A 55,435-nucleotide genomic window follows, 5' to 3' on the forward strand; every position below is an offset into this window, starting at 1 on the left:
TGAAAGACCAAAGGCTGCCGGCCAGCGGCCGGCACTACCGTGCCCGTTTACCTGACGGGCCTGAGACTCTCCAGCAACACAGTTGCTACAGGGACGTACTTGCGGCGTCCCCGCACTCCGACACCGCCCCGCCATCCCGCGGATAGCTCGCTTTTGATGTTGATGTTGATGTTGCTGCTGCCGTTGCTTCGGCGGGTGCCGGGCGCAGCCCGGCCCCACCTCAGAACCCCAGCGGGATGTCGCCCAGCACCGGCTGCAGCTGGCTGCGGAACAGTGCCTGGATGCGTTCCAGCGCCGCCTCGTCATTGCCCTCGAAACGCAGCACCAGCACCGGCGTGGTATTGGAGGCGCGCACCAGGCCCCAGCCATCGGGGAAGTCCACGCGCAGGCCGTCGATGGTCGACAGGCGACCGCCCACATACGGGTTGTCCGGCGACTGCGCCGCCGCCACCAGCATCGCCACCAGCGCATGCGGCGTGCCTTCGGCCACCGGCACCTTCAGCTCCGGCGTGGCCACCATCTCCGGCAGCTCTGCCAGTACCTCGTCCGGAGTCTCCTCGCGCTGGGCCAGGATCTCCAGCAGGCGCGCAGCCGCATACAGGCCATCGTCGAAACCGAACCAGCGCTCCTTGAAGAAGAAGTGGCCGCTCATCTCGCCAGCCAGCTCGGCATCGGTCTCGCGCATCTTCGCCTTCATCAGCGAATGCCCGGTCTTCCACATCAGCGGGCTGCCACCATTGCGCAGCACGTGGTCGGACAGCTTGCCGGTGCACTTCACGTCGTAGATCACCATCGCGCCCGGATTGCGCATCAGCACGTCGGCGGCGAACAGCATCAGCAGGCGGTCGGCATAGATGATCTTTCCTTCGCCGGTGACCACGCCCAGGCGGTCACCGTCGCCATCGAAGGCGACGCCGAGATCGGCACCGAAGCGCTTCACCGTCTGCACCAGGTCTTCCAGGTTGGCCGGCTCGCTGGGGTCGGGGTGATGGTTGGGGAAGCTGCCGTCGACATCGCAGTACAGCGGGATGACTTCCGCACCGATCGCTTCCAGCAGCTGCGGCGCGAGCGCGCCGGCCACGCCGTTGCCGGCATCGGCCACGACCTTCAACGGGCGGTCCAGCTGCACGTCGTCGGCGATGCGCTGGATGTAGTCGGCACTGACATCGCGCTGCTGGTAATCGCCCGGCTCGGCGGCCTGTACCAGGCGGCCTTCGACGATGCGCTGGTACAGATCGGTGATGGCCTCACCGGACAACGTCTCGCCGCCGATGACCACCTTGAAACCGTTGTACTCGGGCGGGTTATGGCTGCCGGTGACCGCCACACAGGTGCCGGTACGCAGATGGAAGGCGGCGTAGTACACGACCGGGGTCGGTACCAGGCCGATGTCGATCACCGCGCAACCGGCGCGCCTCAAGCCCTCGGCCAACCCTGCGGCCAGCTCCGGCCCGGACAGGCGGCCGTCGCGGCCGATCACCACCTCGCGCAGGCCCTGCTCCAGGGCCACGGTGCCGATGGCCTGGCCGATCAGCGCCGCCGTTTTCGGCGTCAATTCACTGCCAACCACGCCGCGGATGTCGTAGGCGCGGAAGATACCGGCCGCCAGTTCCTCGGCCGGAACCGGTGGCGGGGGCGGCGGTGCACTTTCAGTTGTGCTGGCCTCGGCCACCGGCGGCGGCGCCATCTGCAGGCTCTCGCTCAGGGTCGGGCCATGATCGGCTTCCGCCACGGTCGCCCGGCGCGGCAGCGGCAGCGACTTCGGCAGGCGGCCGCGCCCCACCACCAGCAGCACGGCGATGAACGCCAGCAGCAGCGCAACGATGGCGCTGGCCAGCGAACCTAGGCCCAGCGGACCAGGTTCGACATTGGGTACCGCGGCCACCAGCCGCAACGGCGTCCCCGGAATCGGCCGCGCCAATGCTTCGGCGCTTTCGGCCAGGCCGGCATCGCCCTGGGCGACGAGGTCATGCGCGCCCTGGCGCAGGCCAAGGAAACCGGCCGATGGCGCACTCACCTGGTCCAGCGGCGAGGTCAGTCGCAGCAATGGCTGGCGCACGTAGAGCACCGCCGGGCCGAGACTGCCCAGTTGAACCGGCGCTGCCAGGCCCAGGCGATTGCCACCGCCATCGCGGACCACGCGCAGGCTGGGCTTGCCTTCGGCCAATGCCGCTTCCAGCAGCGCCAATCGGGCATAGCCAAAGGCGGCCGGGTCGGCGTAGGCGTTGGCCAGATCGGCGGTCAGTACCTCGGCGTGCTCGACGCCGGTCCAGCTCTCGCGGACCGCGAGTGCCGCCGCAGCGGCATCACCGGCCTGCAGCGCCTGCTGCACGCGCTCGTTCTTCAGCTGCTGCTGCAGCTGCTTCAGCTGGCCGGCAGCGGCCTCCTGCAGGCCCTGCACGGCCTGGTCACGTGCGGCTTCCAGCGCCTGGCCGTTGGCCTCCTGCCGCCATTGCTGCACTGCGCTCCATCCGAACCAACCGGCCAGCAGGATCAGCAGCACCCCCAGTAGTGGCGCACTGCGTCCCAACGACCGTCCCCGCTGTCCTTCCCCGATGCCGCTCATCGATGTCCCCTGTCAACGCACCCCGGTATGGCCGAATCCACCCGTTCCCCGCACGCTGTCGGTGAAAGTATCCACCACCTGCAGGCTGACGCGGGCAATCGGCACGATCACCAGCTGCGCGATGCGATCGCCCGGCTCGATGGTGAAGGCCTCGCGGCCACGGTTCCAGACGCTGATCAGCAGCGGGCCCTGGTAATCGGCGTCGATCAGGCCGGTGCCATTGCCGAGCACGATGCCGTGGCGATGGCCCAGCCCCGAGCGCGGCAGGATCACCGCGCACAGGTTCGGGTCGGCAATGTGGATGGCCAGGCCGCTGGGCACCAGCGCGGTGTCACCCGGCTGCAGGGTCAGCGCGGTATCCAGCGCCGCGCGCAGGTCCATGCCGGCGCTGGCTTCGGTGGCGTAGGCCGGCAGCGGCCAGCTGTCGCCGAAGCGCGGATCGAGCAGCTTGACCTGCAGCGGTTGGGAAGTGAAAGCCTGGGTCATGCCTGGAGTCTCCGCGCGATCAGCGCCAGCAGTTGTTCGGCCAGCTCACGCTTGGAGGTGGCCGGGAATACCTGTTCACCGTCCTGCCAGAAGGCCGTGGCGGCATTGTTGTCGCTCTCGAAACCGCCGCCGCTGATGCCGACCTGGTTGGCGATCACCAGGTCCAGGCGCTTGTCGACCAGCTTGCCACGCGCGTATTTCTCCACGTCGTGGGTTTCGGCGGCAAAGCCGACCACCAGCTTCAGCGACTGCGTCTGCGCAGCCACCTCGGCAAGGATGTCCGGCGTGCGCACCAGCTCGATCACCAGCGACTGGCTGTCGGCGGTCTTCTTCAGCTTCTGCGGCGCGACCTGGCGCGGCGTGTAGTCAGACACCGCAGCGGCACCGATATAGATGTCGGCCGGCAGCGACTTCAGCACGGCATCGCGCATCTGCGCGGCCGAGCGCACGTCCACACGCTGCACGCCGAGCGGCGTCGGCAGCTGTACCGGGCCGCTGACCAGCACCACCTGTGCGCCCATCGCGGCGGCGGCCGCGGCCAGGGCAAAGCCCATCTTGCCGCTGCTGCGGTTGCCGACATAGCGCACCGGATCGATGTCTTCATAGGTCGGGCCGGCGCTGATCAACAGGCGCAGGCCCTGCAGCGCGCGGGTTTCCGGCGCGGCAACGGCCGCGGCGCTGCTGCCATTGGCGGCCAGCGCGGCCACGATGTCGCCCGGTTCGGCCAGACGCCCCGGACCGGACTCGCCTTCGGCCAGCGGGCCGTCGACCGGGCCGATCACCTGCGCGCCGCGCTGGCGCAGCAGGGCGATGTTGGCCTGGGTGGCCGGGTGCAGCCACATGCGATGGTTCATCGCCGGGCAGATCGTCAACGGCGCGGTACTGGCCAGGCACAGCGTGCTGACCAGGTCATCGGCATGGCCCTGGGCCAGCCGGGCCAGCAGATCGGCGGTTCCCGGGGCAACCACGATGCGGTCGGCCCAGCGCGCCAGCTCGATGTGGCCCATGGCCTGTTCGGCGGCGCTGTCCCACAGCGTGGTGCGGGTGGGCTGCCCGGACAGGGCCTGGAAACTGAGCGGAGTGACGAACTGCTGGGCACCGGCGGTCATCGCCACCTGCACCTGGGCACCGGCGTCGCGCAGGCGCCGCACCAGTTCCAGGGCCTTGTAGGCCGCGATCCCGCCTCCGACGCACAACAGCAGTTTCTGACCTTCCAGCGCGCGGGCCTGCGCGGGGGAAGCGTTGGGGGAGTCAGCCACCTGGAATTCCTGTGCAAACGAGGGCGCTAGCTTACCCGATGGTCGGTAATGTCCCGGTGCAGGGTGCACATAGCGGACAGCTATCAGTAGATGGAGCGCGCTGCGCCTGACCCTGGGTCAGCCGGGCATCGGTTTCGGACCTTTCCTATACCTCTACGGGTCTGCGCTTTTGCAGAATCAGGCATTGGCTGCCGTCTGCCGTGGCCTGTTCGACCTTCGAGGAGCCTCGTGCATCCACGCATCATCATTGCCGACGACCATCCCGTGGTCCTGCATGGCATCCGTATCGTGCTGCAGACCCACCTGATGGACATCGTCGGCAGTGCACGTGACGGCGCCCAGCTGCTGGAGCTGGTGGACCACCACGACTGCGATGCGGTGCTGACCGACCTGTCGATGCCGGGTGACGGCCCGGACGGTCCAGAGCTGATCGACGCGCTGCGCGTGCGTCACCCCGGGCTGCCGGTGGTGGTGCTGACCGGCGCCCGCCATCCCGGGCTGCTGGACGGACTGCTGCGCGAGGGCATCAGTGGGCTGGTCGACAAATGCGCCGATTTCGCCGAACTGCCGCAGGCACTGAACGCCGCACTGGCCGGGCAGGTCTTCGTCTCCCAGCAGCTGCGCCACCACCTGCAGGCGCGCGACCTGCTGTTTCCACGCGAACCGTCGCCGCTGTCGGCACGCGAACAGGAAGTGCTGGATCTGCTGGCGGCCGGCCTCAGCGTGAATGCCGTCGCCGAGCGTTGCGGGCGCAGCCCGAAGACCATCAGCCGGCAGAAGGCCGAAGCCAAGCGCAAGCTGGGCCTGCAGAACAACCAGGAACTGTTCGACTATCTGCAGACCCGGCGCGGGCTGCAGACCCGGCGCGGGTGAGGCATCGCCCGACCCGGTGCTGCGGTATGCACCGATGGGAGCCGCCACGCAGGCTGGCGATGATGCAGGCATGCCCATCCATGACTGGCCCGAACAGGAACGCCCCCGTGAGAAGCTGATCGCGCGCGGGCCCACGGCACTTTCCGACGCCGAACTGCTGGCCCTGTTTCTCGGCTCCGGGTTCGGTGGCCGCGATGCCGTGCAGACCGCGCGCGACCTGCTGCAGGCGCACGGCCCGTTGCGGGTGCTGCTGGACCGCCCCGCGCGTGAACTGGCCCGCCTGCCCGGGCTCGGCCCGGCGCGCAGCTGTACGCTGGCTGCCGGGCTGGAACTGGCCCACCGCTACCTGGCTGCCGAGCTGGAACACGGCGAAGCGGTCGGCAACAACCCGGCCGCGGTCGGCCGCTATCTGCAGCACCGCCTGCGCGGGCAGGCCCGGGAGATCTTCATGGCCCTGTTCCTGGACAACCGGCACCGCCTGATCGCCTGCGAGGAGCTGTTCCACGGCACCATCAACGCCGCACCGGTCTACCCCCGCGAAGTGGTGCGGCGCGCCCTGCTGCACAACGCGGCGGCGGTGATCCTCAGCCACAACCACCCTTCCGGCGACCCGGAACCCTCCAGCGCCGATACCCGCATCACCGACGAACTGCAGCAGGCACTGGCGATGGTGGACGTGCGCCTGCTGGACCACTTCGTGGTCGGTGAGGGCCGCCCCGTTTCGTTTGCTGAACGAGGCCTGCTGTCGCCGCCCCAGCCCCGCCTGTTCGGCTGAGCGCCCGCCCTCCGGGCGCCATCGGTCGCCCCCACAGGCAGGTTTCGGTCAGCGTGGCCGCTGGTATCTGCGCTAAAATGGGCGATTCCGCCGCTCATTCTCACAGCAGGCCTCGTGAAAAATCTCCTCCGCGCCCTGATCAGCCAAGGCATCGAAGCCTTGCGCGCCAATGGCACCCTGCCCGCCGACTCCCTGCCGCCGGACTTCGTGGTCGAGCGCCCGAAGACCCGTGACCACGGCGACTTCGCCACCAATGCCGCGATGCTGCTGGCCAAGGCCGCGCGCAGCAATCCGCGCGCACTGGCACAGGCGCTGGTCGAGGCACTGCCGCGCAGCGAGGACGTCAGCAAGGTCGAGATCGCCGGCCCCGGCTTCATCAATTTCCACCTGGCGCCGGCCGCGTACCAGCGTGAAGCCGCGTCGGTCATCAAGGAAGCCCACGACTACGGCCGCAACCTGTCCGGCAATGGCCGCACGGTGGGCGTGGAGTACGTGTCGGCCAACCCGACCGGCCCGCTGCATGTCGGCCATGGCCGCGCGGCGGCGATCGGCGACTGCGTGGCGCGTGTGCTCGACGCCAACGGCTGGAACGCCAAGCGTGAGTTCTACTACAACGACGCCGGCGTGCAGATCGAGAACCTGGCGCTGTCCACCCAGGCGCGGATCAAGGGCATCGCGCCGGACCAGGATGGCTGGCCGGAAGGTGGCTACCGCGGTGAATACATCGCCGACGTCGCCCGCGCCTACATGGCCGGCGCCAGCGTCGATCTGGAAGGCAGCACCGTGGTCGGTGCCAAGGACCCGGACGACATGCAGGCGATCCGCCGCTTCGCTGTGGCCTACCTGCGCAACGAGCAGAATCTGGACCTGGCCGCGTTCGGCGTCGACTTCGACATCTATTTCCTGGAAAGCTCGCTGTACGCCGACGGCAAAGTCGCCGAAGCGGTCGCCAAGCTGCAGGCCTCGGGTCATACCTATGAAGAAGGTGGCGCGCTGTGGCTGCGCAGCACCGACTTCGGTGACGACAAGGACCGCGTGATGCGCAAGTCCGACGGCACCTTCACCTACTTCGTGCCGGACGTGGCCTACCACCTGTCCAAGTGGCAGCGCGGCTACGAGCGCGCGATCACCGAGCTCGGCGCCGATCACCATGGTTCGCTGGCACGCGTGCGCGCCGGTCTGCAGGCGATGGAAGTGGGCATCCCGCAGGGCTGGCCGGAGTACGTGCTGCACCAGATGGTCACCGTCATGCGTGGCGGCGAGGAAGTGAAGCTGTCCAAGCGTGCCGGCAGCTACTTCACCCTGCGCGACCTGATCGAGGAGGCCGGCCGCGATGCCACCCGTTGGTTCCTGATCGCGCGCAAGCCCGATTCGCAGCTGACCTTCGACATCGACCTGGCCCGCCAGCAGAGCAACGACAACCCGGTGTTCTACGTGCAGTACGCGCACGCCCGCGTCTGCAGCCTGCTGCGCCAGGCGCAAGAGAAGGGCCTGGTGTACGAACAGGGCAATGGCCTGGCCAACCTCGGCCGCCTGGCCGACGACGCCTCGCTGCTGCTGATGAACGAGATCTCGCGGTACCCGGAAGTGGTGGAGGCGGCCGGCGTGGCGCTGGAACCGCATCTGGTGGCGCAGTACCTGCGTGAATTGGCGCACGCGTTCCACACGTGGTATCACGGGACGCCGGTGCTGGTGGAAGACGCTGCGGATCGCAACGCCAAGCTGACCCTGGCCTGCGCCGCGCGCCAGGTGCTGGCCAACGGCCTCGAACTCCTGGGCGTCAGCGCCCCGGAAAAAATGTAAGCATCAGGAGACGCAGTACACATGGCAGCACGACGCGGCAAAAACCAGGCACGACGCAACAGCAGCAGCCAGGGCACACCCGGATGGGTGTGGCTGGTCGCTGGCGTGGCGATTGCGGCCGTGGTGTTCCTGGCGGCGCCGAACCTGTTCAAGGGCGAAGGCGATGGCTTCCTGCGCGCCGGTCCGCAGCCGAACCCGAACGCGCAGCCTGCCCCGGTCGCTGATGCCGACAGCGATGTCGGCACCCAGCCGGCCGCGCAGCCGGCCACGCCGAAGCCGGCCGAACCGGAAAAGCCGGCCGCCACCCAGTACGACTTCTACACCCTGCTGCCGGGCAAGGAAGTTGAAATGTCCGACGCCGAGCTGGCTGCCAGCGCGCGTGCTGAAGACCAGCGCCGGGCCAAGGCTGAAGCGCAGCGCGCGCAGGCGGCACTGGAAGGCAAGCCGGTTCCGCCGCCAGCGGCTACCGCGCCCGCACCGACGGCAACCGCCAGCGTGGCCAGCACCGCGCCGGTGACCGCCACCAGCCGTCCGCTGCCGGCACCGCTGAGCGAACGACCGGCTGCGGCAACGCCTCCGGCCAGCACGCCGACGGCGTCGACCAGCACCGCCGCCGCCACTCCGGCAGCGCGTGCGGAAACCGCGCCGACCGCGGCCACTACCGCAGGCGCTGCGGCACCGGCTGCCGCCGACAATGCCCGCTACATCCTGCAGGCGGGTGCGTTCGGTGCCTCCGGCGATGCCGAAGCGACCAAGGCCAAGCTGGCGATGATGGGCCTGGCGGCACGCGTGGAATCGGCGCAGATCAACGGCAAGACCGTGTACCGCGTGCGCATGGGACCGTATGGCAGTGCAGGTGAACTGTCTGAAGCCAAGCAGAAGCTGGATGGCACCGGCCTGCAGGCGATGGCGATCAAGGCACAGTGAGTCTGCCGAAGTGAATGAAAAAGCCGGGCACAGCCCGGCTTTCTTTTTGTCTGTGTAGAGTCGAGCTTGCTCGACTGCCGTTCAAAGCAGTCGAGCAAGCTCGACTCTACAAAGGGCGAAGGGCAGTCGAGCAAGCTCGACTCTACAGACGGCGGTCAGCCTTCGCGGGCGACCTGGAAACCGGCGAAGGACTGGCTGACCGGCATCAGTTCCAGGCGATTGATGTTCAGGTGCGGCGGCAGCGTGGCCACCCAGAAAATCTGTTCGGCGATGTCTTCGGCGGTCATCGGGTTGGCGCCGGTGTAGAGCTTGTCCGACGCCGCCTGGTCGCCATGGGTACGCACCACGGTGAACTCGGTTTCGGCCATGCCCGGCTCGATCGTGGTCACGCGCACGCCGGTGCCGTGCAGGTCCGAACGCAGGCCGAGCGAGAACTGGCTGACGAAAGCCTTGGTGCCACCGTAGGCATTGCCGCCCGGGTACGGGTAGACGCCGGCCACCGACGAAATGTTGATGATTGCGCCCTTGCGCTCCACCAGCTGCGGCAGCAGGCGGTGGGTCAGCGTCACCAGCGCGGTGATGTTGGTGTCGATCATCGTGGTCCAGTCCGACAGCTTGGCGCTCTGTGCCGGCGCGGTGCCCTGCGCCAGGCCGGCGTTGTTGACCAGCAGATCGATCTCGCCAAAGGCCGGCGGCAGTGCCAGCAGCGCCGCTTCCATCGCCACCGGATCGCGGATGTCGAAGGCGGCGGCATGCACCACGTCCTTGCCGTAGCGCTCGACCAGCGGCTGCAGGCGTTCGCCGCGGCGGCCGGTGGCGATCACCTTCCAGCCCGCCTGGGCGAAGCGGTGGACGGCGGCGGCGCCGAAGCCGGACGTGGCGCCGGTAATCAGGACAGTGCGGGTCATCAGGCAACTCCAGGGGGAAAAACCAGACCCCCATTCTGGCACCGTCGGCCGGGGGTTGCGTTGCCTGATCGGCCAGATCCGGCCCCACCTGCCGGGGTGGCCGGTACAATTGGGCCCATGATCAACAACGATGTCCTGCGCAGCGTGCGCTACTCCCTGGACCTGGGCGACCACCACGTGGTGACCCTGTGCCAGATGGCCGACCCGGCCTTCGCCGTGGATCCCGAACAGGTGAAGGCCTGGCTGCGCCGCGAGGACGAAGCCGGTTTCGAAGCGATGAGCGACAGCGCGCTGGCGCACTTCCTCGACGGCCTGATCGTGCACCTGCGCGGTCGCGACGAAAGCCAGCCGCAGCGTGCGGTGGAAACCCGCATCGACAACAACCTGGTGCTGAAGAAGCTGCGCGTGGCCTTCCAGCTGCGCGACGTCGATCTGATGGAGATCTTCGCCAGCGCCGGTTTCAACGTCTCCAAGTCGGAAGTGGGCGCCTTGTTCCGCCAGCCCGGGCACACCAACTACCGGCGCTGCCTGGACCAGATGCTGCGCAATTTCCTCAAGGGCCTGAGCCTGCGCCTGCGCGGCTGAGCACGGCCTCGACGAACGCCCGCGCCGCCGGTGTCGGCAGTCGCTGCCAGACCAGGTGCACGCGGCGGGTCGGGGTCGGCTGCAGCGGAATCTGTACCACCCCCTGGAACCCGTCGGCGATCAACGCTGGCACGATGCCAACCGCCAGCCCATGGCGGACGAAGCGCTCGATCAGTTCCATCAGATTGACCTCGAAGCGCACCGTGTGCGGCAGGCCAGCGGCAGCGAAGGCATCGTCGGTCTGCCGCCGCGCACCGGTGCCGCGCGGAAAGTCGACCAGCGCCTCGTCCTGCAGTTCGGTCAATGGCAGCCGCTTGCGGCGGGCCAAGCGGTGCGACGGCGCCAGCACCGCCACCAGGTCTTCTTCCTGCAGCATCTGGTGGCAGACCCCGTCCAGCCCTGCCGACGGCGCCAATCCGACCAGTGCCACGTCCAGCTCTCGCGACTGCACCTGCGCGATCAGGTCCTCGCTCTTGTCGACCCGCAGCTGGAACTCCACCTGCGGGTGCGCCTGCTGGAAGGCCGACAGCATCGCCACCACATCAATGTCGGTCAGCGAGGAGATCTGCCCGATCGCCAGCAGGCCACGCACCTCACCAGTAACGGCGGCCACGTCGGCGCGCAGGTGGCGCAGGCTGGCCAGCACCTGGCGTGCATGCACCAGCAGCGCCTCGCCGGCGGCGGTGGCCCGCACCTGGCGCGGCAGGCGCTCGAACAGCGTTGTGCCCAGTTCCTGCTCAAGATGGGCGATCTGGTGACTGAGCGCGGACTGCACCACGTGGCAGCGCTCGGCGGCGCGGGTGAAGTTGCCCTCCTCGGCCAGGGCGACGGCGAACTCGAGCTGCTTGAGATTCACGCAACCATCTCATTTACAGATGACAGGGATGATGATGATTCATTTCCATCATGACTGCAGCAGGCGGACACTGTGCTCCCCCGCTTCCTGGAATACCGCGTGAGTCCGTCCCTCCCCCCTCTGCACCGCTGGCAGGTGCTGCTGATGTCGGTGGCTACCGGCGTGGCCGTGGCCAGCAACTACTATGCGCAGCCACTGCTGCACACCATCGCCGATGCCTTCGGCGTGCCATTCGGCCAGGTCGGCATGGTGGTCACTGCCGCACAGCTGAGCTATGCCGCCGGACTGATCCTGCTGGTGCCGCTGGGAGACCTGTTCGAACGCCGCCGCCTGATCGTGGTGATGAGCCTGCTGTCGGCAGGCGGGCTGGTGATCAGTGCCTGTGCACCATCGCTGGCCTGGTTGCTGGTGGGCACCGCGATCACCGGCCTGTTCTCGGTGGTGGCGCAGGTACTGGTGCCGTTTGCGGCCACGCTGGCCGCGCCGGAACATCGTGGCCGCGTGGTCGGCACATTGATGAGTGGCCTGCTGCTGGGCATCCTGCTGGCGCGCACCGTGGCCGGCCTGCTTTCCAGCCTGGGCGACTGGCGCCTGGTGTATGCGATCGCCGCCGGCACCCTGGTGCTGACCGCGCTGGCGCTGCAGCGCGGCCTGCCGCGATTCCACCACAGCGCCGGCCTCGGCTATTTCGCATTGCTGCGCTCGATCGGCGTGCTGTTCGTGCAGGAGCCGGTGCTGCGCCAGCGCACCCTGCTGGGCGCCTGCAGCTTCGCCATGTTCGCGATCTTCTGGACGCCGCTGGCATTCCTGCTGGCACAACCGCCCTACGCCTACAGCGATGCCACCATCGGCCTGTTCGGGCTGGTCGGCGCCGCCGGTACACTGGCGGCCGGCCTGGCCGGGCGCATGTCCGATCGTGGCCAGACCGGACGTGCCACCGCCATCGCGCTGGTGCTGTTGCTGCTCTCGTGGCTGCCGTTGGGGCTGTCGGCACACTCGCTGCTGGCGCTGCTGGTCGGCGTGGTGGTGCTGGACCTGGCCGCGCAGCTGCTGCACGTGAGTAACCAGAACCTGATCTATGCACTGCAACCGGCAGCGCGCAACCGCCTCAATGCCGGCTACATGACCGGCTACTTCATCGGCGGTTCGCTGGGTTCGCTGCTGTCGGCGCAGGTCTACCAGCGCTTCGGCTGGACCGGCGTCTGCGTGGCCGGTGCTGCGGTGGCCATGCTGGCCCTGCTGCTGTGGCTGCCCGGCGCGCTGCGCGCGCGCCAGGCTTCGGTGACTGACTAGAAGCTGCCCTGCAGCGCCAGCTCCCAGCGTCCGCCGGCATTGTCCGGAAACAGCCGCTTCGCTGCGTTGTCGGTGTCATGCACGGTGGCGCGCAGCTCCCATGCTGGAGTCAGCGTGGCAATGGCACTGAGCTGACCATGCAGGTAATCAGGCCCCTGTGCGGTGGCCAGCCAATACTGGCCCACCGCCGCTTCGAGGCGGAACCGCTCGTGCAACGGCACCCGCACACCCAGCTGGGCGTAGGTGCCGCGATGGCCGCCCGCCAGCGCGTCGTTGGAATGCGCCAGCTGCAGCCAGGCGCGCTGCTTCCAGGTCACGGTGGTATTGAGCTCGGTCCAGTCCAGCGCGCGGCCGGTGCCCGGGTACACGTAGCGGGTCAGGTTGGCATCCAGTGCCCAGTCCGGTGCCAGTGCACCACTCCAACCGGCCACCAGGTCAAACTCGCTGCGCGCGCCGTTGTCCGGCTTGAACGATACGTTGGACCCCCACACGCTGGCGTACCAGCCCGATGGGATCGAGACCTTCGCACCGGCCTGCACCGCCGGGTCGCCGTCGCTCTGCGAGCTGCCGCGCCACACGTAATCGCTGGTCAATGCGGCACTGCCACTCACCTGCACCTGCGCCTGGGCGGTGCCGATGCCGAGCAGCCCTGCCAGGGCGGCCACCACTGCCGCCATCATCCCCTTGCTGTTCACTGCACTGTGTTCCTCGTCGAAGGCGGTCACGCCGCCGGGACCGCAGTGTCGAGGCGGTGGCCGTAACGGATCGAGGGTGCTGCCGGGCCCGTGGCGCAAATTCGGCGTAAATCCCGCGGACCGGGGCCACATGCCAGCAGCGCGGTATCATGGCGCCCTGTTTCCAGGAACCAACCGCGTGGACGCCATCCTGACTCCGGTATCGATCGGCGAGCTGATCGACAAGATCACCATTCTCGAGATCAAGGCCGAGCGCATCGACGATGCCGCCAAGCTGAGCAACGTGCGCACCGAGCTGGACGGCCTGCTGCCGTTGCTGCAGCTGCAGCTGCAGGCTCAGCCGGCGCTGGCCGTGCTGAAGCAGCAGCTGAAGGCGATCAACGAGCGCATGTGGGACATCCAGGACCAGCTGCGCGACAAGGAAGCGGCCCAGGTGTTCGACGATGCCTTCATCCAGTTGGCGCGTGGTGTCTATGGCACCAATGGCGAGCGCGTGCAGGTGAAGAACGAGATCAACCGCGTGGCCGGTTCGGCCCTGGTGGAAGAAAAGCAGTACCAGGGCGAGTAACGCCACCTCAGTCAGCGTCGATCAGATGGCGGAAGCGGAACAGCTCGCCATCGTTGCGGATGCCCAGCTTGCGGTACGCCGCTCGCTTCTGCGTGCTGATGGTGCTGGCTGCACGCCCACTGCGGCGTGCCATCTCGCCGGTGCTGCAACCACGCAGCACCCACTGCAGGACGGTGCGCTCGCGGGTACTCAACCGTGGTGAACGCATGGACTGCTGGCGCTGCCGACGGGACTGGTTCAACTGTGCACGCAGCTCCGGCGGCACGAAGCGCCCGCCACGGGCAACCACGCTCACTGCCCGCAGCAGCATCTGCGGCGCGCAGGCCTTGGACAGGAATCCGCGCGCACCGGCCTGCAGGGCCAAGGACACGACACCCGCGTTGCAGTGTGCGGACAGCACCAGGATCGGCACTGCCGGCCAGTGGCGTGATAGGTGCCGCAGCAGTTCCAGGCCTTCGCCGCTGTCACCGATCGGCAAGGCGTCGACCAGCAGCAGATCGATCGCAGCCGCCTGCTGCTGCAGGCGCTGCAGCAGATCACCGCTGCGGCCGTAGCTTCCATCCACCTGCAGGCCCGCCTGCCGGGCCAGGACTTCCTGCACGCCATGCCGCAACAGCGGGTGTGGATCCAGCAGCAAGAGGCGGCAGGGAGAATCGCGGGGCGACGGAAACGTGGGCATCGTTGCATTCCTGCAGAACAGGCCACTCACCCTAGGGCGCAGCCGACGCCTGCGGAATCCAATTCGTTGCAATGCCGCCCTTCCGCCGCGACACGGTCAGGTAGCGTTTGCCCAGCCGGAAACGCAACAGGCCCGGCATGGGCCGGGCCTGTCGAGGCATCTTCGGCGCGCAGGCGCGCCGAGGAAGCAATTACCAGCTGAAGCGCGGGCCGACGGTGTATTCCTTGTCGCCGTCGCGGTTCATCTTCAGCTCGCCATTCAGGCCCCAGTTCTGGTTCAGCTTGACCTGACCACCCAGGCGGCCGTACCACTGGCCTTCCGGATTGATGCCGTGCTTCTTCGAGAAATCTTCGTAGCCGACCATGCCGTAGACTTCGGCGTGGGCACCGAAGGCGGTGCGGATACCGGCTTCAGCGCTGTAGCCATTGAAGTCCAGGCCGTGCTTCTGGTCGCGCTTCTGGTAAGCAACGCGGGCAACGAAGTCGGTGGTCGGGGCGATTTCAACGTTGTAGCCGGCGCCGATCTTCCACTGGTCCAGCTTGATGTTGGTGTGGTCGATTTCCTGGCGGCTGTACTCACCGAAAGCGTGGAAGTTCGGCAGGAAGCCGTACGAACCCTTCACGCCCCAGCCGTCGGCCTTGAACGCGTCGATGTCGGTCTTGGCGTAGTCGGCTTCGGCGTAGTTGTACGACAGGTTCTCAGCAGCCGAGGCGGTGAACGGCAGGGCAGCGGCCAGGGCCAGAGCAATCAGCGAATTCTTCATGGGGGTACACCTTTACTTTCTTATGGTGTGCAGCAGCGCCAGGGCGCCATCGCATCGGGAATGTAAATTCTCCGTTATTCGCCACAACGCTCCCTGAAAACAGCGGTCTTCGCATTGCTGAATTTTTTGCCTTGATTCAGGCTGTCTCTGGCATACGCGCGCGGCGCGCGTGCATTTGTGATTCGTCGTCGATTGCAACAGGAGGTTGCCTTGTACGTTTCCGATCCGCCGCTGGTGCCTGTTCGCGCCGCGCTCCTGGCATGCGCTGCCCTGTTTCCGACCCACGCTGCGCACGCACTGCAGGCCGCTGACTACCAGCGCGCCGAACGCGTGCATGACAGTCACCTTCGCGGTGCGCTGCGCAATGCTTCGGTGCTGCCCCACTGGCTGGCCGATGGGCGCTTCTGGTACGAACGCGAAACCACGCAGGGCCGGCGCCAGGCGGTACTGGTCGATCCAGTCCAGGCCACACGCCAGATCCTGTTCGAACCCGATGCGCTGGACGCTGCGGTTGCACCTCTCGGTGCCAGCGGACCACGCCTGCGCTTGAGCAGTATGCAGGTACTGGATGAAGGCCTGCGCCTGCAGTTCAACGGCGAGGCGGCGATCAGCTGTCAATGGCCACGCCTGCAGTGCGTGCGTTCGCAGGATGCAGCGCCAGCGACCGATGCACTGCCATCGCCCGGCGGTGATGCCTGGCTGCAGGTACGCGATCACAACCTGTGGCTGCAGTCGCCCGGAATGGCAGCACGAGCGCTGACCAGCGGCGGTGAACCCAATCATGGCTTTGGCGTGCTGCCGGACTTCACCCTGCGCGGCATTCCACGCCGCCAGGGCCGGATGCCGACGCGGCCGTTCGCGGTCGGCTGGTCACCGGATGGCCGCTACGTGGCCGGCATCCGCTACGACGAACGCGCGCTGCAGGACTACCCCTATCTGGAAAGCAGCCCGGCCAACAGCGCGCGGCCGCGCGTGCATACGGTGAAGCTGGGGCTGCTGGGTGACACCCGGCAGGTGCGCGACAGCCTGTATGTGGTCGACACCCGCAACGGCCAGCAGCATGACATCGCCTTGCCGGAAGGCTGGAACACCCTCAGCGAAGCCGGCGTACTCGGCTGGGACGGCGACCGGTTGTATGCCGTGATCGCGCACTTCGGCGCACCGCGCAGGCTGCGTCTGCTGGAGATCGATGCCAACAACGGTGCGTTGCGCACGGTTCTGGAAGAAGCCAGCGACACCCGCCTGCAGCTCAACGTGTATTCCTACAACCGGCCAGCGGTGGCCATCCTGCCCGGCCAGGACACGGCGGTGTGGTTCTCGCAGCGCGATGGCTGGGGCCATCTGTACCGGGTCCGCCTGTCCGACGGCAAGGTGCTGCGCCAGCTCACCCGCGGCCAATGGGCGGTGCGCGACCTGCTGGGCGTGGACGCTGCGGGTGGCTGGGCGTACTTCAGCGCCGGCGGCGTCGACGGTGGCGACCCCTACGTACGCGGCCTGTACCGTGTATCGCTGCAGGGGGGACCGGTCCAGCGCCTGGCCGCCGATGGCAACGACCATCTGGCCGATGCCGGCACCGGCGCGTTGTTCGGCGGGCGCGCCCCCCAGGCGCTGTCGCCTGGCGGTGGCTATCTGGTGGATACCGTTTCCCGTCTCGACCAGCCACCACGCACCGTGCTGCGGGCCAGCGATGACGGCCGTGAAGTGATGGTGCTGGAAACAGCGGATGACGGCGCGATCGCTGCTGCCGGCTGGCGCCCACCACGGCGCGAACGGCTGCTGGCCGCCGATGGGCGAACGCCGATCTTCGCCACCGTCTACCTGCCCCGCGACTATCGCGATGACGGCAGCTTTCCGGTGATCGACGCGATGTACGGTGGCTCCTTCGTCAGCAATGCGCCGGTGACCTACGCCGAGGCGGTGTCCGCCTTGAATCCGGTGTCACGCGCCAGCCTGGCCGAACTGGGCTTCGTGGTGGTCAGCATCGACGCGCGCGGCACCGGTGGCCGCGACAAGGCGTTCCATGACAGCAGCTTCCTGCACGGGGCAGATGTGCAGCTGGATGACCATGTGGCTGCGCTGCGCCAGCTGGGCGAACGCTACCGGGGCATCGACCTGCAGCGGGTCGGCATCTACGGGCATTCGTTCGGTGGTTACAGTGCAGCGCGCGCCCTGCTGCGCTATCCGGCGTTCTACAAGGTGGGCGTGGCCTCGGCCGGCAGCCACAATTTCCAGGGCATGTACGGCGGTGCATTGCACGGCATGGACCGGCTGTTCGGTGGCGTGCTGCCGCCAACACCCCTGGCCGATGGCGTGCCGGCGCCCTTTGCCGGACTCGACAATGCAGCGTTGGCCGGCAACCTGCGTGGGCATCTGATGCTGGTCTATGGCGAACTGGACGAGAACGCGCCGCCGGCGCTGACCCTGCAGCTGGCCGCCGCCCTGAACAAGGCCCAGCGCAGCTACGACCTGCTGTACCTGGCCCGGCAGGACCACGAACTGTTCCGCAACGACGCCACCTACACGCATCGCATGTGGGACTACTTCGTGCGCCACCTGGCCGGCCAGCAGCCACCGGAGACGGTGCTGGCGCCGCTGCCCGGTGGGCCGGGCTGAACAGGCGCACACAGGATGTCGATCCACGGCGCCCTGGTTCGTCGGGTACTTGAAGGCCGTGCATGCGGCACGGTCCATCCGGAGGCAGGCAATGAGCTACATCGATGGTTTCGTCCTGGCGGTGCCCACCGCCAACAAGGAGAAGTTCCTCGCCCATGCACGCACAGGGGATCCCGTTTTCATCGAATACGGCGCGCTGCGCGTGGTCGAGTGCTGGGGTGACGACGTACCGCACGGCAAGACCACCGACTTCTTCGGCGCGGTGAAAGCCACGCCGGATGAGACGGTCGTGTTTTCCTGGATCGAATGGCCAGACAAGCCGACCCGCGACGCCGGCATGAAGAAGATGATGGAAGACCCGCGGTTTGATCCGGCGACGAATCCGATGCCGTTCGACGGCGCGCGGATGATCTACGGTGGGTTCGTGCCGCTCTACGAGCTGACGCGCTGAATCCGGCGGACGTGCTCAGCGCGCGTCCGTGTCATCGCTGGCAGACGCATGGCCGGCGCCCAGTGCGGCGCCGGCGCCGAGGCCCACACCGCCCATGCCGGCCCCCATTCCGCCACCACCACCACCACCCGCACGACCGCCCTTGGCATCGCCATCGTTGCGGTCCTTGCCACCGCCGCTGGCAACGGGCCGGGTCGGCCCCTGCGGCGGTATCTGCAGTCCGGCCGGAATCGGCGCCAGGTCCAAGGCGTCGCGCACGAAGTCGCGCAGCGAGACCACCAGTTCGTGGAGGTGCACCGGCCGCCCCTGTGCCAGTTCGTTGGCCGCACGCGCGGCCAGCCGCACCTGCTCGTCGGTGCCCAGCAACAGGATGTCCGACAGTGCCGCTTCAACCGCATCGCGGATGCGGCGCGCGCGATCCGAGCGGGGTTCGGCGATGCCTTCGGCATTTTCGCGCTGGCGCAGGTCACGGCGATGGCTGGGATCCACGCCCAGTTCGCCAGTGAACGACCCGCCCAGGGTCTTGTAGGCCGCCATCAGCGTGCGTAGCCGTTCGTTGATCTGCCGGTTCTCGCGTTCGCGGCGCTGCTGCAGGGTCTGCATCACCAGCAGGCGGATGCCCACGCCCAGCAGGGTGATCAGGACCAGGCCGGCCAACGTGGACAGCACGCCCTGCCAGGAACTGAAGTCGATACCACGCATGCCCGGGGCTCCTGCAGGAAGAACCTGCATCTTGCCCCAGACCGTGCCCCAGAAACGCGAAAGGCCCCACCACCCGTTGGGTGGCAGGGCCTTCGGTCACGGCGCGATTACTTGCGCTTGGCGACCTTGCGCACGGCCTTCTTGGCCGGAGCCTTCTTGGCGGCGACCTTCTTCAGCGGCGCAGCCTTCTTGGCGACCGTCTTGCGGGTGGCGGCAACCTTCTTGCCCACCGCCTTCTTGGCAACGGCGGTCTTCTTGCCGACAACCTTCTTGGCAGCAGCGGTCTTCTTGCCGACGGCCTTCTTGGCGACAGCAGCCTTCTTGCCGACAACCTTCTTGGCGGCCGCGGTCTTCCTGGTGGCAACCTTCTTGGTAGCGGCAACCTTCTTGCCGACAACCTTCTTCGCAGCCACGGCCTTCTTGCCAGCGACCTTCTTGGCGGCGACGGTCTTCTTGGCCACGGCCTTCTTGGCGGTGGCGACCTTCTTGCCGACAACCTTCTTGGCGGCCGCGGTCTTCTTGGCAACGGTCTTCTTCGCGACGGCGGCCTTCTTGGTGGCAGCCTTCTTCACGGTAGCGACCTTCTTGCCAGCAGCCTTGGTGGTCTTCTTGGCAGCGGCGGCCTTCTTGGTCACGGCCTTGCCTGCAGCCGCCTTCTTCTTGGCCACTTCCTTCTTCAGGGCAGCGGCTTCGGCCTTGGCGTTCTTCTTGGCGGCTTCCAGCTTCTTCTTGGCGTTGGCAACAGTCTTGCCGACCGACTTGGCAGCCTTCTCGGCCTTCTTGGCAACGGTCTTCTCGACCTTCGCCACGGCCTTCTTGGCCTTGGCAACGCGGGTGCCGGCAGCCTTGGTGGCGCGCTTGACGGTCTTCTTGACCGACTTCACTGCGTCTTCGGCAGCGTGGGCGATGGTCTCGCCAACGTTGGTGGCGGTTTCTTTGACGTTCTCGACGGCGTCGGTCACGACCGACACACCATTACCGTTGCTCATGTTGCCCTCCTGCGGGCCTTAAGTATCAAAACGGGGCGATGCTATACCGACATTGACGATCGTGGAACGGGGCGTGCGCCCGCAATCGCATCTGCTGCGACGGCAATGGTGTAGCCCAGCACCCTCTGGAGCACAGCGGGTTGACAGGAAACCCCTTTTTTTCAGTGCTGCGCCGCACGGTGCGGGTAGCGGCAGGTGCTGCCTGCGCGCACCTGCCCGAGTGCTGCGAAAGGCATGCGATATGGCGCATCGCGGCACCAGGATGCGCAGAACTGCGCAAGTATCGGCCTGTATCCACACGCGCTTCGGCAGACGTCGGCACATTGCGAAGCACGCCCGACGTTGTCGCCACCGCCCCACAGATGGCGACGCCGACCCGCGTTCCGGGCGCCCGGTTTTCATGGCGCATTTATCCAGATCGCGACACACTCATTCAGCTTGTTTTACCGTAGGGCCGAACCGCCCCCACCCACGCCAGCGAACCGACTCCCATGCGACCGCTTCCCACCCTGCTCACGCTCGCAATCGCCGCCGCCTTCGGTGGCTTCGTTGCCACCGGCATCAATGCCCACCTGGACAACCGTGCCGACGCCGCGCCGCTGCCTGCGGTACTGCCGACCACGGCGGCATTGCCGGCCTCGGTGGCCGGACAGGCGGTGCCGTCGCTGGCACCGATGCTGGAGAAGGCGATGCCGGCCGTGGTCAGCGTCAACACCAAGCAGGTGGTGCGCGTGCGCAACCCCTTCTTCAACGACCCGTTCTTCCGCCGCCTGTTCCCGGACATCCCGCAGGAACGCATCAACGAATCGCTGGGCTCGGGCGTGATCATCGACGCCAAGGAGGGCCTGGTGCTGACCAACCACCACGTCATCGACAACGCCGATGACGTGCAGGTGACACTGGCCGACGGGCGCACGGTCAAGGCCGAGTTCCTCGGTTCGGACCGCGATACCGACATCGCGCTGATCCGCATCCCGGCGCAGAACCTGACCGACATCAAGCTCGGCAACAGCGACCAGCTTCGGGTCGGTGACTTCGTGGTGGCCATCGGCAACCCGTTCGGCTTCAGCCAGACGGTCACCTCCGGCATCGTCTCGGCGGTGGGCCGCAGCGGCATCCGCGGGCTGGGCTACCAGAACTTCATCCAGACCGATGCGTCGATCAACCCGGGCAACTCCGGTGGCGCGCTGGTCGACCTGCAGGGCCAGCTGGTCGGCATCAATACCGCCAGCTTCAACCCGCAGGGCAGCATGGCCGGCAACATCGGCCTGGGCCTGGCGATCCCCTCCAACCTGGCGCGCAGCGTGGTCGACCAGCTGGTCAAGCACGGCGTAGTGGTGCGCGGCACGCTGGGCGTGGAGAGCCAGAACCTGACCGCGCAGATCGCGCAGGGCCTGGGCCTGGGCGAAAGCCGTGGCGCACTGATCACCCGCGTGCTGGCCGGTTCGGCCGCTGCGACCGCCGGCCTGAAGCCGGGCGACGTGGTGGTCTCGGCCAACGGCCAGCGCGTGGACAGCGCCGAAGCCCTGCACAACGTGGAAGGCCTGGCGGCGGTCGGCAGCACGCTGACGCTGGACGTGCGCCGCGAGGGCAAGCCGCTGCAGATCAAGGCAACCTTGAAGGAACAGGCGCGCGCGGTCACCGGCGAGAGCCTGGACCCGCGCCTGACCGGGGCCACCTTCGTCGACCTGCCCGAGTCGCTGCGCCAGTCCGGTGTCGGTGGCGTGCTGGTCAGCGAGGTCAAGCGCGGCAGCCGCGCGGCCACCAACGGCCTGCAGCAGGGCGACATCATCACCGATGCCACCGTGGGCGAATTCGCCGACCTGGCCAGCTGGCGCGCCAACTTCCAGCAGCGCCCGCCGACCCTGGTGATACGCGTGCTGCGCAACAATGGCCAGCAGCAGGGCCAGCTCGTGATGCGCTGATCGCCCTGCCGTAACACCCCCTATACCCCGGCAATGCTATTGCTGTCAGTCCAGGTCGGCACCGCCGACTCCCGTTCCCCCATCGCAACAGGAGTGATTCGATGAGCCCCACCAATACCGAGAACCTGAAGGAACACCTGGGTGAAGCCGGTTCCCACCTGAAGCAGGCCGCGTCGGCCGCCGGCGGTGCGATCAAGGGTGCAACCGGCGCAGCCGGCGACGAACTGCGCATCGGCAAGGCCAACGTCAAGGCTGAACTGTCCGACAGCGCGCTGTCCGGCCTGGCCGCCGCCGAGTTTGGTGGTGCAGCCGCCAAGGAACAGGTCGACGCGCTGATGGACAAGGGCAAGGACCTGATCGACAGCGCCGCTGAGCTGATCCGTGAACGTCCGCTGGCCTCGTTCGGTGTCGCCTTCGCTGCCGGCTGGATCATCGCCAAGCTGGCCCGCGGCAGCAGCGACAAGTAAGCCGCGGCGTGAGCGAAGACAACGCGCAAGCGCCTGATCCGGCGGCTACCCCGCCGCTGGATGAGAGCATCCGCCAGGTCGGCGCGGCCGGTCGTGCCGCTGCCGATTCTGCCAAGCACACGCTGCGCTCGCTGCGCCGGTTGGCCTCGGCCGACTTCGCGCTGGCGCGTAGTGCATTCGGTCGCGCGCTGGCCTGGGCCGGCGTGGCGATCGTGTTCGGTGCCTCGGCCTGGCTGCTGATGGCCGCCACCCTCATCGCCCTGCTGCAGAGCTGGGGCCTGAGCTGGCTGCAGGCGCTGCTGATCACCTCGCTGCTGAGCCTGGCCGTCACCGGTTATGCGATCTGGCGGGTGTCCTACTTCTTCCACCACACCGGCATGCACGCTACCCGGCGCCAGCTGTCACGCCTGGGCCTGTTCGACGAACCAAGCGAAGACGATCCCGATGCCGAGGTGCAGCTGCCCGAGGGCAAGCCATGAAGTTCGGCGCGCTGCAACGGCGGGTGAAACGCTGCGAACAGGTGGTGACCGTGCGCCTGGGCGAAACCCAGGACCACTGGTCCACGCTCAGCGACGTCTGGCGAAAGGGCTGGTCGCCGCTGCGCATCGTGGTGGTCGGCCTGGCCGGTGGCTTCATCGCCGGCAAGCTGGAAGTGCCGAGCAAGGTCAACGGTGCCCGCTGGCTGCAGATGGTGGGTTCGGTCTCGAACCTGTTCGCCAGTGCACAGGCGGCGTTCGCCACGGCGATGGCGGCGCAGGCCGCAGCCACTGCCGACGACGCGGCTGAGGAAGCCGACGAAGCCAGCGAACAGGCACAGGCGGCGGCCTCCGCTGCCGAGCCACGGCCGGCACCGGCTCCACGTTCCGTGCCGGAGCCAGAACCGGAACCGGACCTGCGCGGACCGCGTCCGGCCGAAGCGGCTACCGAGCTGTCCGAACGTTGATCCATGGAATCCGCCGCGCCGATCGCGGCCGGCGGATAATGCGCTCCCCTTCCCGGTTGGTGCGTCGATGAGCGAGTCCCTCCTGTCCCCGTCACCGGCCGGCCCTGAACAGCCCGACGCCCCGTTGCCGCCACCGTCGCGTCCACGCGGACCGATGTCGCTGGTGGTGCTGGCGACCCTGGCTGTGGGCTACACGCTGTGGGCGGCACAGGACATCATCCTGCCGGTGCTGCTGGCGATGTTCTTCGCACTGGTCGGCAATCCGATCCTGCGCCTGCTGCAGAAGCTGTGGATTCCGCGTGCGCTGGGCGCTCTGCTGATCCTCGGCGCGGGCCTGGGCGTGACCGGTTCGCTGGCGGTGCAGTTGATCGGCCCGGCAATGGAATGGGCACAGGAAGCACCGCAGCAGCTGCGCAAGATCGCCCGCCAGGTGCAGGACCTGACCAAGCCGGTGCAGCAGGCCAACCAGGCTGCGGAGAACTTCGCCCGTGTTGCCGGTGGCGACAGCAACCGCAAGGTGCAGGTGATCCGCGCCCAGCTCGATGACCCGTACCGCATGTTGACCCGTGCGCCGCGGCTGGCCGCCTCGGTGCTGGCGGTGGTGCTGCTGACCCTGTTCTTCATGATCTACGGGCAGAGCCTGCAACGCGCGGCGATCGCCCTGTTCCCGAACCGCCAGCAGCAGCGCTTCACCAGTGACATCCTGCGTTCGATCGAGCGCGAGGTGTCGCGCTATGTGCTGACCATCAGCGTGATCAACACCTTGGTCGGGCTGGTGTTCGCCGGCGTACTGATGCTGCTCGGCATCGGCCTGCAGGAAGCGTTGCTGTGGGGCACGGTGGCTGCACTGCTGAATTTCGCCCCCTACGTGGGCCCGCTGATCGGCGTGGCATTGATGCTGCTGATGGGCTTCGTGGAATTCCGCGACCCGCTGCAGGCCCTGCTGCCAGCCGCCGCCTACCTGGGCCTGCACACCCTGGAAGGGCAGATGGTGACCCCGATCGTGCTGGGCCGTCGCATGAAACTGTCGCCACTGGTGCTGATCCTTGCGCTGATGGTGTTCGGCTGGGCCTGGGGCATGATCGGGCTGCTGCTGGCGGTGCCGCTGCTGGTCTGCATCAAGCTGGTGCTGGCACGGCTGGACGGCATGCAGGGCTGGGCGCGTCTGCTGGAATGAAAGCCCGCGCGGGCAGGGGTAGAATGGCGGGGTGAATTTCCCCGTCCAAGCCATCACCCTCGACCTTGACGACACGCTGTGGCCGTTCGCTCCGATCGGCGCCCGCATCGACCTGGTCCTGCACGAGTGGATGCGTGAGCACAGCCCCGCCACGGCCGAGATGTATCCGGTGGCGGCGATGCGCGAACTGCGCGAGCGCCTGTACCACGCCCATCCGCACCTCCATCACGACCTGAGCGCACTGCGCCGGCTGACCCTGCACGAAGCGTTGCACACCAGTGGTGCCAGCCTGGATCTGCTGGAGCCGGCGTATGACGTGTTCTTCGCCGCGCGCAACCAGGTCGAGTGCTACCCCGATGCGATCGACGCACTGGCGCGGATTGCCGCGCGGGTGCCGGTGGCGGCGCTGAGCAACGGCAATGCCGATCTGGAGCGGATCGGCCTGGCCCATCATTTCGCCTTCCAGCTGGGCGCGCGCGAACACGGCGCGGCCAAGCCGGAGGCGAGCATCTTCCACGCCGCCTGCGCCCGCCTGGGTGTTGCGCCGGCACAGGTACTGCACGTCGGCGACCACGCCGAAATGGACGTGGCCGGGGCGATCGCCGCCGGCCTGCGCGGCTGCTGGATCAACCGCGAAGCAGCCACCTGGACCCATCCGCAGCTGCAGCCGGACCTGCAGTTCGACACCCTCACCGGCCTGGCCGACTGGTTGGATGCCAACCTCGACGCTGCCGCACCCCGGAGTACCTGACGCATGAGCGAGATCACTGGTTTCACTGCCGACACCGCCGCAGCACTGCCGCTGTACGTGCTGGACCGCGAGCAGTTCGCGTCCTGGAAGGACGGCCAGCCGGCCGCCACCCAGGCATGGCTGGCGTCGCAGGGCTTCACCGCCGGTGCCTTCACCACGGCGTTGCTGCCCGGCGCCGATGGCCTGGCCGGTGCGGTGATCGGCGTGGGTGATCGTGGCGATGCCTACAGCTACTCGCATGCTCCGCATGCCCTGCCGGAAGGCAGCGTGTGGCAGCTGGCCAGCGAACTGCCGGCCGCCGAACAGGCGCTGCTGCAGCTGGGCTGGGGCCTGGGCAGCTACCGCTTCGATCGCTACCGCAAGCGCCACCGTGCACCGGCACGCCTGGTGGCTGAGCCGACCGGCGAAGTGGCCGACCTGATCGCCGCCAGCCTGCGCGTGCGCGACTGGGTCAACACCCCGACCGAAGACATGGGTCCGCAGCAGCTGGAAGACGCCGCGCGCGCGCTGGCCGATGCGCACGGTGCGCAGGTCGAGGCGATCACCGGCGATGAACTGCTGAAGCAGAACTTCCCGGCCATCCATGCCGTCGGCCGCGCCTCGCACCGCGCACCGCGCCTGGTCGTGCTGCGCTGGGGCAAGGACACCGATCCGGCGCTGGTGCTGGTCGGCAAGGGCGTGTGCTTCGATACCGGCGGCCTGGACATCAAGCCCGCCGACGGCATGCGCAACATGAAGAAGGACATGGGCGGTGCCGCGCATGCACTGGCCCTGGCAGGCCTGGTGATGGCGCGCGGCCTGCCGGTGCGCCTGACCCTGCTGGTGCCGGCGGTGGAAAACGCGATCGGCCCCGATGCCTTCCGCCCGGGCGAAGTGATCGCCACCCGCAAGGGCCTGAGCGTGGAGATCGACAACACCGACGCCGAAGGCCGCGTGATCCTGTGCGATGCGCTGACCTTCGCCAGCGAACAGAAGCCGGACCTGGTGCTGGACTTCGCCACCCTTACCGGCGCTGCGCGCATCGCGCTGGGCCCGGACCTGCCGGCGCTCTTCAGCAACGACGACAGCGTGGCGCAGCAGTGGCTGCAGGCCGGCGACGCGACCCGCGACCCGGTCTGGCGCATGCCGCTGTGGCGCCCCTACCTGCGTTACCTGAGCAGCGGCATCGCCGACCTGGCCAACGCCGGCTCGCGCATGGCCGGCTCGGTCACCGCCGCGCTGTACCTGGAACGCTTCCTGGAAGACGGCCAGCGCTGGGCACATCTGGACGTGTATGCCTGGAACGACGGCGAACGCCCGGGCCGGCCGGCTGGCGGCGAAGCGCTGGCGCTGCGCTCGGCGTGGGCGATGCTGAAGCAGCGCTACAGCTGATCGGGTGGGTGCCGACCTTGGTCGGCACGCCGTCCCCGGCAAACTTGACGAAAAATTGAATACCGGGCCTGGAAGGGTTCTGCGAGGATGTGTGGGTCGACCACCCACACGCTCCGTGAAGGCAGGACTCCGACCATGTCGCTCTTCCGCTACACCCGCGCCGGCCAGACACCGGGCGCGCCGCGCAAGCATTCCCCCCTGCTCTGGATCGCACTGATCGCACTCATTCTGGGTGCGGTGGCGCTGGCCTTCGCCTGGTTGGCCGGCTGGATTGGCGGCCGCCTGACCGCGCAGCGCTTCACCGACACCATCGAGGCCACCGGCCCGGCACATCCGGGCTTCCGCCGTGCGCACAGCAAGGGCGTGTGTGTAAGCGGTTGGTTCGAACCCAGTGCGCAGGCCCCCACCCTGTCCAGCGCCCGCGTGTTCTCGCAGCGCCGCGTGCCGGTGATGGGTCGCCTGTCGATCGGCGGCGGCGACCCCTACGGCGCCGACAACACCGCACGCGTACGCAGCCTCGCGGTACAGATGGTCAGCGATGATGGCCAGGAATGGCGCATGGCGATGAACAGCTTCCCGTTCTTCGCCGTGCCCAACGCCGAGGCGTTCTACGCGCAGACGCGCGCCTCCATCCCGGACCCGGCCACCGGCAAGCCCGACCCGCAGAAAATGGCCGCGGTGCTGGCGAAATACCCCAGTGCACAAGCGTTCCAGCAGTGGGCCAAGACCGCGCCGTGGACCAGCAGCTGGGCCGACACCACCTTCAACAGCGTCAACAGCTTCTGGTTCACCAACGCGCAGGGCCAGAAACGCGCGGTGCGCTGGCGCTGGCAGCCGCAGGCGCCGGTGGTGGAGATGGATGCGGAAACCCGCAAGAACGCCAGCGTCGATTTCCTCAGCCAGGAACTGCAGCAGCGCCTGGCCAGCGGCCCGGTGCGCTGGAACCTGGTCGTGACCACCGCCGAGCCCGGCGATGCCATCGATGATCCGTCGGTACCGTGGCCCGAATCGCGTGATCAGGTGGTGGCCGGCGTGCTCAGCCTGGACCGCCTGCAGTCGCAGGAAGAAGGCGCGTGCGGCCAGATCAACTTCGATCCGCTGATCCTGCCCAGTGGCGTGCGTGGCAGTGACGATCCGATCCTGGCCGCCCGCTCGGCGGTGTATTCGCAGTCCTTCAACCGCCGCGAACGCGAACGCGCCACCGGCAACGTCGAGCAACCGAAGGAGGCCGCACGATGAGCACCGGCAACGGCCACTTCAACCTGCTCGCGCGCGTGCTGCACTGGTCCATGGCGCTGATGATCATCGCCATGCTGTTCATCGGCGTGACCATGGTCGCCTCGCTGCACCTGCGGCCGATGCTGATCGATCTGCATCGCCCGTTGGGCATCGCCATCGGCGTACTGGTGCTGCTACGCCTGTACAACCGGCTGCGCCATCGCCCGCCACCGCTGCCGGCGGATCTGCCGGTATGGCAGGTGATGGCGGCCAAAGCCTCGCACTGGATGCTGTATGCACTGATGCTGGCGATGCCACTGATCGGCTGGGCGATGCTCTCGGCCGGCGGTTACCCGATCGTGCTGTGGGGCGGCCTGCACCTGCCGCCGATCGTGCCGCACACCCCGGCGCTGTATGCCGCGTTGCGTAACGCGCACAGCCTGCTGGCCTATGTGTTGTTCGCCACGGTGCTGATGCATGTGGGTGCGGCGCTGTTCCACCTGTGGGTGCGGCGCGATGGCGTGTTCCAGGCGATGGCGCGCGGGAAGGATTGAGCGGGTTCGCCGGGAGTTCCCGGCGGATCTTTTCCGCGACTGCGGAGGGGTGTCACTTTCTTTGCGCGCAAAGAAAGTAACCAAAGAAACGCTCCGCCGGCCGCGAGCCGGCGTGCTTCGCACGCCGGTGCCCTGCGCTCCTCGGTCCGTCGAGGGACGGCGCGGGAACTCGCTGCGCTCAGACACCCGCACCTCTTCGCCCTCGCCGGACCTCCGGTGCTCGGCTCGCTTGAAGGCGGACTGGAAGGTCAAGATCAAGAGCAACAGCATCCACGCATGGCGTGGATCTACTGGGTGCAGCTGTGGCTTTTGACGTTGGGTCCGCCTTCTAGCGAGCCGAGCATCGCAGGGGAATCAGGGGCGTAGAGGCGCCGGTGTTTGAGCGAAGCGAGTTCGGCGCCGTCCCCTGATTCCCCGAGAAGCGCAGGGCACCGGTGCGTAGCACCGGCTCGCGCTCTGGCGGCGTGTTTCTTTGGTTACTTTCTTTGCACGAGCAAAGAAAGTGACACCCACCCGCGGTCGCGGAAACGACATCATTGGGAACAGCAGGCCGCCCCTACAACCACCCCTTCTGCCGCGCCAGCCGATACGCCTCAATCCGATTGGCCACGCCCAGCTTGCCGATGCACTCGGACAGGTAGTTGCGCACCGTACCGTGCGACAACCCCAGCTGCTCGGCGATCTCACTGGCGGTGCGGCCCTCGCCCGCCAGCCGCAGCACGCGGCGTTCGCGGTCGGTCAGCGGGTCGGCCTGTGACCAGGCGTCCAGCGCCAACTGCGGGTCGATCGCGCGGATGCCCTGCTTCACCTTGCGCAGTGCATCGGCCAGGTTCTCGGCCGGTGCGTCCTTCAGCAGGTAGCCCAGCACGCCAGCTTCCAGCGCGCGGCGCAGGAAACCGGCGCGGGCGAAGGTGGTCACGATCACCACCTTGATCGGCAGTTCCTGGCGGGCGATGCGCTGCGCCAGTTCCAGACCGGACAGGCCGGGCATCTCGATGTCGGTGACCAGGATGTCCGGTTGCAGCTGCTGCAGCATCCGCCACGCGGTTTCGCCATCGGCGGCGCTGCCCAGCACCTCGATATCCGGCTCCAGGCCCAGCAGCGCCGACAGTGCACCGCGCACCATCGCCTGATCCTCGGCCAGCAGGATGCGGATCATGCCGGCCCTCCCTGTGCCAGCGATGCCGGGGAAAGCGGCATGGTGGCGGCCCCCAAGGGCACGCGCACGGTCAGCAGCGTGCCTTCGCCGCGGGGCGACTGCAGCGTCAGCTGGCCACCCAGCGCCGCCGCACGTTCGCGCATACCGCACAGTCCATTGCCCTCGGCCTGCACGCCACCGCGGCCGTCATCGCGTATCTGCATCGCCAACTGTCGGTCCTCCAGCATGAAATCCACCTGCACCCGGGTCGCCTGCGCATGGCGCACGATATTGGTGGCCGCCTCGCGCAGCACCAGCGCCAGTCCACGTTCCACGTCCACCGGCATCGGCGGTGGCGTCGTGTACTGCAGGTGCACCTGCTGGCATTCCAGCAGCAGACGGGCAGACGCCAGTTCGCCGGCCAGGTCGCTGGCACGGATACCGGTCACCGCGCTGCGCACCTGTGCCAGCGCTTCGCGGGCGATCGCCTCGGCCTCACCGATCTCCTGCCGTGCACGCGCGTCATCGCGGTCGTACAGCTTGCGTGCCAGTTCCAGCTTCAAGGTGATCAGCGAGAGGGTGTGACCGAGCAGGTCGTGCAGGTCGCGGCCGATGCGTTCGCGCTCGGCAGTTGTCGCCAGCCTCCGTACTTCGTCCTGCGACAGCTGCAGGGCAACGTCGCGCTGCTGGCTCAAGGCCTCCACGTTCACCACCAGCCCGACAATGAACGACACTGCCGGCATCCACACCATGGCTTGCCACGGATAGCCGAAGTAGAGCGCAGCACCGCAGAACAACAGGTTCAGCCCAGTGAGCTGCAACAGGTACACCCACCAGCCACCACGGCTGCTCATGCGGATCATCACGCAACCGAACACGAAGTAGCTCAGACCCGACGGGTACCACGGCAGCAGCACCAGGGCGAGCACGATCATGCCCAGCGCATAGCGCCACCCATGGTGCCGGGGTGCCAGCATCACCTTGGCATAGAGCAGCAGGAACAGCGGATAGCTGGCCAGGGTCAGCAGCAGCCAGCGCAGCGTGAAGCCATTGCCGAGCACCGGGGTGAGGAAGATCCATACCGACCACAGCAGGTGGATCGCTCCGCTCCAGGGCGACTTGCCACGTCGCAGCAGTTCGGCCACGGCCGAATCCGGCGCAGGGCGCAGCAGGGACGCAAGCCAGCTCGACGACACGGGAGGATCCAGGCGGGGACGAACGCTGCCGATCATGCCAGTTCAGCCGATCCGGCGCAGGCGGCGGCGCGCCAGCAGCAGCGCCACCACCGTGACCGCCAGCAGCACCAGCAGATGACCACCGATGCTACCCGCCGACGGCAGCCCGACCACCGGCAGCGCCAGCTGCGCCAGGTGCCAGGTCGGCCACAGCGGTGCCATCGTCGAGAACAGCGCAGGCAGCGCCGACAGCGGCAGCCACAGGCCGGACAGCAGGGCCAACGGCAGGTAGACCAGGTTGACCATCGCCGGTGCCGCGCTGGCACTGACATGGCTGCCGATCAGCAGGCCGATCGCCCCCAGCGGCAGCGCGGCCAGTCCCGCCACCGCCATCAGCTGCAGCACCTGCAGCGCATGCAGCTGTACGCCACCGAACACATGTGCCACACCGATCAACAGCGAAGCTATCAGCAGCGCGAACATCACTGCCATCGCCAGCCGCGCCAGCAGCGGCGCCGCAGCAGGCATCGGCAGTGCGCGCTTGAGGGTCAGCAGGCCGCCTTCGCGGTCCAGCGCCAGCTGCACGCCGAAGCCGAACAGGGCCGGGGCCATCGCACCGAACACGCAGTAGGTGGCCAGCAGGTACAGCGGCGCATGACCACGCCCCAGCAGCACGCCGAACAGCAGATAGAACAGCACCGGGAACAGCAGCGAGGGCACCGCGAACGCCGGCGTACGCCAGGCGCGACGCAGTTCGGCCACCAGCTCGGCGCGGTACGGGCGCAGTACCTGTCGCCAGGCAGATGCCGGCGTGGGCGTGGTGCCGGTACGGGTCATCGTGTTCATGCGGCCTCCCGGGTCATGTCGAGGAAGGCGTCGGCCAGCGCCGCGCCCTGTACTTCCAGTTCGCGCAGCTGCGCATCGGCGGCCAGCAGGCGCGCCACCACAGGCTCGGCCGGGCTCGCCAGCAGCTGCAGGTGCTCGCCGTCGCGCTGCACCTCCTGCACGCCCGGCCACTGCTGCACGTCCGCAATGGGCAACCCGCTGCGGCAGCGGATGCGGCGCGGCCGATCGGCCAGGCGCAGCTCGCTCAGCGGCGCGTCGGCCAGTACCCGGCCCTGCTCCAACACCACCACCTGCTGCGCCAGCGCTTCGGCTTCCTCCAGGTAATGGGTGGTCAGCAGCACACCACAGCCTTCGGCCACCAGCTGCCGGATCGCCTGCCACATCGCCTGCCGCGCCTGGATGTCCAGGCCGGTGGTGGGCTCGTCCAGGAACAGCACGCGCGGGCGGCCACACAGCGCGATGGCGAATTGCACGGCGCGCTGCTGGCCACCTGACAGCTGGCCGTAGCGGCGGCGCGCGAGCGCCTGCAGGCCAGCACGCTGCAGCACCTCCTGCAACGGCATCGGGTCGGGATAGCAGGCGCTGGCCTGCGCCACCAGTTCGTCCACCTGCAGCATCGGCGGCAGGCTGGTGCTCTGCAGCATCACGCCCAGGCCGATACGGCTGGCGCGCTGGTGCGGGTCACCGCCAAGCAGCTCGACCTGTCCGGCGTCGGCGCGGCGCAGACCCAACAGCACGCTGATCGCGGTACTCTTGCCGGCACCGTTGCGGCCCAACAGCGCCAGCACCTGGCCAGCGCGTACCTGCAGATCGATGCCATGCAGGGCGGTATGGTCGCTATAGCGCACCTGCACCTGCTGCAGGCGGGCCAGCGACGGGGCGATCGGATCCATGGGCGGTACCGGTAGCGGGGACGTTGCCATCCTGTGCCGCCGTGGTCACATTTCGCAGTTGCCACCGTCAATGTCTTCGGATGACAGCTGTCACTGCCGTCATCGCTGTGCCTGCCTTCATGCTGTGCCGCACGCTCCACCGCCGGAACCGCCGCCGTCCGCCCTTCCGGTCACACCCGCCCGAACGCCTGTGATGGAACGAATGAACGCTTCTGCCGAGCTGTTGAAGGAACTCCGTATCGACCGCAAATCGCCGCCGCCCGCCTCCGGTGGCAGTGGCGGTGGCCGCCGCTGGCTGTGGATCGCGATCATCGTGGTCGTGCTGCTGATCGCCGCCGCCGTGGCCTTCCTGTTCGGCCGCGCGCCGGCCGTGGAAGTGGAAACCGCGCCCGCGGTGGCCATCCAGCAGGGCAGCGCCAGCAGTTCGGTGCTCGATGCCAGCGGCTACGTGGTCGCCCGGCGCATGGCCACGGTCTCGGCCAAGATCACCGGCAAGGTGCGTGAAGTGATGATCGAGGAAGGCATGCGCGTGGAGCAGGGCCAGATCATGGCCACGCTGGACCCGATCGATGCCGACGCGCAGCGCAGCCTGTATGCCTCGCAGCTGCAGGCCGCACGCAGCCAGGTGGCCGGGCTGGAAGCACAGCGGAAGCAGGCCGCCGCTGAAGCCAGCCGCCTGCAGGCACTGGTCGGCCAGCAGCTGGTGTCGCGCTCGCAGTACGACCAGGCCGTGGCCCAGCGCGACAGCCTGCGTGCACAGCTGGACACCGCGCAACGCAACGTCAAGGTCGCCAACGACCAGCTGGCCATCGCCGACCTGGGCGTGGACAACAACATCGTGCGCGCGCCGTTCTCCGGCGTGGTCACCGCCAAGGCTGCGCAGCCCGGCGAAATCGTTTCGCCGCTGTCGGCCGGCGGCGGCTTCACCCGTACCGGCATCGGCACCATCGTCGACATGGACTCGCTGGAGATCGAAGTCGAGGTCGGCGAGGCCTTCATCGGCCGCGTGCAGCCGAAGATGCCGGTGGAAGCCACGCTCAATGCCTACCCGGAATGGAAGATTCCCGGCGAGGTCATCGCCATCATCCCCACCGCCGACCGCGGCAAGGCCACGGTGAAAGTGCGCGTGGCGCTGAAGGTGAAAGACCCGCGCATCGTGCCGGAGATGGGCGTGCGCGTCAGCTTCCTGGAGCAGGCGCAGCCGCAGGCGGCCGCCAAGCCGCAGGGCGTGCGCGTGCCGGCGGGCGCCGTGGTGCAGCGCGAGAGCGCCTCGGTGGCCTTCGTGCTGGGTGATGAGAACCGCGTACAGCAGCGCACGGTCGAGGCCGGCCAGGCGATGGGCAAGGACCGCCAGATCCTCAAGGGCGTGAGCGCGGGTGAATCGGTGGTGGTGAACCCGCCCGACACCCTGCGCGATGGCGCCAAGGTGCAACAGAAACAAGCGCAGTAACGGCCTGGCGCCTGCGGGCGCCGCCGGCAACACCGCTCGACGCATGCCTGCGGCCACCGCCGTGGTGCTTCCCCGTTTCCCGCCTTCCGTGGAGAACCACCCATGTCGACCCTGGTTTCATTGCGCAACATCACCAAGACCTACCAGCGCGGCCCCGAAAAGGTGCAGGTGCTGCACGGCATCGACCTGGACATCGCCAGCGGCGACTTCGTCGCGCTGATGGGCCCGTCCGGCTCGGGCAAGACCACCCTGCTCAACCTGATCGGCGGCTTGGACAACCCCAGCGGCGGCGAGATCAGCATCGAAGGCGAGCGCATCGACCAGATGAGCGGCGGCCAGCTGTCGACCTGGCGCAGCCACCACGTCGGCTTCGTGTTCCAGTTCTACAACCTGATGCCGATGCTGACCGCGCAGAAGAACGTGGAACTGCCACTGCTGCTGACCCATCTCAATGCGGCGCAGCGCAAGCGCAACGCCGAGATCGCGCTGACCCTGGTCGGCCTGGCCGACCGCCGCAGCCACCGCCCGAATGAACTGTCCGGCGGCCAGCAGCAGCGCGTGGCGATCGCGCGGGCGATCGTCTCCGACCCTACTTTCCTGATCTGCGACGAACCGACCGGCGACCTCGACCGCCAGTCTGCCGAGGAAATCCTCGGCCTGCTGCAGCAGCTCAACCGCGAGCACGGCAAGACCATCATCATGGTCACCCATGACCCGAAGGCCGCCGAGTACGCCACGCACACGGTGCACCTGGACAAGGGCGAGCTGGCCGACGCGCCGCTGGCCCACTGACGGAGGCCACGGCGATGAAATATTTCTCGTTGGTGTGGGCGCAGCTGTTCCGCAGCCGCACCCGTACATTGCTGACCCTGCTTTCGGTGGTGGCCGCGTTCCTGCTGTTCGGCATGCTCGATTCGGTACGCGTGGCGTTCAATTCCGGCGGCAGCGTGGAGGGCGCCAATCGGCTGGTGGTGGCCTCACGACTGTCGATCACCCAATCGCTGCCGATCCGCCTGGAAGCGCAGGTGCGGCAGGTGGCCGGCGTGCGCGACGTGGCCTACGGCATGTGGTTCGGCGGCATCTACCAGGACCCGAAGAACTTCTTCCCGAACTTCTCGGTGTCACCCAACTACTTCGACGTCTACCGTGAACTGCAGATCGATCCGGCGCAGCTGGAAGACTGGAAGCAGACCCGCACCGGCGCCATCGTCGGCGAAACGCTGGCCAAGCAGTTCGGCTGGAAGATCGGCGACACCATCCCGCTGCAGGCAACCATCTTCCCGCGTGGCGGCAGCAATGACTGGCCGTTGGAACTGAAGGGCATCTTCCGCTCGAAGGACCGCACACAAGCGGGCAACGAAGAACGCCAGTTGATGATGAACTGGAAGTACTTCGACGAATCCAACGACTACATCAAGAACCAGGTGAGCTACTACACGATCACCCTGGACAACCCAGACCATGCCTCGCGGGTGGCGCAGGCGATCGACGCGATCTCGGCCAACTCCGACCACGAGACCAAGACACAGACCGAATCGGCGTTCCAGCAGGCCTTCGTCAAGCAGTTCGCGGACATCGGTATGATCGTTACGTCGATCATGGGTGCGGTGTTCTTCACCCTGCTGCTGTTGACCGGCAACACCATGGCGCAGGCGGTGCGCGAGCGCGTGCCGGAGCTGGCCACGCTGAAGACGCTGGGCTTCAAGGATGGCACCGTGCTGTCGCTGGTAATGGTGGAGTCGGTGCTCCTGATCGGCCTCGGTGGCCTGATCGGCATGGGCCTGGCTGCACTGATCCTGCCGGCGATCGGGCCAAAGAGCATGGGCATGCTGCCGCCGCACGTGCCGACCCCGACCTGGCTGATGGGGCTGGGCCTGATCGTGGTGATCGGCACCATTGTCGGCCTGCTGCCGGCGCTGCGTGCCAAGCGCCTGAAGATCGTCGACGCACTGGCCGGCCGCTGAGGAGAACGCAGACATGTTCAAGAGCAAACTCAAGAAGTGGCTGGGCAACGGCGTGACGGTGCTGCTGCTGGTGATCGGCCTGGTGCTGTGGATCAGCCTGCCGTGGATCGGCGTGCTGGCCGTGGCCGTGCTGGTGGCACTGTGGCTGCTGCTGACCCGCGGTGGGCGACTGGCACTGGCCGCCACCCGCATCGGCGTGGCCAGTCTGCCGCAGCGCTGGGGCGCGTCCTCGGTGATCGTGGTCGGCATCGCCGGTGTGGTCGGCGTGCTGGTGGCGATGCTGGCGATGGGCGAAGGCTTCCAGGCCACGCTCAACAACACCGGCGATGACACCACCGCCATCGTGCTGCGCGGCGGCTCGCAGGCCGAAATCAACTCGGTCATCACCCGCGAACAGGTGCCGACGCTGTCCACCCTGCCCGGCATCAGCCGCGATGCCGAAGGCCGGCCGCTGCTGTCACCGGAGCTGTCGCAGGTGGTCAACCTGGTATCGAAGTCCGATGGCACCGACGTCAACGCGCAGTTCCGTGGCGTCGGCCCGCAGGCGTGGGCGGTGCATGACAAGGTCAAGATCGTCGAAGGCCGCACGTTCGCCACCGGCCTGCGCGAGATCGTGGTCGGCCAGGGCGCCAAGGGCCAGTTCCGCGATCTGGATGTGGGCAAGACGCTGACGCTGGGCAACCAGACCTGGACCGTGGTGGGTGTGTTCGCCACCGGCGACGCGCATGATTCGGAACTGTGGACCGACGCCGATACGCTGGCCACCACCTACCAGCGCAGTGCGTGGCAGTCGATCAGCGTGCGCACCGATGGCAAGGCCGGCTTCGAGCAGTTCAAGGCCGCCGTCGCCGCCGACCCGCGCCTGAAACTGGACGTGGAAACCACCCGCGTCTACTACAGCAAGCAGGGCGGCGGGCTGACCAAGCTGATCGACATCCTCGGCAAGGTGATCGGCACCATCATGGCGGTCGGTGCGGTGTTCGGCGCGCTCAACACCATGTACGCGGCGGTCGCCACGCGCGCGCGCGAGATCGCCACCATGCGCGCGATCGGCTTCCGCGGCCTGCCGGTGGTGACGGCGGTGATGCTGGAAACGATGCTGCTGGCACTGCTCGGCGGCCTGCTAGGTTGCGCGGTGGCATGGCTGCTGTTCAATGGCTACAGCGTGTCCACCATCGGCAGCAACTTCAGCGCAGTGGTGTTCAAGTTCCATGTGTCGCCCGAACTGCTGTGGACCGGCCTGAAATGGGCGCTGGGCATCGGCCTGGTCGGCGGCCTGTTCCCGGCACTGCGCGCGGCACGTTTGCCGATCACCACGGCGCTGCGCGAAACCTGAGCGTCACGCAGCGGTGGACTGCGCATCACGCAGGGGGACGGAGCGAAGGCTCCGTCCCTTTTTTCTTGCGCGTCATCCGCGCATGGCGTGGATCTACCGGGGGCGATGCATCCAGGCCGGGTGATGAACCAGTACGTCCAGTAGATCCACGCCATGCGTGGATGGATGCCTGCACACACGCACTGCTACAGATTGCGGGAAATCCGCCGCTATCGATGCCTCTGCCCATCGCCAACGCAACGCACGTGACGTTGCGCACATCACATCTGTGGATTGTTGGTTGCGATTCATTTTCGCGCACATCCGTGGCGCAGAGACAAACAGTTACGAATGGAAACAATCTAGAATCGCGCCCCCCACGTTGGTTTGCAGCACCCCACGCGCCCACAGAACGGGCGCATGTTTTTTCTGAAACACGAGATTTCACGGATGTCCCTGAAAACCACTCCGCTGCGCAACGCGATCGTCATCGCGCTGGCCGCCAGCTGCACCACCCCCGCCTTCGCACAGAGCACCGGCGACGCCACCACCACTCTCGACCGCATCGAAATCACAGGCTCGCGCATCCGCCAGGCCAGTGTCGAGACCGCACAGCCGGTGATCGCGCTCAACCGCGCCGAGATCGAGAAGAAGGGCTACGTCAACGTCGCCGACATCCTGCAGGACATTCCCGCCGCAGGTTCGCCGAGCATGGGCCGCGCGTCTTCGCTGACCTCCTCGCGCGACTTCGGCGGCATGTACGTCAGCCTGCGCAACCTCGGCCCGGAACGCAGCCTGGTGCTGATCGACGGCCGCCGCATGGGCGTCAGCGCCGGCGGCTACTCCGACCTGGCCTCGATCCCGTCGGCCATCGTCGAGCGCGTGGAAGTGCTGACCGACGGTGCATCCGCTCTGTATGGCTCGGACGCGATCGCCGGCGTGGTCAACATCATCACCCGCAAGAACTTCGATGGTGGCGAAGCCAGCGTCTACGTCGGCCAGTACGGCCAGGGTGACGGCCAGAAGCGTTCCTACAGCGCCACCTTCGGCAAGACCTTCGACCGCGGCTGGTTCACCGTGGGTGCCGAGCGCACCAAGGAAGACGAAGTGCTGGGCAAGGATCGCGAGTTCAGCCGCTATCCCAACGGCCCGCGCCACCCGACCGACAACCTGAACGGCAACACCCCGTGGGGCTACGTCACCGTCGGTGGCAAGAACCTGACCGTGGGCCCGGGCGGCGATCCGAGCCAGAAGGGCAACTTCCACGCGCCGGATCCGGCCGATGGTGCCAACAGCAAGACCAACATGAGCCTGCTGACCGGCCTGGAGCGCACCTCGGTGTTCGCCAACGGCGGCTTCTCGATCACCGACGACCTGCGCATCGTCGCCGACGCGCTGTACAGCAAGCGCGAATCGACCAAGCAGCTGGCCGGCTACCCGTACTCGGTCAGCGCCGCGCAGGCGCGCAACGGCAGCCGTGCCGCCCTGTCCAAGGACAGCACGTTCAACCTGTGGGGCCAGGATGTGCTGTTCGCGCACCGCTCCGAGGAGCTGCCGCGCGGCACCGAGAACAATCTGGAGACCAAGCGCGCCAGCATCGGCCTGGAAGGCAGCTTCGAAACCGGTTCGCGGTACTGGGACTGGAACGTCAGCTACATGTACAACCGCAATGAAGGCGAGCGCATCGGTACCGGCAGCATGTACCAGCCGCACGTCAACCAGGCCGTCGGCCCGTCCTTCATGGATGGCAACGTGGCCCGCTGCGGCTCACCGGGTGCGGTGATTGCCGGCTGCGTGCCGTGGAACCCGGCTGCACCGATGGGTTACACCGGCCCGGGCTCGCTGAGCAACCAGGACGTGCAGGACTACGTGTTCGCCCGCTTCGTCGACAAGATGAAGAGCACCACCAAGGTCGCCAGCGCCAACATCACCGGTTCGCTGTTCACCCTGCCGGCCGGCGACATCCTGGCCGCGATGGGCTTCGAGCATCGCAGCGAAGAAGCCAGCTACACACCGGACATGAAGGTGCAGAAGGGCGAGATCGCCGGCACCAGCGGCCAGCCGACGCGTGGCGACTACTCGCTCAACGAGGTCTACCTGGAGCTGCAAGTGCCGCTGCTGGCCGACCTGCCGTTCGCCCGCGAGCTGTCGCTGGACGTGGCCGGCCGCTACTCGGACTACAACAACTTCGGTTCGACCACCAACAGCAAGTTCGGCCTGAAGTGGAAGCCGATCGACAGCCTGCTGGTCCGCGCAACCTATGGCACCGGCTTCCGTGCGCCCACCGTGGATGACCTGTACGGCGGTACCGTCAGCACCCGCGATTCGTTCACCGATCCGTGCGATACCTCGTTCGGTACCGCGGCCACCAGCCCGACCGTTGCTGCCCGTTGCCAGGCGCTGAAGGTGCCGGCCAACTTCCGCCAGCTCAACAGCGATGGCACCGTTGCCACCAAGCCGGGCCAGCAGTCGACCGTCGACTTCAACTCGGGTTCCAACGCAGCGCTGAAGCCGGAAACCGCCAAGACCTGGACCGTGGGCCTGGTGTACAGCCCGGACTTCGTGGCCGGCCTGGATGTCAGCCTCGACTGGTGGAAGATCCGCATCAACAACGCCATCGTCTCCGAGACCACCAACAGCATTCTCGAGCAGTGCTATGTGCAGGGTTCGGACGCCGCCTGTGGCCGCTTCACCCGTGGCAGCAACGGCCAGGTCAACAGCCTGGACCGCTCGCTGGTCAATGCCGGTTTCCGCGAAACCGCCGGCTATGACATCAACGTGCGTTACCGCCTGCCGGAAACCACGTTCGGCCAGTTCGCCGTCAACTGGAACACCACCTACACCGACTACCTGAAGCAGCGCAACGACAACGCCGCGACCACGCCGGTGGAGCAGCGCACCAGCTGGGGCGGCGACTTCCGCGTCCGCTCGACCTTCAACCTGGATTGGCAGTACGGCGACCTCGGCATCGGCTGGACCGCGCGCTACTACTCCAGCATGAAGGAGAAGTGCTCGTACATGGACGAGTGCAACCTGCCGGGCTTCAGTTCGTCGTACACCAGTGCATCGCCGACCAACAAGGTGGGCTCCAACACCTTCCACGACCTGCAGGTGCGCTACAGCCTGCCGTGGGATGGCACCGTGTCGCTGGGCGTGAACAACGTCTTCGACCACCAGGGTCCGATCATGTACAGCCAGCCGAACAGCAGCTTCACCTATTACGGTGGCTTCGACATCGGCCGCTTCATGTACATGAAGTACCAGCAGCGCTTCTAAGCCTGCAACCGCGTTCCCGTCACAGCCAACTCTCTCCTGGCTGTGGATGGAAGCAGAGCGGCGCCCCTCGGGGCGCCGCTCTTTTTTGTGCACACGTGTCAGCCGAGCGGATGCGGCGCTAGCGCTTGGCGCGCATCGTGCGGATGTTGTCGCCGACGAACAGCACCAGGCCGGCCCAGATCGCGGCAAAGCCGATCGCCTTTGCGGTGTCGAACGCTTCGTGGAAGAAGAACACACCCAGCAGCAGCTGCAGGCTCGGCGCGATGTACTGCAGGATGCCGACCAGCGACAGCGGAATGCGCTTCACGCCGTAGGCGAAGCCGATCAGCGGCACGGCGGTGACTGCGCCGCCGAAGATCAGCAGCAGGTCGTTGCGCCAGCCCCAGCCATGGAAGAACGCGCCGCCATGGCCGTTCTCGGCCCAGATCGCGAAGGCCAGCGCCGGCAGGAACAGGTACATGCTTTCCACGCCCAGGCCGGCCACCGGGTCGACCGAAACCAGCTTGCGCAGCAGGCCATACAGGCCGAACGAACAGGCCAGGCCCAGCGCGATCCACGGCGGTGTGCCGGCGTCGATGGTCAGCCAGGCCACGCCCACCGCCGCCATCGCCACCGCCACCCACTGCAGGCGGCGCAGGCGTTCCTTCAGCACCAGCACGCCCAGCAGCACGTTCACCAGCGGGTTGATGAAGTAGCCCAGGCTGGTCTCGATGACATGGCCGGCGTTGACCGCCCAGATGTACAGGCCCCAGTTGAAGGCGATGGTCAGGCTCGACACCAGCAGGATCGGCAGCGCGCGCGGCTGTGCGGCGATCTTCTGCCACCAGCCCAGGCGCGAGCTGAGCAGCAGCCAGCCCAGCACCAGCACGGTGCTCCAGATGATGCGGTGGGCGATGATCTGGAACGAGGGCACCTCGTTGAGCAGGTGCCAGTACACCGGCACCAGGCCCCAGATCACGAAGGTGGACGCAGTGACCAGCAGGCCCCGGCGTTGTTCTTTCTCATCCATGCTCATTTCTTTCTCGTCCTTGCCATCGTCAGCACCACCACACCCAGAAGAATCACCACCATCGCCAGCAGGTCGCGCCAGCCGAACCGTTCACCGTTGAGCAGTGCGCCCAGCAGCACCGCGATCACCGGATTGACGTACGCGTAGCTGCCCGCCAGCGCGGGGCGCACGTTCTGCAGCAGCCACACGTAGGCGGTGAACGCGACGATGGAGCCGAACACGCACAGGTAGGCCATCGCCAGCAGGCCACCGGTATCGGGCAGCGTGGTCGGGCGCTCGCCCACCGCCAGGCCGATCAGCACCAGCAGCACGCCGCCGCAGAGCATCTGCCCGGCGGCGGTCATGAACGGGCCCGGCAGGTCCAACCCGCGTGCCCACACCGAACCGAAGGCCCAGCCGATCGGCGCGATCAGCAGCAGCACCAGCCCGGTCGGCGAGGCGGTCAGGCTGCTGCCGGCGTTGAGCCAGACCACGCCCAGGAAACCGATGGCGATGCCCAGCCATTCGCCCTTGCTGGCGTGCTGGCCGCGCAGCGCCGAGAACAGCGCCATCCACAGCGGCACCGAGGCCACTGCGGTGGCGGCCAGGCCCGAGGACACCTCACGCTCGGCCAGCACCACCATGCCGTTGCCCAGCACCAGCATGGTCACGCCCATGATGACCAGGTTGCGCCACTGCCGCAGGGTCGGGTTCGGCATCTTCCAGAACAGGCGCAAGGCCAGGAACATCAGGCCACCGGCAATGATGAACCGGCTGCCGGAGACCATCGTCAGCGGCAGTGCGCCGCCGTGCAGGGCCTTGGCGATGCCCAGGTAGGTCGAGCCCCAGACCACGTAGACCAGCAGCAGTGCCAGCGCGACAAGGCCACCCCGGGGGGCAGCCGCAGACGAAGAGGGGGGAGCCGACATGACACACCAGGGAGCCGGGGGAAGGCGGATTCTAGGACGTTTTGAGTATGGTCCGGGACCCCATACGGTGGCACGCTGTCATCCATCCATGCACCCTGCTCTGGTCTGCTACCCCGTGTTGACGGTCGATGCAGTACCAAGAGGGCTGCCCGGCCGCGCCGCCCCAAGGCCGGGCGCCGTTTTCCCAGCGCACGGACGCGCCGCATCGAGGATTCCCACCCAGATGAGCACCACGTCCCAACCTGCTGTCCCCGCGAACGACCGCGCCGCCCTGCGGCGGTCGATCTCCAACACCCTCAAAGGCTCCGCCGGCAACCTGGTGGAGTGGTACGACGTCTACGTGTACTCGGTGTTCGCCGTGTACTTCGAATCGCAGTTCTTCTCGCCCGACGACAAGAACTCCACGATGTACGTGTGGGCGATCTTCGCGGCGACCTTCCTGATGCGCCCGATCGGTGCCTGGTTCTTCGGCCGCTTCGCCGACCGCCATGGCCGCCGCCTTGCGCTGACCGTCTCGGTCACGCTGATGGCGCTGTGTTCGTTCCTGATCGCCATCACCCCCACCGCCGCCAGCATCGGCATCTGGGCCGCGGTGATCCTGCTGTTCGCACGCCTGCTGCAGGGCTTCGCCACCGGTGGCGAATATGGTGCCAGCGCCACCTACATGTCCGAGGCCGCCATCCCCGGCCGTCGCGGCTTCCTGTCGTCCTTCCACTACGTCACCCTGGTCGGTGGTCATGTGCTGGCCCAGCTGACGCTACTGCTGATGCTGACCTTCTGGGGCAAGCCGGAAATCTCCGAGTGGGGCTGGCGCATTGCCTTCGGCATCGGTGGCATCGCAGCAGTGGTGGTGTTCTGGCTGCGTCGTGGCATGGACGAGTCGCTGTCGGAGTCGTCCATCGAGGCCGCACGCGAGGGCAAGGCACAGAAGTCCGGCTCGATGTACGAACTGTTCGTGCACCAGTGGCGGCCGCTGCTGCTGTGCTTCCTGATCACCGCCGGCGGCACCGTGGCCTTCTACACCTACTCGGTGAACGGCCCGAAGATGATCCAGAGCGCCTTCGCCGGCAACGATCCGATGACCGGCACCCTGATCAACCTGGGCGTGCTGGCGTTCCTGATGGTGCTGCAGCCGGTCGGTGGCTGGCTGTCGGACATCATCGGGCGCAAGACCCTGCTGGTGTTCTTCGGCGTCGGCGGCGTGCTGTACAGCTGGTACCTGATCACCCAGCTGCCGCACCAGCATGACGCCACCCTGGCCTTCCTGACCCTGGCCATGGCGTTCGTCATCCTCACCGGTTACACCTCCATCAACGCGGTGGTGAAGGCCGAGCTGTTCCCCACCCATGTGCGCGCACTGGGCGTGGGCCTGGGCTACGCGCTGGCCAACTCGCTGTTCGGCGGCACCGCCCCGCTGCTGTACCAGGGCGCGCTGAAGACCGGCCACGTCGACTGGTTCGCCATCTACGTGACCGCAACGATCGCGGTATCGTTGGTGGTCTATGTGTTCTTCCTCACCAACAAGGGCCCGAACTGGCTCGACGGCACCCGCAAGTAAGCGCGTTGCCCTGATCGCGGCCACCGGTGCACTGCCGGTGGCCGCTGCGTCTCCCGCCACGCCATTGATGTGGATCGCGGCGACGCTGGCCACAGCCACGGCATTGGCCTGGCTGCTGCGCCGCCCGAGCGCACAGGCCGCGTGGCCGCGCATCGGATTCGGGATTGCCCTTCTGGTGTTCTGCGCCGCGCTGGCGCTGCAGCTGGCGGTGGACCTGGGCAGCGGCCACAGCTCGCTGCAACTGCGCCTGCATCGCGGCATCAATGCAGGGTCGCCGGTTGGACTGCGCACGATGGTGGCGTGCTATCTGGCAGCGCTCGCCGCCAGTGGCTGGGGCGCGTGGAAGCTGCTGCGCCGGCGCTGACGAATACCCGGGCGTGCCGGCCGCTGGCCGGCAACGCCACATTCTTTCCGAAGATTCATGAAGTTGCCGGCCAGCGGCCGGCAGTACCTCAACGGCGGGCCGCTTCGCTCTTGTCGCGCGCGCCGCGGAACTCCGATTCCTTTTCCCACGTCGGCCAGCGGCGGCTGTTGGCCAGCTCGGCGCCCAGGTCGTAGACCAGCAGGGTGTCGGCGGCGTGGCCACTCGGGTCCCAGCTCGGCGTCCACGCATCGCAGGCCTGGTGATAGCAGTCGGCGAAGTACTTCTCGCGCAGCGCGCGGCCGGCTTCAACGCCGCCGTCCAGCTTGTCCAGGCCCGGGCCGATGGTGATCGCCGGCACGCCCAGGCGGGCGAAGGCGAAATGGTCGGCACGGTAGAAGAAGCCGGCTTCCAGGTTCGGGTCCGGGCTGTAGCTGCGGCCGCGGGCCTTGGCCACGCGCTCCAGGTCACCCTCCAGCGAGACCCGGCCCTTGCCCCACGACGCGATGTCACGGGTCGCGCCATCCGGGCTGAACATTTCGATGTTCAGCACTGCAGCGGTCTTGTCCAGCGGCGCCAGCGGGTGCGCGGCGTAGTAGCTGGCACCCAGCAGGCCCTTCTCTTCGGCGGTCAGGGCCACGAAGTACAGCGTGCGCTGCGGCTGCGGGCCGGCGGCGAACACCCGGCCCAGTTCCAGCACGGTGGCCACACCGGTGGCGTTGTCGATCGCTCCGCGGCGGATGCGGTCACCCTTGGCGTCGGCCTGGCCGATACCAAAGGCATCCCAGTGCGCGGAGAAGATCACCGCCTCGTCGCCATGCTCGCCACCGGGCAACTTGGCCACCACGTTGCGGGTCACCACCTGCTCGCGCTTCAGTGCGAAGTCCACGCTCAGCTTCGCGTTGTCCAGCGCCACCGGGCGGAAGTCGGCGCGCATCGCCTTGCGCTTCTCCGCATCGAAGTCGAGGCCGGCGTCGGCGAAGATCGCCTCGGCCAGCTCGCGCTGCATCCAGCCACGCAGCGGGGTGTGCTGCGCCATCGCCTCGGCCTGGCCGCGCTCGATGTCGAACAGCGGCGAAGTGCCCGAGCTCTTCACCGTGGCCCAGCCATAGGCGGCCGGTGCGGTCTCGTGCACGATCAGCACGCCCTCGACGCCACGGCGTGCGGCTTCCTCGAACTTGTAGGTCCAGCGGCCGTAGTAGGTCACCGCCTTGCCGTCGAACGCGCCCGGTGCATCGGCTTCGAAATCGGCGTCGTTGATCAGCACGACGGCGATCTTGCCGTGCAGGTCCACATCCTTGTAGTCGTTCCACTGGCGTTCCGGCGCGTCGATGCCGTAGCCGACGAACACCAGCGGCGCATCCTTGATCTGCACGCGCTTGCGCGGCTGCAGGCTCTGCAGGGTCACGTCCACACCGTTGGCCAGCGCGCGCTTGCCCTGCTTCAGCGACAGGCTGGCCTTGGCCGCGCCCTCCAGCTGTGCGCGCACCAGCGGCACCGGCTGTACCCAGCTGCCATCCACGCCACCCGGCTGCAGGCCGTAGCTGCGGAACTGCTCGATCAGGTACTGCACCGTGCGCTCTTCGCCCTCGGTGGCCGGCGCGCGGCCCTCGAATTCATCCGACGCCAGCACATGCACGTGGCGCGATAGTGCCTGCGGATCGATACCGCCACCCGGCAGGTCGTTGGCCGCATGGGCCAGGCCACCGACAAACAGGCAGGACGACAGCAGCAACACGCGCATCGGATTCACGGCAGTACCACGGCTAGCTTGGAAGTCACCAGAGTGTAACGTGGTCGTGACATCACGGCGCAGCCTGGGTCCACGTCATCCACGCGTGGCGTGGATCTACTTGCTGATGCGGTCCAGCCAGCAGGCCAGGCCCTGCGCGTTGAGTTCGATGTCCATCGCCAGAACAGCGGTCACCGCGGCATCGTCCAGCGCACAGCCATGCAGCTGTGCACGTTCCAGGTACAGCGCCTGCAGCGCAGCCAGCAGGCAGCGGTGGCGGTCCGGTCGGCCATCGCACTGGCGGCCGATGGCGGCCATCGCATCGATCTGCTCGAACAGGTCGTCGGCCAGTTTCTCCACCTGTTCCACACGACCGTAGTGGGTCAGGTACATCGCTTGCGGCGCGTAATCGAGCATGCGCCGGATCGAGGCCTTCATCGCCTCCGGATCGAACTGCACCGGCGAGGAGGTGGGGAAGATGAAAGCACCCTGCGCACTGTCCAGCTCACGGTAGGAGATACCGAACGTATCGCCGGTGAACCAGCTGCGGCTGCGCGCATCCCACACGCAGTAGTGGTGCAGCGCGTGACCCGGCGTGTGCAACAGCATTAGCTCGCGGCCAGCCAGATCGATGCGGTGGCCGTCTTCGGCCGCCACCACGCGGTGCTCCGGAATCGCCTCGATGCGGCCATAGCTTCGCGCGATCTCTTCGGCGCCATACACCGCCGTGGCACCCGCAATCAGGCGGGTCGGATCGATCATGTGCGGCGCACCGCGCGGATGCAGCACCGCCTTCGCATTCGGCAACTGCTGCATCAGCAGGCCTGCACCGCCTGCATGATCCAGATGCACGTGGGTGAGCAGCAGCCAGTCCACCGCCTCCACGCCCAGGCCGGCATCCGCCAGCGCCTGCAGCATCGCCGGCACCGACAGGCCTGTGCCGCAGTCGACGAACGCAGCGCGGCCGTTCTCAACGATCAGATACGCCGCGTCGAAATCCGGGCGCTGGAAACCGGTATCGATGGTGTGGATGCTGGGGTCGGCGGTCATCGGCACGCACCTGGCAGGATCGGGAACAGACCCCCATGGTAGGCGCGCAGGCGGCCCGGGTTCGATGCGGCTTTGGTCGGGTAGTGCCGGCCGCTGGCCGGCAACCTCGGGATAGCCAGGAGAATGCATGTGCCGGCCAGCGGCCGGCACTACCGATCAGCCGGAGCGCAATGCGAACCGCGGCCGCAGCAACAGGGCCAACACCAGCACCGCCAGGAACGCGCCGTAGGCGTACAGCACCGCCAGCACCTGCGGCCAGATCGGGCCCGCGCCCGGCTGCACCACGCCAATGCGGTAGCCCCACAGCATCGACACGATGCTCAGCGCGAATGCGAGCACCAGGGTGGTGCTGTCGAACAGGCGCCGCCGCGCGGTGCGCGGCTGGCGCGGGAACAGCCAGTACAGGCTGCCCAGCAGCAGGAACCAGGGCAGGAACAGCAGCAGCGACAACCAGGCCATCGCAGACTCCATGTCATCGCGCCGGAGGCGCGCGGACATCATGCCATGGCCTTCGTTCACGGGTAGTGCCGGCCGCTGGCCGGCATCCGCCCTTCAACGGCGCCGACCAAGGTCGGCATCTACCGATCAGTCGGCTCGCAGCGCCGCCAGCGCGGCCAGCACTACATCCACTTCCGCTTCCAGCTTGAACAGCTCGCTCTGCAACTGGTCACCCTGCTCGGCCTGCTTGATCACGGCAATCAACTGCCCCGCATCGCGCGGCGAATCGAAACCTTCGCTCTGGATCAGCAAGGTGCCGTCACCAGCGGTCAGCTTGAAGTAGAAGCGGCCATCCTTTTCGCGGTACTGCTTGAACAGCGGCGGTGCCACGCGGGCCACGCCGGCATCCTCGCTGGCGATATCACCCGCGCTGGACAGATCACGCAGGCCGACCGCATGGCGCAGCTCGTCCAGCAGCGGTGCCGCCAGCTGCTCGCGCAGCTGCTGGCCACGGCGCTTGAGCAGCGCCTCGATCTTCTCCGGCTCGGCCATCAGCGCGTTGTAGCGCTCGCGCAGCGGCGAGAGCTCGCTGTCGATGCGCTCGAACAGCTGCTGCTTGGCATCGCCCCAGCTGATGCCGGCGGCGAACGCCCTGGCGAATTCCGCGGTCTGTTCCGGGGTGGCGAACGCCTGGTACATCTGGAACAGCGCCGAGCCCTCGGTGTCCTTCGGCTCGCCGGGTGCGCGCGAGTCGGTCAGGATCGAGAACACCAGCTTCTTCAGCTCCTCGCGCGGCACGAACAACGGAATGGTGTTGTGGTAGCTCTTGCTCATCTTGCGGCCGTCGAGGCCCGCCAGCGTCGCCACCTGATCGTCGATCACCACGTCCGGCAGCGGGAAATACTCCTTGCCGTACACATGGTTGAAGCGCTGGGCGAAATCGCGCGCCATCTCGATGTGCTGGATCTGGTCACGGCCCACCGGCACCTGGTTGGCCTTGAAGATCAGGATGTCGGCGGCCATCAGCACCGGGTACATGAACAGGCCGGCGCTGACGCCTGCATCCTCGTCCACGCCTTCCTCGCGGTTCTTGTCCACCGCCGCCTTGTAGGCATGCGCGCGGTTGAGGATGCCCTTGCTGGCGATGGCGGTCAGGAACCACATCAGCTCGGTGGTCTCTCGGATGTCGCTCTGGCGGTAGAACCACACGTGTTCCGGGTCCAGCCCGCAGGCCAGCCAGCTGGCCGCGATCTCCAGGGTCGCGCGCTGGGTGCGCTGCGGGTCCTGCGACTTGATCAGGCTGTGCAGGTCGGCCAGGAAGAAGAAGCTCTCGATCCCCGGCGCGCGGCTGGCCGCGATGGCCGGACGGATGGCGCCAACGTAGTTGCCCAGGTGGGGCGTGCCGGAGGGGGTGATGCCGGTAAGGACTCGGGTCGTCATGACTGCGTGGGGTAACCTTCGATGAACGGGGCCAGTTTACCTTGCACGCCGCCAACCCCGTCAGGGCCTGCGGCGCGTTCATTCACGCAACCCCGCTGGAGACGCCCGATGAAACGCCTGCTGCCCCTGCTGCTGATCCTGCCCTTGGCCGGCTTCCGCCCGGCCCCGATGCCGCCGCCGGTGTACGAGGGCGGCCCCGTGCGCATGGCCCTGGTCGACCGCGACCGCGGCACCGAACTGCGCAGCTACCCCGCCGAGGGCCAGCGCTGGGTGGCCGGCGAACGCGGCCATCGCTATGCCGTGCGCCTGTACAACGACAGCCCGCGCCGGGTGCTGGTGGTGCTGTCGGTGGACGGCGTCAACGCCATCTCTGGCGAAGATGCCGATCCTTCGCAGACCGGCTACGTGCTCAACCCCGGCCAGCGCGCCGACATCACCGGCTGGCGCAAGAGCCAGGACGAAGTGGCGCAGTTCGTGTTCAGCAGCCCCAGCGGCAGTTATGCCAGCCGCACCGGCCGCCCGGACAACATCGGCGTGGTGGGCGTAGCGGTGTTCGAGGAAGCGCGCCGCTGGCGTCCGGATCCGATCCTGCGCCGTGGCCTGCCGCTGCCAGCCCCGGCGGCGGAAGCGTCGGCCGATGCCAGCGCCAGTACCAGCCGCATCGAGGGCTACGCCAACAAGTCGCAGGCGCCAGCGCTGGGCACCGGCCACGGTGCACGCGAGCAGTCTTCGGTGCGCGATACCGACTTCGAACGCGCCAGCCGCAGCCCCTCACAGGTACTGCAGCTGCGTTACGACAGCGCCCGCAACCTGCGCGCACGCGGCATCCTGGTGGATTCGCCGTCGCGCCTGCCGCGCGAGCCGCAGGCGTTCCCGAACCGCTACGTGCCGGACCCGCCGGCGCGCTGATCGTACCGCCCAGACAACACAACGCCCGCAACCTCTCGGTGCGGGCGTTGTGTTGTGGGGGAAACCGAAGTGCTTACTTGTAGTCCGGGTAGTCCTTGCTCACGGCGTCCTGGAACTCACGCACTTCCTTCTCCGCGCGGTCCTTGGCCCAGCCATAACGTTCCTGCAGGCGACCGGCCAGATACTCGGCATTGCCTTCGGCCACATCGAAGTCGTCGTTGGTCAGATCGCCCCACTTGGCCTGGGCCTTGCCCTTCAGCTGCGACCACTTGCCGGAAATGATGTCTTTGTTCATTGCTGGGAGTCCTTGGTTGCAACGGCGTTCTTACCGTGGCTCCAGCTTCGCGCAGCAGCTGTTGAATACCGGTCAACCGGCAATGAAATAGATGCTCACCTGCTTGAATGGTTCACTCCGCTTCGACAGCACGCAGCGAAAAGCACGCGCAAAAAAAGGCCGGGGAAATCCCCGGCCTTTTCTCTTTCCGTTCCGTGCAGGGCTCAACGGCCCTTCGCGGTGTCCTCGACCTTCTCGCCCGCCTTCTGCACGTCCTTGCCGGCACCGGCAATGGTGTTGCAGCCGGCCAGCAGGGCCACCGAGAACATCGACAACAGCATCAGGGCAACTACGCGCTTCATGGGCTTCTCCTTGGGTTTGCCGCTACACCGCTTCATTCGCGGATGGGATTGTTTCGCTCGGCGGGAGAAGGCCAACGCCCACCACCGTCGCGTGAAGTGCAATCTGGCGGCAGTGGCGTGGAGCGGGCGTGAACGGATCACAGATCCGTTCAGGCGGCGCCGTCAGTCACGCATCAGGGTGGACTTGCCGAACAGGCTTTCGACCAGGTCCACGGCCAGTTCGGCGGTGGCATTCTGCTTGTCCAGCAAGGGGTTGAGCTCGACGATGTCCAGCGAACCCATGCGCCCGGTGTCGGCGATCATCTCCATCACCAGCTGCGCCTCGCGGTAGTTCACCCCGCCCGGCACAGTGGTGCCCACGCCCGGCGCGATGCTGGGGTCGAGGAAGTCCACATCGAAGCTGACATGCAGATGGGTGTTCTCGTCGATGCCTGCCAGCGCTGCTTCTACGGTGCGCTTCATGCCGTTCTCATCGATGTAGCGCATGTCATAGACATCCACCTTGTGGGTCTTGATCAGGCGCTTCTCGTCCGGGTCAACCGAACGGATGCCGATCTGATGCATCTGCGCCGGGGTGATCGCCGGCACGGTGCCGCCGAGGCGGGTCAACGCATCCGGGCCGAGGCCGCACAGGCAGGCCACCGGCATGCCGTGGATGTTGCCCGACGGGGTCACGTCGCTGGTGTTGAAATCCGAATGGGCATCCAGCCACAGCACGCGCAGGGTCTTGCCTTGCTCGCGGCACCAGCGCGCCACGGCGGTAATCGAACCAATGCCCAGGCAATGGTCGCCACCGAGCATGATCGGCATGCGGCCGGCCTGCAGTTCGGCATAGCTGGCTTCCATCAGCGCGTGGTTCCACGCCACCACTTCATCCAGGTGGCGGTAGCCTTCCACCGGCGCGGTCCACGGGTTGCGCGGGCCATCCAGGTTGCCCAGGTCGCGCACGTCCACGCCGCGCGCCTCCAGCGCCTCCGGCAGGCCCGCCACGCGCAGCGCTTCCGGGCCAAGCCGGGCACCACGATGGCCCGCACCCACGTCGGTGGGAACGCCAATCAGGGATACGGAGATGGGATGGGCCATGGGTGCCTCCTGCGGGGGGAAAAAGAAGCACAGTCTAGCCAGAGCTGTGTGACACCACTCGCGGCGGTGCAGCAGGGCATTGGCATGGCATGATGCCGCGCGGACCCGACCGTCCTTCATGGAAGATTGCGATGTCGCCCTTCATCAATACCGCGTGGCCACGCTTTTTCACCGTGGCGCTGCCCATCGCCCTTTTTGCGGTTCTGTTGAACAGCACGGTTGATGCGACGCCGAACGGTTGGTTGATCCAGATGGCGCTCCTGCTGGTGCCGTTCTCGACCCTGGTATTCCTCGGGTTGGGTTGGCAGCGTCTGCGCAAGGCACACGCTGAATATCCAATCCTGAAGAGTGAACTGCACCGTATGCTGTCGGCGTTGATCGGCAACGTAAAAGTGGCCGCGCTGTGGTTCGGGCTGACCTTGGTCGGAACGTTCGCCCTGATGCTGACGTGGGTATTGCTGCGGAAGACGTGTGGCTGACGCGCGGCGGGTCGCGCTCAGAGAATCGCCGACGACCACGCTTCGGTGCGGAACAGGCGCTTCTTCAGCACGTCGATCCGCCATTGCCCTGCCACGCGCTTGAGCACGAACAGGCGTTCGTAACGTAGCGCGCGGGATTTCTGTGCATGGTCACGTACCAGCACTTCGGCCTTGGAGGCCGTCGGCTGACCGACGGCGGCCAGCAGATCCTCCGGCACGTGCACCGGCGGATTGCCCACCGACATGCCCGTGGCATACACCCGCTTCCGGTCGGTACACCAGGCCGCAAGGATGTTCGCGCGCTCCTGTTGGAATGATGGACTACCGAGCAGGTCTCCACCGGCCTTGGCATCACGGTAACCACGTGTTTCCCACGCATGGCAGGCCAGCATATAGCCACGCACCACGGCTGCCGGTTCCCCTTCTGCGGCCGGTTCAGGCCACACAAGCGGCGGCGCCTCCTCCAACACCGGTGGCATCTGTGCGCCCGCTGCCTGCAGGCACTGCACCACAGCCGCATGCCCGCGCGCTTCGGCCAGCGACAGCGCATTGCGTCCTTCGAAATCCACGCGTGCAACATCAGCACCGCCAGCCAGCAACAGCTCGACCATCGGCAGATGACCGCCCTGCGCCGCCACCATCAGCGGTGTGCGATGCAGTTCCGGCGAGGCCACGTTCAGCGAGGCGCCGCGCGCGATCAGCAGGCGTCCGATGTCTGCGTCGTCGCGCTCGGCCGCCCATCCCAGTGCGGTAAAGCCCACGGCCGCACAGGCATGCTCGATGTTGGCACCGCGGTCCAGCAGCCGCGCCACCGCGTCAGCCTTTCCGGCGATCACCGCCGACAACAACGGCGTGCGTCCGGTGCCTTTGTGCCGCCACTCGATGTCCGCGCCGGCATCCAGCAGTGCGTCGATGCGGTCGAGATCCTGTTGTTCGGCCGCCTTGGCCAGGAGGTGGGACATGGGGGCTTCCATGGGGTTGGCACAGGCCGAGTAGCTTAGTGCCGTCGCAACACCGGGGCCACTTTGTACCGACGTGCAGCGTCGATGCCATTGGCCGCTTATAGTGATCAGGTGGGTGAATCGCACAGGCGGTTAAGTTGGCTTTACACGTCGTTTCGCCCTGCGCGCAGGTGGCTGTGCTGCGATGGGCTATATGCCCGCACGTTCCAGCGCTGCGCGATATGTCGCTTTTGCCATGCAACTGCGCAGAACAAGCCAATCGCGATAATTCATTTTTCCTTTCAGATCGCCCGATGCCATCGAAACAAACGACTGGCAGGCGGTGATTTCACATGCGCATGATGAATCGCCACCTGCAAAGGTGGCCGGGACTTCCAAGCCCGTTTAATCGAAGCTGTATACGCTTGCCAGCCGGCGTCGTCCTTCCAGGTGCGGCGCCGGCTGGCAATCCGTTCGCCGATCGACGGCGGGCGGTGCGTGGGGGCCCTGTGCCCGCCGGCTCATCGATTTCCGGTCTTGGAAGCCACGCATCGCCCGCCACCCTATCGTGGCGGCGCCTCTGTTCCTGACGAGGATGCCCGCATGTCCAAAGCCCATCACCCCTACCTGACCGCAACCCTGGGCGAGGCCGCCCTGCGCCTGCCGCCGGAACTGGCGCAGCCGTTGGAAGCGGCCTTCGCCGCTGCGAACGAGGCACCCGCGCCGATCAATCTGCCCGGCTGCCTGCAGCGCATCCGCGCCGGTGATGCCGCCGACGGACAGCCGTGGACGGGGCCCGCCAGCACACCCGGCCAGGCAGTGGCCGCCGCACGCCGGGACCGCGCTGCGGTTGGCCTGGTGTCGCTGCTGGAGCTGTATCACGCCGCTGAGCGCGTGCGCGTAGACGGGGAAGAGAAAGACGATATCGGCGATGGCACGCGCGAAGGGCTGATACTGGCCTGTCGGGGGCTGGCGGAGTATGTGGCGTTGCAGGTGGGCGGGACTCAATAATGCGGAACATTGAGATCCCAATTGCACAGGTTCACAACGTCACTGTCCCAGCTATCGAATCGAGCATACCCGCTGCTGGAATGAGCACACCTTATCCAAACCTGAAACCTGTTCTCGTTGAGCTGCGGCTGGACGAAGTGGATTCGCGCGGCGGTGCTGTTGCCGAGATGATCGCGTCCACCGCACGCCCCATGGCGCGTTCCATGAGTCCTGAACTCATGTGGTATAGCTTCGTCTTGAATGACAGAGCCATCACCCGAATCCGTCCCGGCACGCGGACAAACTGCACGATCTCATTCATCAACTACGACGGTGCGAAGGAGGCGTTCCCCTGTGGCACATTGGCCACCTTCGGAGACGGATCGTCGACAAGAGGCTTGATCCGCATCATCCGGTTTGATTGAACCTGTTCGCGCCAGACTTTCTGAGATCGCCGAGCGTGAGCGAAATGCCCTGATGCTTTACACAGCGCTGGCGTGCAATCGCACACCCAGGGCCCGGGTCACCTTCAGGATGGTCGCGAAATCCGGGCTGCGCTCGCCCGACAGTGCGCGATACAGACTCTCGCGCGACAGGCCCGCCGCACGCGCAACCTTGCTCATGCCCTGAGCGCGAGCGATATCGCCGAGCGCCTTTGCGATAAATGCAGAATCACCGTCGCTTTCTTCGATGCAGGCGTCGAGATAAGCCGCCATCTCCTCCGGCGTCCGAAGATGCTCGGCCACATCAAATGATTTGAGTTCGACTTTTCTCTTGATGGCCATGATGGTACAGCTCCGGTACTTCGGTATTGAGTCGTTTCGCCTACAGCCAGTTCGATGCTCAAAGGGCACGCGCAATCTCCCTGGCCTTCTCGATATCGCGCTGCTGTGAACCCTTGTCGCCTCCAACCAGGAGAATCACCAACTCCCTGCCGCGCTGGATGTAGTACACGCGGTAACCCGGTCCTGCATCGATACGCAATTCAGAAACGCCATCCGCCAGATAGCGGTGATCACCGGGATGGCCTCCAGCGAGCTGACCGATACGGGCCAGGATGCGAGCGCGTGCGGTTACGTCCTTGAGAGCGTCAATCCATGTCGCGAACTGACGGGTACGCTGGATCTTCATGGAGGACTGTAGCCTACTGGCTACAGTCCTTCAACTATCGGGAATGCACACATGGAACTGTGCTCGGTCTCCCATCTGGCACTCCCTCCCTCGCAGCCGACGCCCCGTCTTTTCAAATTGGAAAGTGGAACCGGGTGCGTTTTCAGTAGCTCATTGTTCACGCGGACCCGATCCGCACTCACAAAATGCTGTGCTAGATTCAAGAGTGTGACATTGGCGCGCGAGATGCTTTCATGAATGCATGGGTCGAGAAATGCGCTTCTTCATCAAAACGCGGACTTCAGCGCCGCCTCTGGATCGCAGCGCGTCGTCGCCTCGCGATCGCTATTCCGGCGCTTGTGCTGGCAGCATGTTCGAGCGCCGCGCCGCCGAAACCATCAGATCATCTGAATCAAAGACAGTCCGTCGAATCAGGGGGTGAAATTGGTATGGAGCGATTCAAGAACGACATCGAGCGATTGTCTCGTGTGCGTTTTGATGATGTCGACGCATTGAACGAACAGCTTCACGTGCATC

The 55,435-nt window shown here is 67.0% G+C and carries 56 protein-coding genes (1 of these 56 cut by a window edge); 30 read left to right on the forward strand and 26 right to left on the reverse strand.

Annotated features, from left to right (window positions below; all coding sequences use genetic code 11):
* Positions 1 to 220: 220 nt before the first annotated feature.
* The 3 genes from N7573_RS12875 to coaBC are packed head-to-tail and all read right to left on the reverse strand — an operon-like array spanning position 221 to position 4,311.
* Positions 221 to 2,566, reverse strand: coding sequence for a phosphomannomutase/phosphoglucomutase (locus N7573_RS12875; protein WP_279912759.1), 2,346 nt, complete (start codon positions 2,564 to 2,566; stop codon positions 221 to 223).
* 12 nt (positions 2,567 to 2,578) lie between these two features.
* Positions 2,579 to 3,052 (reverse strand): dUTP diphosphatase, encoded by a 474-nt coding sequence (dut, locus tag N7573_RS12880; protein WP_032130326.1) that lies wholly within the window; start codon positions 3,050 to 3,052, stop codon positions 2,579 to 2,581.
* The gene (gene coaBC, locus N7573_RS12885) at positions 3,049 to 4,311 is read right to left on the reverse strand and encodes a bifunctional phosphopantothenoylcysteine decarboxylase/phosphopantothenate--cysteine ligase CoaBC (RefSeq protein ID WP_125894864.1); all 1,263 of its coding nucleotides are present in this window, start codon (positions 4,309 to 4,311) and stop codon (positions 3,049 to 3,051) included. Before coaBC ends, dut begins: the two co-directional genes overlap by 4 nt.
* 228 nt (positions 4,312 to 4,539) lie before the next feature.
* Between coaBC and N7573_RS12890 the strand changes: the two genes are divergently transcribed.
* The 4 genes from N7573_RS12890 to N7573_RS12905 all read left to right on the forward strand — a co-directional run bounded on the left by N7573_RS12890 (position 4,540) and on the right by N7573_RS12905 (position 8,689).
* A complete protein-coding gene (locus N7573_RS12890) occupies positions 4,540 to 5,184 on the forward strand; it encodes a response regulator transcription factor (protein ID WP_182267097.1) in 645 nt (214 codons plus the stop codon).
* A 70-nt stretch (positions 5,185 to 5,254) separates the two neighbouring features.
* Positions 5,255 to 5,959: a DNA repair protein RadC gene (gene radC / locus N7573_RS12895; protein WP_049421495.1), complete on the forward strand. Its 705-nt coding sequence runs from the start codon at positions 5,255 to 5,257 to the stop codon at positions 5,957 to 5,959.
* A gap of 114 nt (positions 5,960 to 6,073) precedes the next feature.
* The gene (gene argS, locus N7573_RS12900; protein ID WP_012478915.1) at positions 6,074 to 7,762 is read left to right on the forward strand and encodes an arginine--tRNA ligase; all 1,689 of its coding nucleotides are present in this window, start codon (positions 6,074 to 6,076) and stop codon (positions 7,760 to 7,762) included.
* 21 nt (positions 7,763 to 7,783) lie between these two features.
* Positions 7,784 to 8,689, forward strand: coding sequence for an SPOR domain-containing protein (locus N7573_RS12905; RefSeq protein WP_032130329.1), 906 nt, complete (start codon positions 7,784 to 7,786; stop codon positions 8,687 to 8,689).
* Between the two features lie 155 nt (positions 8,690 to 8,844).
* On the opposite strand, the gene N7573_RS12910 is transcribed toward N7573_RS12905, so the two are convergent.
* Complete coding sequence (locus N7573_RS12910; RefSeq protein ID WP_110710800.1) at positions 8,845 to 9,597, reverse strand: SDR family NAD(P)-dependent oxidoreductase; 753 nt, start codon at positions 9,595 to 9,597, stop codon at positions 8,845 to 8,847.
* Positions 9,598 to 9,714: 117 nt separating this feature from the next.
* Between N7573_RS12910 and N7573_RS12915 the strand changes: the two genes are divergently transcribed.
* Complete coding sequence (locus N7573_RS12915; protein ID WP_005411992.1) at positions 9,715 to 10,182, forward strand: DUF1456 family protein; 468 nt, start codon at positions 9,715 to 9,717, stop codon at positions 10,180 to 10,182.
* On the opposite strand, the gene N7573_RS12920 is transcribed toward N7573_RS12915, so the two are convergent.
* On the reverse strand, positions 10,151 to 11,038 hold the full coding sequence (locus N7573_RS12920) for a LysR family transcriptional regulator (protein WP_279912757.1): 888 nt from the start codon (positions 11,036 to 11,038) through the stop codon (positions 10,151 to 10,153). The genes N7573_RS12915 and N7573_RS12920 overlap by 32 nt on opposite strands.
* A 144-nt stretch (positions 11,039 to 11,182) precedes the next feature.
* Between N7573_RS12920 and N7573_RS12925 the strand changes: the two genes are divergently transcribed.
* Positions 11,183 to 12,331 carry an MFS transporter gene (locus tag N7573_RS12925; protein WP_343238904.1) on the forward strand — a complete coding sequence of 383 codons (1,149 nt, stop codon included), beginning with the start codon at positions 11,183 to 11,185 and terminating at the stop codon, positions 12,329 to 12,331.
* Here the strand turns inward: N7573_RS12925 and N7573_RS12930 are convergent.
* Positions 12,328 to 13,026 carry a TorF family putative porin gene (locus tag N7573_RS12930; RefSeq protein WP_279912760.1) on the reverse strand — a complete coding sequence of 233 codons (699 nt, stop codon included), beginning with the start codon at positions 13,024 to 13,026 and terminating at the stop codon, positions 12,328 to 12,330. The two genes, N7573_RS12925 and N7573_RS12930, sit on opposite strands and share 4 nt — an antisense overlap.
* Positions 13,027 to 13,204: 178 nt before the next feature.
* Between N7573_RS12930 and N7573_RS12935 the strand changes: the two genes are divergently transcribed.
* Positions 13,205 to 13,594: a DUF6165 family protein gene (locus N7573_RS12935; protein ID WP_032130333.1), complete on the forward strand. Its 390-nt coding sequence runs from the start codon at positions 13,205 to 13,207 to the stop codon at positions 13,592 to 13,594.
* Between the two features lie 7 nt (positions 13,595 to 13,601).
* Here N7573_RS12935 and N7573_RS12940 read toward each other — a convergent pair whose 3' ends face one another.
* Together N7573_RS12940 and N7573_RS12945 are read right to left on the reverse strand one after the other, a co-directional pair.
* Positions 13,602 to 14,273, reverse strand: a complete 672-nt coding sequence (locus N7573_RS12940) for a response regulator transcription factor (protein ID WP_049398097.1) — start codon at positions 14,271 to 14,273, stop codon at positions 13,602 to 13,604.
* A gap of 190 nt (positions 14,274 to 14,463) precedes the next feature.
* A complete protein-coding gene (locus N7573_RS12945) occupies positions 14,464 to 15,036 on the reverse strand; it encodes an Ax21 family protein (RefSeq protein WP_032130335.1) in 573 nt (190 codons plus the stop codon).
* 210 nt (positions 15,037 to 15,246) lie between these two features.
* Here N7573_RS12945 and N7573_RS12950 point away from each other — a divergent pair, with 210 nt between their 5' ends.
* Positions 15,247 to 17,649, forward strand: coding sequence for a DPP IV N-terminal domain-containing protein (locus tag N7573_RS12950; RefSeq protein ID WP_279912755.1), 2,403 nt, complete (start codon positions 15,247 to 15,249; stop codon positions 17,647 to 17,649).
* Positions 17,650 to 17,740: 91 nt separating this feature from the next.
* Complete coding sequence (locus tag N7573_RS12955) at positions 17,741 to 18,100, forward strand: DUF1428 domain-containing protein (RefSeq protein ID WP_032130337.1); 360 nt, start codon at positions 17,741 to 17,743, stop codon at positions 18,098 to 18,100.
* 15 nt (positions 18,101 to 18,115) lie between these two features.
* Here the strand turns inward: N7573_RS12955 and N7573_RS12960 are convergent, their stop codons facing one another.
* Positions 18,116 to 18,802 carry a hypothetical protein gene (locus tag N7573_RS12960; RefSeq protein ID WP_279912754.1) on the reverse strand — a complete coding sequence of 229 codons (687 nt, stop codon included), beginning with the start codon at positions 18,800 to 18,802 and terminating at the stop codon, positions 18,116 to 18,118.
* Between the two features lie 107 nt (positions 18,803 to 18,909).
* The gene (locus tag N7573_RS12965; protein WP_049421477.1) at positions 18,910 to 19,791 is read right to left on the reverse strand and encodes a hypothetical protein; all 882 of its coding nucleotides are present in this window, start codon (positions 19,789 to 19,791) and stop codon (positions 18,910 to 18,912) included.
* A 491-nt stretch (positions 19,792 to 20,282) separates the two neighbouring features.
* Here N7573_RS12965 and N7573_RS12970 point away from each other — a divergent pair, with 491 nt between their 5' ends.
* From N7573_RS12970 to N7573_RS13010, 9 genes are all read left to right on the forward strand, one after another.
* Positions 20,283 to 21,716 (forward strand): Do family serine endopeptidase, encoded by a 1,434-nt coding sequence (locus tag N7573_RS12970; RefSeq protein WP_032128157.1) that lies wholly within the window; start codon positions 20,283 to 20,285, stop codon positions 21,714 to 21,716.
* Positions 21,717 to 21,817: 101 nt separating this feature from the next.
* Positions 21,818 to 22,183, forward strand: coding sequence for a hypothetical protein (locus tag N7573_RS12975; RefSeq protein WP_032128158.1), 366 nt, complete (start codon positions 21,818 to 21,820; stop codon positions 22,181 to 22,183).
* An 8-nt stretch (positions 22,184 to 22,191) separates the two neighbouring features.
* The gene (locus tag N7573_RS12980; RefSeq protein WP_049398102.1) at positions 22,192 to 22,662 is read left to right on the forward strand and encodes a phage holin family protein; all 471 of its coding nucleotides are present in this window, start codon (positions 22,192 to 22,194) and stop codon (positions 22,660 to 22,662) included.
* Entirely contained in the window at positions 22,659 to 23,126 is a 468-nt protein-coding gene (locus tag N7573_RS12985) for a protein sip-5 (protein WP_279943176.1), read from the forward strand. The genes N7573_RS12980 and N7573_RS12985 overlap by 4 nt, the downstream gene beginning before the upstream one ends.
* Before the next feature lie 67 nt (positions 23,127 to 23,193).
* The gene (locus N7573_RS12990) at positions 23,194 to 24,303 is read left to right on the forward strand and encodes an AI-2E family transporter (protein WP_032128161.1); all 1,110 of its coding nucleotides are present in this window, start codon (positions 23,194 to 23,196) and stop codon (positions 24,301 to 24,303) included.
* Between the two features lie 31 nt (positions 24,304 to 24,334).
* The gene (locus N7573_RS12995; protein WP_032128162.1) at positions 24,335 to 25,054 is read left to right on the forward strand and encodes an HAD-IA family hydrolase; all 720 of its coding nucleotides are present in this window, start codon (positions 24,335 to 24,337) and stop codon (positions 25,052 to 25,054) included.
* A gap of 3 nt (positions 25,055 to 25,057) precedes the next feature.
* Positions 25,058 to 26,425 carry a M17 family metallopeptidase gene (locus N7573_RS13000; RefSeq protein ID WP_049462588.1) on the forward strand — a complete coding sequence of 456 codons (1,368 nt, stop codon included), beginning with the start codon at positions 25,058 to 25,060 and terminating at the stop codon, positions 26,423 to 26,425.
* Between the two features lie 135 nt (positions 26,426 to 26,560).
* Entirely contained in the window at positions 26,561 to 27,664 is a 1,104-nt protein-coding gene (locus tag N7573_RS13005; RefSeq protein ID WP_279912850.1) for a catalase family peroxidase, read from the forward strand.
* Entirely contained in the window at positions 27,661 to 28,197 is a 537-nt protein-coding gene (locus N7573_RS13010; protein WP_012509795.1) for a cytochrome b, read from the forward strand. The genes N7573_RS13005 and N7573_RS13010 overlap by 4 nt, the downstream gene beginning before the upstream one ends.
* Before the next feature lie 556 nt (positions 28,198 to 28,753).
* Here the strand turns inward: N7573_RS13010 and N7573_RS13015 are convergent.
* Genes N7573_RS13015 through N7573_RS13030 form a run of 4 tightly spaced genes read right to left on the reverse strand, consistent with a single transcriptional unit; the run spans position 28,754 to position 32,249 of the window.
* Positions 28,754 to 29,356, reverse strand: a complete 603-nt coding sequence (locus N7573_RS13015; RefSeq protein ID WP_014035676.1) for a response regulator transcription factor — start codon at positions 29,354 to 29,356, stop codon at positions 28,754 to 28,756.
* Positions 29,353 to 30,567, reverse strand: a complete 1,215-nt coding sequence (locus N7573_RS13020; protein WP_094002333.1) for a sensor histidine kinase — start codon at positions 30,565 to 30,567, stop codon at positions 29,353 to 29,355. Before N7573_RS13020 ends, N7573_RS13015 begins: the two co-directional genes overlap by 4 nt.
* A gap of 6 nt (positions 30,568 to 30,573) precedes the next feature.
* A complete protein-coding gene (locus N7573_RS13025; RefSeq protein WP_279912849.1) occupies positions 30,574 to 31,356 on the reverse strand; it encodes an ABC transporter permease in 783 nt (260 codons plus the stop codon).
* Positions 31,353 to 32,249, reverse strand: coding sequence for an ABC transporter ATP-binding protein (locus N7573_RS13030; RefSeq protein WP_279912847.1), 897 nt, complete (start codon positions 32,247 to 32,249; stop codon positions 31,353 to 31,355). Before N7573_RS13030 ends, N7573_RS13025 begins: the two co-directional genes overlap by 4 nt.
* Positions 32,250 to 32,451: 202 nt before the next feature.
* Here N7573_RS13030 and N7573_RS13035 point away from each other — a divergent pair, with 202 nt between their 5' ends.
* From N7573_RS13035 to N7573_RS13055, 5 genes are all read left to right on the forward strand, one after another.
* On the forward strand, positions 32,452 to 33,699 hold the full coding sequence (locus N7573_RS13035; RefSeq protein ID WP_279912846.1) for an efflux RND transporter periplasmic adaptor subunit: 1,248 nt from the start codon (positions 32,452 to 32,454) through the stop codon (positions 33,697 to 33,699).
* A 102-nt stretch (positions 33,700 to 33,801) separates the two neighbouring features.
* Positions 33,802 to 34,491: an ABC transporter ATP-binding protein gene (locus N7573_RS13040; RefSeq protein WP_049399872.1), complete on the forward strand. Its 690-nt coding sequence runs from the start codon at positions 33,802 to 33,804 to the stop codon at positions 34,489 to 34,491.
* A 14-nt stretch (positions 34,492 to 34,505) separates the two neighbouring features.
* The gene (locus N7573_RS13045) at positions 34,506 to 35,663 is read left to right on the forward strand and encodes an ABC transporter permease (protein ID WP_279912845.1); all 1,158 of its coding nucleotides are present in this window, start codon (positions 34,506 to 34,508) and stop codon (positions 35,661 to 35,663) included.
* A gap of 13 nt (positions 35,664 to 35,676) precedes the next feature.
* Positions 35,677 to 36,999, forward strand: a complete 1,323-nt coding sequence (locus N7573_RS13050) for an ABC transporter permease (RefSeq protein WP_279912844.1) — start codon at positions 35,677 to 35,679, stop codon at positions 36,997 to 36,999.
* Positions 37,000 to 37,428: 429 nt separating this feature from the next.
* Positions 37,429 to 40,254 carry a TonB-dependent receptor gene (locus N7573_RS13055; protein WP_279912843.1) on the forward strand — a complete coding sequence of 942 codons (2,826 nt, stop codon included), beginning with the start codon at positions 37,429 to 37,431 and terminating at the stop codon, positions 40,252 to 40,254.
* 118 nt (positions 40,255 to 40,372) lie between these two features.
* On the opposite strand, the gene rarD is transcribed toward N7573_RS13055, so the two are convergent.
* Positions 40,373 to 41,269, reverse strand: coding sequence for an EamA family transporter RarD (gene rarD / locus N7573_RS13060; protein WP_279912842.1), 897 nt, complete (start codon positions 41,267 to 41,269; stop codon positions 40,373 to 40,375).
* Positions 41,266 to 42,171, reverse strand: coding sequence for a drug/metabolite exporter YedA (gene yedA, locus N7573_RS13065; RefSeq protein WP_180838483.1), 906 nt, complete (start codon positions 42,169 to 42,171; stop codon positions 41,266 to 41,268). Before yedA ends, rarD begins: the two co-directional genes overlap by 4 nt.
* 223 nt (positions 42,172 to 42,394) lie before the next feature.
* On the opposite strand from yedA, the gene N7573_RS13070 reads away from it, so the two are divergent.
* Entirely contained in the window at positions 42,395 to 43,729 is a 1,335-nt protein-coding gene (locus tag N7573_RS13070; RefSeq protein ID WP_010486964.1) for an MFS transporter, read from the forward strand.
* Positions 43,730 to 43,796: 67 nt separating this feature from the next.
* Entirely contained in the window at positions 43,797 to 44,093 is a 297-nt protein-coding gene (locus tag N7573_RS13075; protein ID WP_279943180.1) for a hypothetical protein, read from the forward strand.
* Between the two features lie 88 nt (positions 44,094 to 44,181).
* Here the strand turns inward: N7573_RS13075 and N7573_RS13080 are convergent, their stop codons facing one another.
* The 4 genes from N7573_RS13080 to N7573_RS13095 form a co-directional block, all read right to left on the reverse strand.
* The gene (locus N7573_RS13080) at positions 44,182 to 45,834 is read right to left on the reverse strand and encodes a M28 family metallopeptidase (protein WP_279943181.1); all 1,653 of its coding nucleotides are present in this window, start codon (positions 45,832 to 45,834) and stop codon (positions 44,182 to 44,184) included.
* A gap of 105 nt (positions 45,835 to 45,939) precedes the next feature.
* Positions 45,940 to 46,872, reverse strand: a complete 933-nt coding sequence (locus N7573_RS13085; protein WP_279913982.1) for an MBL fold metallo-hydrolase — start codon at positions 46,870 to 46,872, stop codon at positions 45,940 to 45,942.
* Positions 46,873 to 47,028: 156 nt separating this feature from the next.
* Positions 47,029 to 47,331, reverse strand: a complete 303-nt coding sequence (locus tag N7573_RS13090) for a hypothetical protein (RefSeq protein WP_065724234.1) — start codon at positions 47,329 to 47,331, stop codon at positions 47,029 to 47,031.
* A 126-nt stretch (positions 47,332 to 47,457) separates the two neighbouring features.
* The gene (locus N7573_RS13095) at positions 47,458 to 48,750 is read right to left on the reverse strand and encodes a tryptophan--tRNA ligase (protein WP_279913303.1); all 1,293 of its coding nucleotides are present in this window, start codon (positions 48,748 to 48,750) and stop codon (positions 47,458 to 47,460) included.
* 108 nt (positions 48,751 to 48,858) lie between these two features.
* On the opposite strand from N7573_RS13095, the gene N7573_RS13100 reads away from it, so the two are divergent.
* A complete protein-coding gene (locus N7573_RS13100) occupies positions 48,859 to 49,659 on the forward strand; it encodes a hypothetical protein (RefSeq protein WP_279913304.1) in 801 nt (266 codons plus the stop codon).
* Positions 49,660 to 49,732: 73 nt separating this feature from the next.
* Here N7573_RS13100 and N7573_RS13105 read toward each other — a convergent pair whose 3' ends face one another.
* From N7573_RS13105 to rocF, 3 genes are all read right to left on the reverse strand, one after another.
* A complete protein-coding gene (locus N7573_RS13105) occupies positions 49,733 to 49,954 on the reverse strand; it encodes a CsbD family protein (RefSeq protein ID WP_004153772.1) in 222 nt (73 codons plus the stop codon).
* Positions 49,955 to 50,157: 203 nt separating this feature from the next.
* The gene (locus tag N7573_RS13110; protein WP_008266021.1) at positions 50,158 to 50,295 is read right to left on the reverse strand and encodes an entericidin A/B family lipoprotein; all 138 of its coding nucleotides are present in this window, start codon (positions 50,293 to 50,295) and stop codon (positions 50,158 to 50,160) included.
* A gap of 162 nt (positions 50,296 to 50,457) precedes the next feature.
* Positions 50,458 to 51,378 carry an arginase gene (gene rocF / locus N7573_RS13115; protein ID WP_094001609.1) on the reverse strand — a complete coding sequence of 307 codons (921 nt, stop codon included), beginning with the start codon at positions 51,376 to 51,378 and terminating at the stop codon, positions 50,458 to 50,460.
* Positions 51,379 to 51,509: 131 nt separating this feature from the next.
* Between rocF and N7573_RS13120 the strand changes: the two genes are divergently transcribed.
* A complete protein-coding gene (locus tag N7573_RS13120; RefSeq protein ID WP_279913305.1) occupies positions 51,510 to 51,857 on the forward strand; it encodes a hypothetical protein in 348 nt (115 codons plus the stop codon).
* Positions 51,858 to 51,874: 17 nt separating this feature from the next.
* Here N7573_RS13120 and N7573_RS13125 read toward each other — a convergent pair whose 3' ends face one another.
* A complete protein-coding gene (locus N7573_RS13125; protein WP_279913306.1) occupies positions 51,875 to 52,819 on the reverse strand; it encodes an ankyrin repeat domain-containing protein in 945 nt (314 codons plus the stop codon).
* A 582-nt stretch (positions 52,820 to 53,401) separates the two neighbouring features.
* On the opposite strand from N7573_RS13125, the gene N7573_RS13130 reads away from it, so the two are divergent.
* Both N7573_RS13130 and N7573_RS13135 read left to right on the forward strand, forming a co-directional pair.
* A complete protein-coding gene (locus N7573_RS13130) occupies positions 53,402 to 53,809 on the forward strand; it encodes a hypothetical protein (RefSeq protein WP_049399860.1) in 408 nt (135 codons plus the stop codon).
* Positions 53,809 to 54,213 carry a hypothetical protein gene (locus N7573_RS13135; RefSeq protein WP_279913307.1) on the forward strand — a complete coding sequence of 135 codons (405 nt, stop codon included), beginning with the start codon at positions 53,809 to 53,811 and terminating at the stop codon, positions 54,211 to 54,213. The genes N7573_RS13130 and N7573_RS13135 overlap by 1 nt, the downstream gene beginning before the upstream one ends.
* A gap of 57 nt (positions 54,214 to 54,270) precedes the next feature.
* Here N7573_RS13135 and N7573_RS13140 read toward each other — a convergent pair whose 3' ends face one another.
* A complete protein-coding gene (locus N7573_RS13140; protein ID WP_049431463.1) occupies positions 54,271 to 54,573 on the reverse strand; it encodes an addiction module antidote protein in 303 nt (100 codons plus the stop codon).
* Between the two features lie 58 nt (positions 54,574 to 54,631).
* Positions 54,632 to 54,919, reverse strand: coding sequence for a type II toxin-antitoxin system RelE/ParE family toxin (locus N7573_RS13145; RefSeq protein WP_279913308.1), 288 nt, complete (start codon positions 54,917 to 54,919; stop codon positions 54,632 to 54,634).
* Positions 54,920 to 55,152: 233 nt separating this feature from the next.
* Here N7573_RS13145 and N7573_RS13150 point away from each other — a divergent pair, with 233 nt between their 5' ends.
* Positions 55,153 to 55,435: the beginning of a hypothetical protein gene (locus N7573_RS13150; RefSeq protein WP_279913309.1), read on the forward strand. It continues 317 nt past the right edge of the window; the window shows 283 of its 600 coding nt (coding positions 1–283); the start codon lies at positions 55,153 to 55,155; its stop codon lies beyond the right edge, outside the window.

Source organism: Stenotrophomonas sp. GD04054, from assembly GCF_029836955.1.
Lineage (GTDB): Bacteria > Pseudomonadota > Gammaproteobacteria > Xanthomonadales > Xanthomonadaceae > Stenotrophomonas > Stenotrophomonas maltophilia_A.

What these genes read in the sequence shown, in the direction of transcription:
- N7573_RS13140 (WP_049431463.1), bottom strand. Translation starts at nt 54,573, where the DNA reads ATGGCCATCAAGAGAAAAGTCGAACTCAAATCATTTGATGTGGCCGAG.
- N7573_RS13040 (WP_049399872.1), top strand. Translation starts at nt 33,802, where the DNA reads ATGTCGACCCTGGTTTCATTGCGCAACATCACCAAGACCTACCAGCGC.
- N7573_RS12975 (WP_032128158.1), top strand. Translation starts at nt 21,818, where the DNA reads ATGAGCCCCACCAATACCGAGAACCTGAAGGAACACCTGGGTGAAGCC.
- N7573_RS13125 (WP_279913306.1), bottom strand. Translation starts at nt 52,819, where the DNA reads ATGTCCCACCTCCTGGCCAAGGCGGCCGAACAACAGGATCTCGACCGC.
- N7573_RS13145 (WP_279913308.1), bottom strand. Translation starts at nt 54,919, where the DNA reads ATGAAGATCCAGCGTACCCGTCAGTTCGCGACATGGATTGACGCTCTC.
- N7573_RS12955 (WP_032130337.1), top strand. Translation starts at nt 17,741, where the DNA reads ATGAGCTACATCGATGGTTTCGTCCTGGCGGTGCCCACCGCCAACAAG.
- N7573_RS12925 (WP_343238904.1), top strand. Translation starts at nt 11,183, where the DNA reads ATGTCGGTGGCTACCGGCGTGGCCGTGGCCAGCAACTACTATGCGCAG.
- N7573_RS13080 (WP_279943181.1), bottom strand. Translation starts at nt 45,834, where the DNA reads ATGCGCGTGTTGCTGCTGTCGTCCTGCCTGTTTGTCGGTGGCCTGGCC.
- N7573_RS13100 (WP_279913304.1), top strand. Translation starts at nt 48,859, where the DNA reads ATGAAACGCCTGCTGCCCCTGCTGCTGATCCTGCCCTTGGCCGGCTTC.
- N7573_RS13000 (WP_049462588.1), top strand. Translation starts at nt 25,058, where the DNA reads ATGAGCGAGATCACTGGTTTCACTGCCGACACCGCCGCAGCACTGCCG.
- radC (WP_049421495.1), top strand. Translation starts at nt 5,255, where the DNA reads ATGCCCATCCATGACTGGCCCGAACAGGAACGCCCCCGTGAGAAGCTG.
- N7573_RS12910 (WP_110710800.1), bottom strand. Translation starts at nt 9,597, where the DNA reads ATGACCCGCACTGTCCTGATTACCGGCGCCACGTCCGGCTTCGGCGCC.
- N7573_RS13035 (WP_279912846.1), top strand. Translation starts at nt 32,452, where the DNA reads ATGAACGCTTCTGCCGAGCTGTTGAAGGAACTCCGTATCGACCGCAAA.
- N7573_RS13045 (WP_279912845.1), top strand. Translation starts at nt 34,506, where the DNA reads ATGAAATATTTCTCGTTGGTGTGGGCGCAGCTGTTCCGCAGCCGCACC.
- N7573_RS13110 (WP_008266021.1), bottom strand. Translation starts at nt 50,295, where the DNA reads ATGAAGCGCGTAGTTGCCCTGATGCTGTTGTCGATGTTCTCGGTGGCC.
- yedA (WP_180838483.1), bottom strand. Translation starts at nt 42,171, where the DNA reads ATGTCGGCTCCCCCCTCTTCGTCTGCGGCTGCCCCCCGGGGTGGCCTT.
- N7573_RS12990 (WP_032128161.1), top strand. Translation starts at nt 23,194, where the DNA reads ATGAGCGAGTCCCTCCTGTCCCCGTCACCGGCCGGCCCTGAACAGCCC.
- N7573_RS13055 (WP_279912843.1), top strand. Translation starts at nt 37,429, where the DNA reads ATGTCCCTGAAAACCACTCCGCTGCGCAACGCGATCGTCATCGCGCTG.
- N7573_RS13105 (WP_004153772.1), bottom strand. Translation starts at nt 49,954, where the DNA reads ATGAACAAAGACATCATTTCCGGCAAGTGGTCGCAGCTGAAGGGCAAG.
- N7573_RS12875 (WP_279912759.1), bottom strand. Translation starts at nt 2,566, where the DNA reads ATGAGCGGCATCGGGGAAGGACAGCGGGGACGGTCGTTGGGACGCAGT.
- N7573_RS13025 (WP_279912849.1), bottom strand. Translation starts at nt 31,356, where the DNA reads ATGAACACGATGACCCGTACCGGCACCACGCCCACGCCGGCATCTGCC.
- N7573_RS12940 (WP_049398097.1), bottom strand. Translation starts at nt 14,273, where the DNA reads ATGCCCACGTTTCCGTCGCCCCGCGATTCTCCCTGCCGCCTCTTGCTG.
- N7573_RS13030 (WP_279912847.1), bottom strand. Translation starts at nt 32,249, where the DNA reads ATGGATCCGATCGCCCCGTCGCTGGCCCGCCTGCAGCAGGTGCAGGTG.
- N7573_RS13135 (WP_279913307.1), top strand. Translation starts at nt 53,809, where the DNA reads ATGCGGAACATTGAGATCCCAATTGCACAGGTTCACAACGTCACTGTC.
- N7573_RS13015 (WP_014035676.1), bottom strand. Translation starts at nt 29,356, where the DNA reads ATGATCCGCATCCTGCTGGCCGAGGATCAGGCGATGGTGCGCGGTGCA.
- N7573_RS13130 (WP_049399860.1), top strand. Translation starts at nt 53,402, where the DNA reads ATGTCCAAAGCCCATCACCCCTACCTGACCGCAACCCTGGGCGAGGCC.
- N7573_RS13085 (WP_279913982.1), bottom strand. Translation starts at nt 46,872, where the DNA reads ATGACCGCCGACCCCAGCATCCACACCATCGATACCGGTTTCCAGCGC.
- N7573_RS13005 (WP_279912850.1), top strand. Translation starts at nt 26,561, where the DNA reads ATGTCGCTCTTCCGCTACACCCGCGCCGGCCAGACACCGGGCGCGCCG.
- N7573_RS12945 (WP_032130335.1), bottom strand. Translation starts at nt 15,036, where the DNA reads ATGAAGAATTCGCTGATTGCTCTGGCCCTGGCCGCTGCCCTGCCGTTC.
- N7573_RS12970 (WP_032128157.1), top strand. Translation starts at nt 20,283, where the DNA reads ATGCGACCGCTTCCCACCCTGCTCACGCTCGCAATCGCCGCCGCCTTC.
- N7573_RS12905 (WP_032130329.1), top strand. Translation starts at nt 7,784, where the DNA reads ATGGCAGCACGACGCGGCAAAAACCAGGCACGACGCAACAGCAGCAGC.
- dut (WP_032130326.1), bottom strand. Translation starts at nt 3,052, where the DNA reads ATGACCCAGGCTTTCACTTCCCAACCGCTGCAGGTCAAGCTGCTCGAT.
- N7573_RS12960 (WP_279912754.1), bottom strand. Translation starts at nt 18,802, where the DNA reads ATGCGTGGTATCGACTTCAGTTCCTGGCAGGGCGTGCTGTCCACGTTG.
- N7573_RS13120 (WP_279913305.1), top strand. Translation starts at nt 51,510, where the DNA reads ATGTCGCCCTTCATCAATACCGCGTGGCCACGCTTTTTCACCGTGGCG.
- N7573_RS13095 (WP_279913303.1), bottom strand. Translation starts at nt 48,750, where the DNA reads ATGACGACCCGAGTCCTTACCGGCATCACCCCCTCCGGCACGCCCCAC.
- rarD (WP_279912842.1), bottom strand. Translation starts at nt 41,269, where the DNA reads ATGAGCATGGATGAGAAAGAACAACGCCGGGGCCTGCTGGTCACTGCG.
- N7573_RS13050 (WP_279912844.1), top strand. Translation starts at nt 35,677, where the DNA reads ATGTTCAAGAGCAAACTCAAGAAGTGGCTGGGCAACGGCGTGACGGTG.
- N7573_RS13075 (WP_279943180.1), top strand. Translation starts at nt 43,797, where the DNA reads ATGTGGATCGCGGCGACGCTGGCCACAGCCACGGCATTGGCCTGGCTG.
- N7573_RS12965 (WP_049421477.1), bottom strand. Translation starts at nt 19,791, where the DNA reads ATGAGCAACGGTAATGGTGTGTCGGTCGTGACCGACGCCGTCGAGAAC.
- N7573_RS12985 (WP_279943176.1), top strand. Translation starts at nt 22,659, where the DNA reads ATGAAGTTCGGCGCGCTGCAACGGCGGGTGAAACGCTGCGAACAGGTG.
- N7573_RS13020 (WP_094002333.1), bottom strand. Translation starts at nt 30,567, where the DNA reads ATGATCGGCAGCGTTCGTCCCCGCCTGGATCCTCCCGTGTCGTCGAGC.
- N7573_RS13010 (WP_012509795.1), top strand. Translation starts at nt 27,661, where the DNA reads ATGAGCACCGGCAACGGCCACTTCAACCTGCTCGCGCGCGTGCTGCAC.
- N7573_RS12915 (WP_005411992.1), top strand. Translation starts at nt 9,715, where the DNA reads ATGATCAACAACGATGTCCTGCGCAGCGTGCGCTACTCCCTGGACCTG.
- N7573_RS13090 (WP_065724234.1), bottom strand. Translation starts at nt 47,331, where the DNA reads ATGGCCTGGTTGTCGCTGCTGCTGTTCCTGCCCTGGTTCCTGCTGCTG.
- N7573_RS13070 (WP_010486964.1), top strand. Translation starts at nt 42,395, where the DNA reads ATGAGCACCACGTCCCAACCTGCTGTCCCCGCGAACGACCGCGCCGCC.
- rocF (WP_094001609.1), bottom strand. Translation starts at nt 51,378, where the DNA reads ATGGCCCATCCCATCTCCGTATCCCTGATTGGCGTTCCCACCGACGTG.